At 49.4% G+C, this 53380-nt stretch carries 72 protein-coding genes (1 of these 72 cut by a window edge); 31 read left to right on the forward strand and 41 right to left on the reverse strand.

Annotation, left to right across the window (positions count from 1 at the left end; genetic code table 11):
* Window positions 1-286 precede the first annotated feature (286 nt).
* Genes rsxG through M0R47_RS12160 form a run of 3 tightly spaced genes read left to right on the forward strand, consistent with a single transcriptional unit; the run spans window position 287 to window position 1972 of the window.
* On the forward strand, window positions 287-997 hold the full coding sequence (rsxG, locus tag M0R47_RS12150) for an electron transport complex subunit RsxG (protein WP_292555023.1): 711 nt from the start codon (window positions 287-289) through the stop codon (window positions 995-997).
* 10 nt (window positions 998-1007) lie between these two features.
* Window positions 1008-1715 carry an electron transport complex subunit E gene (locus M0R47_RS12155; protein ID WP_292555027.1) on the forward strand — a complete coding sequence of 236 codons (708 nt, stop codon included), beginning with the start codon at window positions 1008-1010 and terminating at the stop codon, window positions 1713-1715.
* A complete protein-coding gene (locus M0R47_RS12160; RefSeq protein WP_292555029.1) occupies window positions 1712-1972 on the forward strand; it encodes an RnfH family protein in 261 nt (86 codons plus the stop codon). The genes M0R47_RS12155 and M0R47_RS12160 overlap by 4 nt, the downstream gene beginning before the upstream one ends.
* Before the next feature lie 89 nt (window positions 1973-2061).
* On the opposite strand, the gene M0R47_RS12165 is transcribed toward M0R47_RS12160, so the two are convergent.
* From M0R47_RS12165 to M0R47_RS12190, 8 genes are all read right to left on the reverse strand, one after another.
* Entirely contained in the window at window positions 2062-3102 is a 1041-nt protein-coding gene (locus M0R47_RS12165; RefSeq protein ID WP_292555032.1) for a phytanoyl-CoA dioxygenase family protein, read from the reverse strand.
* A 165-nt stretch (window positions 3103-3267) separates the two neighbouring features.
* Window positions 3268-3441 (reverse strand): type II toxin-antitoxin system HicA family toxin, encoded by a 174-nt coding sequence (locus M0R47_RS21940; RefSeq protein WP_366513208.1) that lies wholly within the window; start codon window positions 3439-3441, stop codon window positions 3268-3270.
* A 2-nt stretch (window positions 3442-3443) separates the two neighbouring features.
* Window positions 3444-3632, reverse strand: a complete 189-nt coding sequence (locus tag M0R47_RS21945; RefSeq protein WP_366513209.1) for a type II toxin-antitoxin system HicB family antitoxin — start codon at window positions 3630-3632, stop codon at window positions 3444-3446.
* A 309-nt stretch (window positions 3633-3941) separates the two neighbouring features.
* Window positions 3942-4295, reverse strand: coding sequence for a DUF5615 family PIN-like protein (locus M0R47_RS12170; RefSeq protein WP_292555035.1), 354 nt, complete (start codon window positions 4293-4295; stop codon window positions 3942-3944).
* Window positions 4292-4528 carry a DUF433 domain-containing protein gene (locus tag M0R47_RS12175; RefSeq protein ID WP_292555038.1) on the reverse strand — a complete coding sequence of 79 codons (237 nt, stop codon included), beginning with the start codon at window positions 4526-4528 and terminating at the stop codon, window positions 4292-4294. The genes M0R47_RS12170 and M0R47_RS12175 overlap by 4 nt, the downstream gene beginning before the upstream one ends.
* Window positions 4529-4690: 162 nt before the next feature.
* Window positions 4691-5635, reverse strand: coding sequence for a putative phage abortive infection protein (locus tag M0R47_RS12180; RefSeq protein WP_292555041.1), 945 nt, complete (start codon window positions 5633-5635; stop codon window positions 4691-4693).
* 210 nt (window positions 5636-5845) lie between these two features.
* Window positions 5846-7435 (reverse strand): SagB/ThcOx family dehydrogenase, encoded by a 1590-nt coding sequence (locus M0R47_RS12185; RefSeq protein WP_292555044.1) that lies wholly within the window; start codon window positions 7433-7435, stop codon window positions 5846-5848.
* Window positions 7436-8012: 577 nt separating this feature from the next.
* Window positions 8013-8276 (reverse strand): nitrogen fixation protein NifZ, encoded by a 264-nt coding sequence (locus M0R47_RS12190; protein ID WP_292555047.1) that lies wholly within the window; start codon window positions 8274-8276, stop codon window positions 8013-8015.
* Window positions 8277-8478: 202 nt separating this feature from the next.
* Here M0R47_RS12190 and M0R47_RS12195 point away from each other — a divergent pair, with 202 nt between their 5' ends.
* The 3 genes from M0R47_RS12195 to nifS all read left to right on the forward strand — a co-directional run bounded on the left by M0R47_RS12195 (window position 8479) and on the right by nifS (window position 11073).
* Window positions 8479-8835: an iron-sulfur cluster assembly accessory protein gene (locus M0R47_RS12195; protein WP_292555049.1), complete on the forward strand. Its 357-nt coding sequence runs from the start codon at window positions 8479-8481 to the stop codon at window positions 8833-8835.
* A gap of 124 nt (window positions 8836-8959) precedes the next feature.
* The gene (gene nifU, locus M0R47_RS12200; RefSeq protein ID WP_292555053.1) at window positions 8960-9865 is read left to right on the forward strand and encodes a Fe-S cluster assembly protein NifU; all 906 of its coding nucleotides are present in this window, start codon (window positions 8960-8962) and stop codon (window positions 9863-9865) included.
* Window positions 9865-11073 (forward strand): cysteine desulfurase NifS, encoded by a 1209-nt coding sequence (nifS, locus tag M0R47_RS12205; protein ID WP_292555056.1) that lies wholly within the window; start codon window positions 9865-9867, stop codon window positions 11071-11073. Before nifU ends, nifS begins: the two co-directional genes overlap by 1 nt.
* A gap of 194 nt (window positions 11074-11267) precedes the next feature.
* Here the strand turns inward: nifS and M0R47_RS12210 are convergent, their stop codons facing one another.
* The 5 genes from M0R47_RS12210 to M0R47_RS12230 form a co-directional block, all read right to left on the reverse strand.
* Complete coding sequence (locus M0R47_RS12210) at window positions 11268-11354, reverse strand: type II toxin-antitoxin system HicA family toxin (protein ID WP_292555216.1); 87 nt, start codon at window positions 11352-11354, stop codon at window positions 11268-11270.
* The gene (locus tag M0R47_RS12215) at window positions 11341-11475 is read right to left on the reverse strand and encodes a type II toxin-antitoxin system HicA family toxin (RefSeq protein WP_292555059.1); all 135 of its coding nucleotides are present in this window, start codon (window positions 11473-11475) and stop codon (window positions 11341-11343) included. Before M0R47_RS12215 ends, M0R47_RS12210 begins: the two co-directional genes overlap by 14 nt.
* Window positions 11472-11852 (reverse strand): type II toxin-antitoxin system HicB family antitoxin, encoded by a 381-nt coding sequence (locus M0R47_RS12220; protein WP_292555061.1) that lies wholly within the window; start codon window positions 11850-11852, stop codon window positions 11472-11474. Before M0R47_RS12220 ends, M0R47_RS12215 begins: the two co-directional genes overlap by 4 nt.
* The gene (locus tag M0R47_RS12225) at window positions 11830-12504 is read right to left on the reverse strand and encodes a hypothetical protein (protein ID WP_292555064.1); all 675 of its coding nucleotides are present in this window, start codon (window positions 12502-12504) and stop codon (window positions 11830-11832) included. Before M0R47_RS12225 ends, M0R47_RS12220 begins: the two co-directional genes overlap by 23 nt.
* 145 nt (window positions 12505-12649) lie before the next feature.
* A complete protein-coding gene (locus tag M0R47_RS12230) occupies window positions 12650-12832 on the reverse strand; it encodes a hypothetical protein (protein WP_292555067.1) in 183 nt (60 codons plus the stop codon).
* Between the two features lie 346 nt (window positions 12833-13178).
* On the opposite strand from M0R47_RS12230, the gene nifV reads away from it, so the two are divergent.
* From nifV to M0R47_RS12315, 17 genes are all read left to right on the forward strand, one after another.
* On the forward strand, window positions 13179-14303 hold the full coding sequence (nifV, locus tag M0R47_RS12235; protein ID WP_292555070.1) for a homocitrate synthase: 1125 nt from the start codon (window positions 13179-13181) through the stop codon (window positions 14301-14303).
* 12 nt (window positions 14304-14315) lie between these two features.
* On the forward strand, window positions 14316-14462 hold the full coding sequence (locus tag M0R47_RS12240; protein ID WP_292555073.1) for a hypothetical protein: 147 nt from the start codon (window positions 14316-14318) through the stop codon (window positions 14460-14462).
* A gap of 241 nt (window positions 14463-14703) precedes the next feature.
* The gene (cysE, locus tag M0R47_RS12245; protein ID WP_292555219.1) at window positions 14704-15489 is read left to right on the forward strand and encodes a serine O-acetyltransferase; all 786 of its coding nucleotides are present in this window, start codon (window positions 14704-14706) and stop codon (window positions 15487-15489) included.
* Window positions 15490-15996 carry a hypothetical protein gene (locus M0R47_RS12250; RefSeq protein WP_292555076.1) on the forward strand — a complete coding sequence of 169 codons (507 nt, stop codon included), beginning with the start codon at window positions 15490-15492 and terminating at the stop codon, window positions 15994-15996.
* 387 nt (window positions 15997-16383) lie between these two features.
* Entirely contained in the window at window positions 16384-16701 is a 318-nt protein-coding gene (locus M0R47_RS12255) for a nitrogenase-stabilizing/protective protein NifW (RefSeq protein WP_292555078.1), read from the forward strand.
* Window positions 16698-17177 (forward strand): nitrogen fixation protein NifZ, encoded by a 480-nt coding sequence (locus M0R47_RS12260; protein WP_292555081.1) that lies wholly within the window; start codon window positions 16698-16700, stop codon window positions 17175-17177. The genes M0R47_RS12255 and M0R47_RS12260 overlap by 4 nt, the downstream gene beginning before the upstream one ends.
* A gap of 1 nt (window position 17178) precedes the next feature.
* Window positions 17179-18051: a nitrogen fixation protein NifM gene (nifM, locus tag M0R47_RS12265; RefSeq protein WP_292555084.1), complete on the forward strand. Its 873-nt coding sequence runs from the start codon at window positions 17179-17181 to the stop codon at window positions 18049-18051.
* Window positions 18048-19319, forward strand: a complete 1272-nt coding sequence (gene clpX, locus M0R47_RS12270) for an ATP-dependent Clp protease ATP-binding subunit ClpX (RefSeq protein WP_292555086.1) — start codon at window positions 18048-18050, stop codon at window positions 19317-19319. The genes nifM and clpX overlap by 4 nt, the downstream gene beginning before the upstream one ends.
* A 118-nt stretch (window positions 19320-19437) precedes the next feature.
* On the forward strand, window positions 19438-20046 hold the full coding sequence (gene grxD, locus M0R47_RS12275; protein ID WP_292555089.1) for a Grx4 family monothiol glutaredoxin: 609 nt from the start codon (window positions 19438-19440) through the stop codon (window positions 20044-20046).
* Between the two features lie 219 nt (window positions 20047-20265).
* Entirely contained in the window at window positions 20266-20799 is a 534-nt protein-coding gene (locus M0R47_RS12280; protein ID WP_292555091.1) for a flavodoxin, read from the forward strand.
* A 296-nt stretch (window positions 20800-21095) separates the two neighbouring features.
* The gene (locus M0R47_RS12285) at window positions 21096-21527 is read left to right on the forward strand and encodes a SoxR reducing system RseC family protein (RefSeq protein WP_292555094.1); all 432 of its coding nucleotides are present in this window, start codon (window positions 21096-21098) and stop codon (window positions 21525-21527) included.
* A 14-nt stretch (window positions 21528-21541) separates the two neighbouring features.
* A complete protein-coding gene (locus M0R47_RS12290; protein WP_292555097.1) occupies window positions 21542-21841 on the forward strand; it encodes a hypothetical protein in 300 nt (99 codons plus the stop codon).
* 10 nt (window positions 21842-21851) lie between these two features.
* On the forward strand, window positions 21852-22148 hold the full coding sequence (locus tag M0R47_RS12295) for a DUF6156 family protein (protein ID WP_292555100.1): 297 nt from the start codon (window positions 21852-21854) through the stop codon (window positions 22146-22148).
* Window positions 22149-22456: 308 nt separating this feature from the next.
* On the forward strand, window positions 22457-23068 hold the full coding sequence (locus tag M0R47_RS12300; protein ID WP_292555103.1) for a hypothetical protein: 612 nt from the start codon (window positions 22457-22459) through the stop codon (window positions 23066-23068).
* Window positions 23069-23296: 228 nt separating this feature from the next.
* Window positions 23297-23572, forward strand: coding sequence for a hypothetical protein (locus M0R47_RS12305; protein WP_292555105.1), 276 nt, complete (start codon window positions 23297-23299; stop codon window positions 23570-23572).
* 618 nt (window positions 23573-24190) lie between these two features.
* Entirely contained in the window at window positions 24191-25045 is an 855-nt protein-coding gene (locus M0R47_RS12310) for an alpha/beta fold hydrolase (RefSeq protein WP_292555108.1), read from the forward strand.
* Window positions 25042-25680, forward strand: a complete 639-nt coding sequence (locus M0R47_RS12315) for a DUF2459 domain-containing protein (RefSeq protein WP_292555110.1) — start codon at window positions 25042-25044, stop codon at window positions 25678-25680. Before M0R47_RS12310 ends, M0R47_RS12315 begins: the two co-directional genes overlap by 4 nt.
* A 331-nt stretch (window positions 25681-26011) precedes the next feature.
* Here M0R47_RS12315 and M0R47_RS12320 read toward each other — a convergent pair whose 3' ends face one another.
* The 3 genes from M0R47_RS12320 to M0R47_RS12330 all read right to left on the reverse strand — a co-directional run bounded on the left by M0R47_RS12320 (window position 26012) and on the right by M0R47_RS12330 (window position 29307).
* Window positions 26012-26743 carry a DUF1566 domain-containing protein gene (locus M0R47_RS12320; protein WP_292555112.1) on the reverse strand — a complete coding sequence of 244 codons (732 nt, stop codon included), beginning with the start codon at window positions 26741-26743 and terminating at the stop codon, window positions 26012-26014.
* Window positions 26744-27401: 658 nt separating this feature from the next.
* Window positions 27402-28310, reverse strand: coding sequence for a hypothetical protein (locus tag M0R47_RS12325; protein WP_292555115.1), 909 nt, complete (start codon window positions 28308-28310; stop codon window positions 27402-27404).
* 796 nt (window positions 28311-29106) lie between these two features.
* A complete protein-coding gene (locus M0R47_RS12330; protein WP_292555117.1) occupies window positions 29107-29307 on the reverse strand; it encodes a hypothetical protein in 201 nt (66 codons plus the stop codon).
* A 649-nt stretch (window positions 29308-29956) separates the two neighbouring features.
* Between M0R47_RS12330 and M0R47_RS12335 the strand changes: the two genes are divergently transcribed.
* From M0R47_RS12335 to M0R47_RS12345, 3 genes are all read left to right on the forward strand, one after another.
* Window positions 29957-30439 carry a cupin domain-containing protein gene (locus M0R47_RS12335; protein ID WP_292555120.1) on the forward strand — a complete coding sequence of 161 codons (483 nt, stop codon included), beginning with the start codon at window positions 29957-29959 and terminating at the stop codon, window positions 30437-30439.
* Between the two features lie 138 nt (window positions 30440-30577).
* Window positions 30578-31063 (forward strand): VOC family protein, encoded by a 486-nt coding sequence (locus M0R47_RS12340; RefSeq protein WP_292555123.1) that lies wholly within the window; start codon window positions 30578-30580, stop codon window positions 31061-31063.
* Between the two features lie 140 nt (window positions 31064-31203).
* Window positions 31204-31605: a VOC family protein gene (locus M0R47_RS12345; RefSeq protein WP_292555126.1), complete on the forward strand. Its 402-nt coding sequence runs from the start codon at window positions 31204-31206 to the stop codon at window positions 31603-31605.
* Window positions 31606-32119: 514 nt separating this feature from the next.
* Here the strand turns inward: M0R47_RS12345 and M0R47_RS12350 are convergent.
* The 15 genes from M0R47_RS12350 to nifE all read right to left on the reverse strand — a co-directional run bounded on the left by M0R47_RS12350 (window position 32120) and on the right by nifE (window position 43005).
* A complete protein-coding gene (locus tag M0R47_RS12350) occupies window positions 32120-32431 on the reverse strand; it encodes a hypothetical protein (protein ID WP_292555129.1) in 312 nt (103 codons plus the stop codon).
* Between the two features lie 97 nt (window positions 32432-32528).
* The gene (locus tag M0R47_RS12355) at window positions 32529-32945 is read right to left on the reverse strand and encodes a transcriptional regulator (protein ID WP_292555132.1); all 417 of its coding nucleotides are present in this window, start codon (window positions 32943-32945) and stop codon (window positions 32529-32531) included.
* Between the two features lie 228 nt (window positions 32946-33173).
* Window positions 33174-33887, reverse strand: a complete 714-nt coding sequence (locus M0R47_RS12360; RefSeq protein ID WP_292555134.1) for a dinitrogenase iron-molybdenum cofactor biosynthesis protein — start codon at window positions 33885-33887, stop codon at window positions 33174-33176.
* 14 nt (window positions 33888-33901) lie between these two features.
* Window positions 33902-34339, reverse strand: coding sequence for an ankyrin repeat domain-containing protein (locus M0R47_RS12365; protein WP_292555136.1), 438 nt, complete (start codon window positions 34337-34339; stop codon window positions 33902-33904).
* Window positions 34339-34647: a rhodanese-like domain-containing protein gene (locus tag M0R47_RS12370; RefSeq protein ID WP_292555139.1), complete on the reverse strand. Its 309-nt coding sequence runs from the start codon at window positions 34645-34647 to the stop codon at window positions 34339-34341. Before M0R47_RS12370 ends, M0R47_RS12365 begins: the two co-directional genes overlap by 1 nt.
* Before the next feature lie 420 nt (window positions 34648-35067).
* The gene (locus tag M0R47_RS12375; RefSeq protein WP_292555142.1) at window positions 35068-35637 is read right to left on the reverse strand and encodes a hypothetical protein; all 570 of its coding nucleotides are present in this window, start codon (window positions 35635-35637) and stop codon (window positions 35068-35070) included.
* Window positions 35638-36184: 547 nt separating this feature from the next.
* Window positions 36185-37153, reverse strand: coding sequence for a DUF364 domain-containing protein (locus M0R47_RS12380; RefSeq protein ID WP_292555145.1), 969 nt, complete (start codon window positions 37151-37153; stop codon window positions 36185-36187).
* A 5-nt stretch (window positions 37154-37158) separates the two neighbouring features.
* Entirely contained in the window at window positions 37159-37533 is a 375-nt protein-coding gene (locus M0R47_RS12385) for a hypothetical protein (protein WP_292555148.1), read from the reverse strand.
* A 14-nt stretch (window positions 37534-37547) separates the two neighbouring features.
* The gene (locus M0R47_RS12390; protein WP_292555151.1) at window positions 37548-37871 is read right to left on the reverse strand and encodes a (2Fe-2S) ferredoxin domain-containing protein; all 324 of its coding nucleotides are present in this window, start codon (window positions 37869-37871) and stop codon (window positions 37548-37550) included.
* A gap of 498 nt (window positions 37872-38369) precedes the next feature.
* Window positions 38370-38687 carry a ferredoxin III, nif-specific gene (gene fdxB / locus M0R47_RS12395; protein ID WP_292555154.1) on the reverse strand — a complete coding sequence of 106 codons (318 nt, stop codon included), beginning with the start codon at window positions 38685-38687 and terminating at the stop codon, window positions 38370-38372.
* A 14-nt stretch (window positions 38688-38701) separates the two neighbouring features.
* The gene (locus M0R47_RS12400; protein WP_292555156.1) at window positions 38702-38914 is read right to left on the reverse strand and encodes a CCE_0567 family metalloprotein; all 213 of its coding nucleotides are present in this window, start codon (window positions 38912-38914) and stop codon (window positions 38702-38704) included.
* A 12-nt stretch (window positions 38915-38926) separates the two neighbouring features.
* Window positions 38927-39400 (reverse strand): NifX-associated nitrogen fixation protein, encoded by a 474-nt coding sequence (locus M0R47_RS12405; RefSeq protein WP_292555159.1) that lies wholly within the window; start codon window positions 39398-39400, stop codon window positions 38927-38929.
* Between the two features lie 230 nt (window positions 39401-39630).
* Window positions 39631-40062, reverse strand: coding sequence for a nitrogen fixation protein NifX (gene nifX, locus M0R47_RS12410; RefSeq protein ID WP_292555162.1), 432 nt, complete (start codon window positions 40060-40062; stop codon window positions 39631-39633).
* 44 nt (window positions 40063-40106) lie between these two features.
* Entirely contained in the window at window positions 40107-41516 is a 1410-nt protein-coding gene (gene nifN / locus M0R47_RS12415) for a nitrogenase iron-molybdenum cofactor biosynthesis protein NifN (protein WP_292555165.1), read from the reverse strand.
* On the reverse strand, window positions 41509-43005 hold the full coding sequence (gene nifE / locus M0R47_RS12420; protein ID WP_292555168.1) for a nitrogenase iron-molybdenum cofactor biosynthesis protein NifE: 1497 nt from the start codon (window positions 43003-43005) through the stop codon (window positions 41509-41511). The genes nifN and nifE overlap by 8 nt, the downstream gene beginning before the upstream one ends.
* Before the next feature lie 185 nt (window positions 43006-43190).
* On the opposite strand from nifE, the gene M0R47_RS12425 reads away from it, so the two are divergent.
* From M0R47_RS12425 to M0R47_RS12445, 5 genes are all read left to right on the forward strand, one after another.
* Window positions 43191-43505, forward strand: coding sequence for a transcriptional regulator (locus M0R47_RS12425; protein ID WP_292555171.1), 315 nt, complete (start codon window positions 43191-43193; stop codon window positions 43503-43505).
* A gap of 46 nt (window positions 43506-43551) precedes the next feature.
* Window positions 43552-43779, forward strand: coding sequence for a helix-turn-helix domain-containing protein (locus M0R47_RS12430; RefSeq protein WP_366513212.1), 228 nt, complete (start codon window positions 43552-43554; stop codon window positions 43777-43779).
* 504 nt (window positions 43780-44283) lie between these two features.
* The gene (locus M0R47_RS12435; RefSeq protein ID WP_292555177.1) at window positions 44284-44754 is read left to right on the forward strand and encodes a hypothetical protein; all 471 of its coding nucleotides are present in this window, start codon (window positions 44284-44286) and stop codon (window positions 44752-44754) included.
* A 126-nt stretch (window positions 44755-44880) separates the two neighbouring features.
* On the forward strand, window positions 44881-45645 hold the full coding sequence (locus M0R47_RS12440; protein WP_292555180.1) for an exodeoxyribonuclease III: 765 nt from the start codon (window positions 44881-44883) through the stop codon (window positions 45643-45645).
* 3 nt (window positions 45646-45648) lie between these two features.
* Window positions 45649-46281 carry a uracil-DNA glycosylase family protein gene (locus tag M0R47_RS12445; RefSeq protein WP_292555183.1) on the forward strand — a complete coding sequence of 211 codons (633 nt, stop codon included), beginning with the start codon at window positions 45649-45651 and terminating at the stop codon, window positions 46279-46281.
* Window positions 46282-46373: 92 nt separating this feature from the next.
* Here the strand turns inward: M0R47_RS12445 and M0R47_RS12450 are convergent, their stop codons facing one another.
* The 10 genes from M0R47_RS12450 to nifD form a co-directional block, all read right to left on the reverse strand.
* A complete protein-coding gene (locus tag M0R47_RS12450; protein WP_292555186.1) occupies window positions 46374-46592 on the reverse strand; it encodes a Nif11-like leader peptide family natural product precursor in 219 nt (72 codons plus the stop codon).
* 60 nt (window positions 46593-46652) lie between these two features.
* Window positions 46653-47663: a hypothetical protein gene (locus M0R47_RS12455; RefSeq protein WP_292555189.1), complete on the reverse strand. Its 1011-nt coding sequence runs from the start codon at window positions 47661-47663 to the stop codon at window positions 46653-46655.
* On the reverse strand, window positions 47656-48432 hold the full coding sequence (locus tag M0R47_RS12460) for a 4Fe4S-binding leucine-rich repeat protein (RefSeq protein ID WP_292555192.1): 777 nt from the start codon (window positions 48430-48432) through the stop codon (window positions 47656-47658). Before M0R47_RS12460 ends, M0R47_RS12455 begins: the two co-directional genes overlap by 8 nt.
* 12 nt (window positions 48433-48444) lie before the next feature.
* Window positions 48445-48711: a DUF6129 family protein gene (locus M0R47_RS12465; protein WP_292555195.1), complete on the reverse strand. Its 267-nt coding sequence runs from the start codon at window positions 48709-48711 to the stop codon at window positions 48445-48447.
* Window positions 48708-49406, reverse strand: a complete 699-nt coding sequence (nifX, locus tag M0R47_RS12470; protein WP_292555198.1) for a nitrogen fixation protein NifX — start codon at window positions 49404-49406, stop codon at window positions 48708-48710. The genes M0R47_RS12465 and nifX (M0R47_RS12470) overlap by 4 nt, the downstream gene beginning before the upstream one ends.
* A 4-nt stretch (window positions 49407-49410) precedes the next feature.
* Window positions 49411-49611, reverse strand: a complete 201-nt coding sequence (locus M0R47_RS12475) for a 4Fe-4S dicluster domain-containing protein (RefSeq protein ID WP_292555201.1) — start codon at window positions 49609-49611, stop codon at window positions 49411-49413.
* 10 nt (window positions 49612-49621) lie between these two features.
* Window positions 49622-49837, reverse strand: a complete 216-nt coding sequence (nifT, locus tag M0R47_RS12480; protein WP_292436256.1) for a putative nitrogen fixation protein NifT — start codon at window positions 49835-49837, stop codon at window positions 49622-49624.
* Window positions 49838-49940: 103 nt separating this feature from the next.
* Window positions 49941-50078, reverse strand: coding sequence for a hypothetical protein (locus M0R47_RS12485; protein ID WP_292555204.1), 138 nt, complete (start codon window positions 50076-50078; stop codon window positions 49941-49943).
* Window positions 50079-50325: 247 nt separating this feature from the next.
* Window positions 50326-51897: a nitrogenase molybdenum-iron protein subunit beta gene (gene nifK / locus M0R47_RS12490; protein ID WP_292555207.1), complete on the reverse strand. Its 1572-nt coding sequence runs from the start codon at window positions 51895-51897 to the stop codon at window positions 50326-50328.
* 176 nt (window positions 51898-52073) lie between these two features.
* On the reverse strand, window positions 52074-53380 hold the 3' portion of the coding sequence (gene nifD / locus M0R47_RS12495; protein ID WP_292555210.1) for a nitrogenase molybdenum-iron protein alpha chain. The gene runs 175 nt beyond the window's last position; only the last 1307 of its 1482 coding nucleotides appear in the window; its start codon lies off the right edge, out of view; its stop codon occupies window positions 52074-52076.

Consider the following 53380-nt stretch of genomic DNA (forward strand, 5'->3'; position numbering starts at 1 on the left):
TTTGACGGGACTCGTTTTTACACGTTTCCTGTTGAAGCAAAATCATAAAATTTTATGATTTCTTGCAAAATTGGGCTTGTGGTTTAAGAGAGTATCTACGCAAGATACGTTTGATGAGCTCGTTCCCACGCGCTGCGTGGGAATGCAGTACAGGACGCGCTGCGTCCTGTAATTGGAAGGTTTATGTTTGACGCATTGTTCGGCACTCACCGTTCGCGGCGCAGCGCGCCTTTGACGGGCATTCCCACGCAGCGCGTGGGAACGAGACAAAATATAGGAATACACCATGAAACTTGACCCAGCAACCATCGAACGCCTGAAAGCAAAAATAGCGGTTTACCGTGAATTCCTGAAAAACTGGCTGGAACCATCGAACTTGGCCCAGCTCAGGCCCAAGCTGGAATTTCAAACCGGCGTCTTAGCAGGATTCGCTTTAATCGCCAGCGTATTGCTGGGGGTGACCAATTGCAGCACCGAAGGCACGATCCAACGCCGACTCGATGAAGACTTAAAAAAATCCCTTGAAGAAGTCGTGCCTTCCACTCTTTACGATAACGACATGCTGCAAGACACGATGACTCTTCCATCAGCCGAATACAACATCGGCGCCAACGAAACCACCGTTTACATCGCCAAGAAATCCGGCAATGTCAGCGCCGTGTGTTTTAAGTTGACCGCCCCCGACGGCTATTCCGGCGCGATCAATATGATCATGGGCATAGACCGCGACGGCAATATTCTGGGCGTGCGCGTGCTCAGCCACAAAGAAACCCCCGGCTTGGGCGATAAAATCGAAGTCGCGAAGTCGGATTGGATATTGAAATTTACCGGACGCTCCCTGGACAACTTGGCCCCGGCAAAATGGGCGGTTAAAAAAGACGGCGGCGAGTTCGACCAGTTCGCCGGTGCGACCATCACCCCGCGCAAGTCGGTACAGGCCATATATCGCGGCTTGCAGTTATTCAAAGCGCATCAAGAACAACTGATTAATCCTTGAGGGCATCGCCATGTTTTTATCGGAAACCTATCGCAAAATCGCCGCCGACGGCATTTGGAACAACAATATCGTGTTCGGGCAAAACCTGGCGCTTTGCCCGCTACTGGCAGTGACCGGAACCGCCACCAACGGCTTGGGCATGGGGCTCGCCACACTGGTGGTGATCATAGCGTCCAACGGACTTATCTCAGTAACCCGGCATTTAATCCCCAGCGAAATCCGTATCCCGATTTTTGTATTGCTGATCGCCGCGCTGGTAACCTTAGTCGATATTTTAATGAATGCCTGGGCGCACGAACTCTATAAAGTGTTGGGCTTGTTCATTGCGTTGATCGTGACCAATTGCGCTTTATTAGGCCGTGCCGAAGCATTCGCGTCCAAGCAGCCGGTCAGGCATGCGCTGTGGGACGGATTGATGATGGGCTTGGGTTTTCTGATCGTACTGGTCGCTCTCGGTGCGGCAAGAGAAATCAGCGCGTCGGGCACGCTGTTCGCCAATGCCTCGGTGTTGCTGGGCGAATCGTTCAGGTTCCTGGAAGTCACTGTTATTCCCAATTACAAAGGCTTTTTATTAATGGCGCTGCCGCCCGGCGGATTCATCATGCTGGCTTTTTTGATCGTCGGTAAGCGCCTGATCGACCAAAAAATCGCAGAAAGAAAAGCAAGAAAAGTATCGGTAACCGTATTAACCCCAGTTATTGCCGAGGAGGAATCATGAACGTCGGAGTTTGTTATGCGCAAGTCGATAGACAACTATGGATGCGCCTCGAAGTGCCGGATAACAGCACCATCGAAGAAACCATTAACTTGTCCGGTGTATTAAAACTTTATCCCGAGATAAACCTGAGCAGCCAAAAAGTGGGCATCTTCGGCAAAATCGCCCCGCTGGATACTGCGGTAAAGGACGGCGACAGGGTGGAAATTTATCGTCAAATCACCGCCGATCCGCAAATGGTGCAACGGCGAAGACGTTAGATTGGTTTTGTAAAGCTTGCTGGCGTCAATCCGTCTTGCAGCATTAGCGATAGATGGGCCGTCCTATGCGCTATTTGCTCAGCAGCCGGTTATTTCCAAACCGGATGGATGCCGTGGTCGTGGGGAAGCAGCTTAATATATTGCACCACCCGCGGATAATGCGCCAAGTTGCGGCCGCTGCCGTGCGGCAAGGCATGGTGCCAGAGCACGAAATCTCCGGCAGAGCCGGTGATAGGTATCGGGCCCAGGCTTTCCAAATCCTGTTCGCGCGGATTTTGCTCCGGTGCGAGTTCCTCTAGCCATTGACCTATGCGGCTATGAAACCCTGGTACACAGCGGAAGGCTCCCTGTTCGGCGCTGGTATCGCTTAAGTACAGCAAGCCCTGAACGCCGAAGGGGATAGGCCAGGCAAGACTGACATCCCAGTGCAGACGGCTGGGGCCGGATATGTCGATGCTGCCATATTCGGGCCGGTTCAAACTGGAGCGATCCACAGTAGCCCATAAGTCATCGGTTCCCCACAACTGCTCGAACGCCTTGCGGATACGCGATGCCGCGCGGTTTTTATTCAGCGCTGGATGTTGGAAAAGCGGTACCCAAAACATATGCTGTCCGTTGTACCAACTCTCGGGTTTTTGCGGGTCCATGCCGAGAAAGTCCCATATAGCCAATTCGGCTTCCCGGCAATCCTCTGCGGAGACCGCGTTGCGTAGCACCACATAGCCGTTTTCCTGCCAAAACTCTAAATTCGCTGCCGACAAGACCGGTTCCTGAATGGCCGCTCCCGTAACGGGATAGGTACGATGCGGTTGTTCCAAGTAGCAACTGACCATTTTATTGAGGCGTTCTACCAAGGCGCGATCAGGGCTGCCGCCGAGTTTTTGCATGATCCACTGTTCGAATTCGGCATAGGTAGGACGCTGATGGAACAGGTATTCCGATGGTTCGACAATGCCCAGTCCCAGGCCCTGCATCAAAGTGGAATCAAGTCCATGTTCGTCTCGCACACTGTCCAGATCCAGCCGGCCCTCGACTTCCAGCCGCCGTTTGAGCCAATAGCGCCGCAAGTGAAGCACGCCCAACTCGCCGACCTCCATGGAAGAAATGTTAAGTTCTTGTTTTGCAGTCATGCATTCTTTGTTTTTGTTATGGTTTTTTGCTGGTTTCCAAGCTGGATATTGGGAAGCAGCGCAAGAGGACATGTACAAATATATAGCTATTTTCAATACGTAGCAGATTGCGCCTCACCGCATTTTAAGAAGTTCCTCGACGGTTAAGCCAATATCTTTTGCAATTTACCGGAGTAAAATCGATGACACATCACGGCCTGTATGAAATGGGACTGTTGTGCACCTGCCATCAGGGTAGCGAAACTGCTTGTGCGAGCCCCGCTGCCGAAGTTCGCTAAATCCCAACACTTCAAGCAATGCAACGACTTCGCGAGGCTTAAGAACAGGCAAGTGTCCCATGTTTAAGCCACAACAACATTTTGGGTGCCGATAAATTCGGCTTCCAATATGGGTTCACCATCCTCAAGCAACATTTCAACAACTTCCCGAAGATTTTGATTTAGCTCATCCAAGGTTTCTGCTTGCGTATGCGCTCCTGGGAACCCAGGAATAAAGCCAACATAAAAACCCGTATCCGGGCATCGCTCCACAATTGCTGTATAACTTCTCTTACGGATTTGCTCCTAAAGTAGTTGTAGGGCGGTTTCGCGCCAGCAAACCGCCATTTGACACACAATATCCAAAACATTTGATCATAAAAACCGCTTGAAAAAGTCCGGGCGATAGTCAGATTAGATTATCCCGATTATGGCGGATTGCTGGCGCGAATCCGCCTTACAGCTTTTCTCCCTTGAGTTAAGTGGGTTGGGCACCAACAGTAAGCGCTTTAGGCAACATCTTTTCGTTGCCCAACATTTTACGCATGTTGATGTCGGGCATAAACAGCATGCCTGACCGGGCTATCTATGTTCAATCAACGATGTACGGGTAATTTCCACAAACTCATAGATTTCCAGCGCCCCAACAATCGCGGATAAATTTTTCGCGAATATGCCGTCAAGCTCCCGGTTACTAATATTTCCCGTCGACACCAACAGCAATTTGTAAGGCACTCCCGAAAGCAAAAACGAGTTAACGAAATCAGCATCCTTAGTAACGACAATACGTTGCTCCTCCACCGAAATCTCGTTAATCCGCCAATCCGGTGTGCGGTTTCCAGACGGCAAATCTAAGGTATGCAAAACGTCGTGTCCCGACCACGTCAGACTGGCCGCAAGATGCCGCGGCAGTTGCGCATCGACAAGAAATTTCATGCCGCCAGCATTTCAATCCGTTTAACTTTGGCAAGGCGAGAGGCAAACTCCAACGCAGCCAGAATGTCTTCCCTTTCCAGATCCTCGTAATCAGCGAGAATCTCATCGACGCTCATGCCGGAACTCAGCCATTCCAGGATATTTTCAACCGGATAACGCAAGCCCCGGATAGTCGGCTTGCCATGACAAATGTTAGCGTCCATCGTAATCCGTTCGGATAATAATTCAGTCATATCAGTCTCCGTATAAATATTGTTCGCTAGTTTCCAAGCTCCAGCTTGGGAATTCAGTTTTGGAAGCTCTAGCTTCCCGTCTCGCGAAGCTGGAGCTTCGCCTTCTGGGTTCCCAACCTGGAGATTGGGAACCAGTGCAAGCAGCATGCACGACTTACCGGACTACTGAACTCCAACATTCTTTCCAAATGCTTTATCAGAATAATGATCCACAATTTCTTGAATAATGTTGGCATTATAAGTCTTAGGCACATTAATAGGCATGTGCTCAAAAAATGAATATCTTTCTACCAATATTTTATATTCAATAAAATGGTCACTCTGATCCTCACAAAAACAATTGATTGCGAGCAAATAGTAAATATCCTCAGATAGAAATGATCGGACAATATTTGCGTATAGTTTTTCTTCTTGTGAGCATTCTGTTTCACTCAAAAGTTCTCTATGGAATTTGCCTTTCACTGTACTAGCTGGACAGTTAGATGCTACAAACTTCAAAATCTGATAAAGGACACGGAAATATTGATTTAATATTGGCTTGAAAGTAAGCAATTTAGCTTTGGACTCTTGCAGATTTAGATTATTCTCAAATAGAGGATAATAATCTCTATTACCAATAAGAAAATTCATCGAGTGTTCTACAATGCTCGCTGTGTTTCCAGGAGTTCCCTCTGAGTCATAACTGACGCTATTTTCAACGATCTTATCGAGCAACCGATTATGCTGCTCCAACAATGCAAAGAATGTATCTTCAAAACGTTGTTTTTCTTGTGTTTCGACTTGTTGTGAGAGCGCCAGAGCAGACGTGTGTAGTTCTTGTCTTGTAAGCGCAAGCTCCTTTTTCTGTAAGACTATTGTTATCAATAATCCCAGAAATGTTAGGAAGGTCAGAATTGGGTTAAGTATCCCTCCAAAGAAATCACCAAACGTCCCGTAGCTTGATTCGCCAAAGAGAGACATTAAACTTATTAGGAATACAACTAATGTAGCGCCACTAGCCAGCTGAACTAGCTCAAAAAGGTTTCTAGATGTTTTATCCTCCGTCCGCCCAATTAAATTTAGAAATTTACGATAGATGAACTTTGTAATTATTGCAATTTTGCACATATGATGGTTTTAAGTGTTATTTGATTAAGGTGATTCAATCCGCCAAATTGCCACAACAGAAAGTAACATGAGATATATGACATCAATTGTCTTATAAAAAACATAACTTGTCGTATGTCTTTTATAAGCTCGCTTAATTTATTGTTTATATTTGATAATAGATACGGCGCTCATTGCCGCTTCAACTTGTTTGTGATGTCTGTTCCAACCCTACACTACACCGCCCAAATGCCCATAAGCCGGTAACGTTTCCAGTCGTTTATCTTCCAGCGGCTTACCCACCGTAAAATGATAAAGACTTTGCAATTTATCGTCCTTGATCCCCAAAAGCTCATGCACGCTGTCATCAAAATAACAGCCGATACCGGTGCCGCGAAGGCCTGCGGCTTCTGCTTCCAGATAAAGCGTTTGGCCTATCAAACCGCATTCCCAGAACAAGCGGCGGTATTGCCACGGCGCGGCTTCGATGGTTTCGCCAAATTCAGCAACCATTCCCAGGCTGAAGGCGCTGTCGCTGGCTATGGGTTGATGGCAGGACAGCGTTTTGGCGATCTGCCGGCAATCTCCTGAATACAGATGATAAAGCGGTATTGCTTTGGATACTTTCTGCCAATCGAAATCAGCCAGGGTTGCGGCCTGCAATTTTGCCAGGGCATCATGATCTCTCGGCAGCGCATAGATACCGGGGGCTAAACCTTCAACACGATGGACGAAAATAAACAGGTGGATTTTCGGTGGCCAGCGCCACAGTTCGAATGCGGCTGTGGCCGGCATAACGGCGGCCAGCATCCGGTAAAAGTCAGTCTGCTGCATCGGCGACATTTTGCCGTCAAACTGTTGCGCGCTGCGGCGCTGACGGATGATTTGAGTTGCTGATTTTGTGCAGGATGATTGGATAACTTGCTGTTGGACGGTTTGCCACTCAGGTTCTTCTGTTTGTGGTTTACTTGCGGCAATGGAAACTTCATCAATGACCGGCCACTTATACATATGATAGGCGCGAAGGCTGTCGGCTTTACCGAACCAAGTTCCCGATTGCGCGTTTTCCAGCAGGGCCTTGATGTCTAATGGCATAGTCTCGGACTGCGTGTTAATCCGGCAAATAATATCGGGGGATTCATGTTCCTGTTTTTTAAAATCATCCCGATCAAGCCCCAATAGCTTGGCGATGTCGTCATCCGACCATTCGGCCAGCAATTCAACCGACCAGCCCAGCGTCGCCGCCGCGTACCGCAACGCGCCCAAGGCATGGCCCAGATCATGTTGGCAATAGCGATAAGCTCGCTCGCCGTATTTCCAGGCTTCCCGCCAATGGATAGAGGAAAGGCCGATCAATATGTCGGAATCGGGCAATATGCCTTCAAACCGACAACGCTGTTCAAGGCTGTGGTCATGGCTGACGTAGTGATAAACGCCTGATTTGATAAAGCTATCTCTGGGGCTGATCAGATAAACTTCGGTCGGGTGCAGGTTGCCGCTGGAAGGATTGCAGCGCAATGCCCAGCGGCTCGGGCCATATTGTTTCCATGCCGACAGGCCGAAGGCTAATTCCAGCAATAAACCGGCATTCATCAGGTTTAACGGTCTTGCCGGTATTGTTTCCGGCTTATCCAGGTCGGCGAATGACGGTTCAAGTTCTGCGCCGGGTAAGGGTAGCGTGACAATCTCGCAACCGGAAAAACGCCGGAATTGGTCGGGTTGGTCTTCCCAGTCGATGGATTCCGGGCCTTTGGCGTAGCGCTCCAGACTGTGTTTAGTGCGATTGTGGTAGCTTAGAACGGTTTCGGTTTGTTTGTTCATGATGGGTAAATCCAAGGAATCGCCAATTTAAGTCGGAATAATGGAGTGCAAGCTCTGCTTGCGAACAGGCAAAGCTTCCGCTCCTCGGCAACTGCTCCGTGCATTGCTTTACCTCCCCCATCCGTGGGGTCGTACCTCCTGCATGACCCACAGGGATGTGGGGAATGCAGAGAAATGACAGGATCATTTCCTGTCCTTGCAGTCGTGCTCACGCCCCTTACCTACATCCATGTAGGCAACGCCCACCCTTGCTGTCGCCGGGCGGTTTTATTCCGACCTACATCCGAGCCATTCCAGCATTTATACCAAATGAAGGTCTTGAACAGACTTGTGTATAACGATGAGCGCCGGAGCGAGGAAAGTATCTACAGAACATCGTCATTCCGGCAGACCCTCACCTAATAAATGCCGGTAGACAGACCTTCCAGGTTTTTAAAACCTGGAAGGTCTAACTCGCAACGCTCCTAACGTTTCACCGATTCAGCGCCTGCATTTCCTCATTCGTGGGGTCGTGCCTCCTGTATTCCTATAGCTGTTCGTGCCTTCGTGGTGAAAGCTTTTTCGCCATGAATATCAGTTAATTAATCCGCTTAGGCTCCATAGCCAAATCATCAACCCAGCAGCCGATCGGATTGCCCAGATTCATATCCTTATCTTCAAAGCGTACCAGAAAAACGCTCCGATCCGGCTCTTCCTCCACATGCCCGATCAGGGTGATTACCCCGCGAGTTCCGGCTTCGGCCAATATTTCGCCTTCGGCACCATCGGGTATTGAGCCATCATCGGTAAGCGTTTTTGCAGCATAAACGACATCGCCTACATCTAAATCTTGTACGTTCATTTCATATCTCCTTCATTTTGTCGTAAACCTTACATTGTCAGTCGATTGTGTGATTGAAACCCGTTTGATCATACATTGGTTATGGTATGGCTGATTTATTAAAGTCTTATTAAACAAGTCATTACTGAATAAATAATGATATGGCATACAGGTTGCTTTAGGTATTTACAAGAACGATGCCAATCCATTCAGGAGACTCTACATGATTACATTAACAGAAAAGGCCGTCACCGCTGTCGGCCGCTTTATTGCCAGCTCGGGAACACCTACGGCCGGTTTACGCATAGAAGTCACCGACGGCGGTTGCTCAGGTTATCAATACGGTTTGAAACTCGAAGGCAGCCACACGCCGGAAGATACTGTCATTGATTGCGGCGAGGTGAAAGTGTTTATCGATCCGGCCAGTTTGCCGATGCTGGATGGCATGTCGGTCGATTTTCTCGACAGCATCGACGGTTCGGGATTTAAGTTTACCAATCCCAATGCAGCTAAAAGCTGCGCTTGCGGCACTTCGTTTAATACCAGTGCCGACGGCACCGGAACTAAAACCTGCTCATAACCAATTAATCCGTAGGATGGGTAGCACAAAAGCACGAAGTGAAACCCATCGCACCGGTCTTTGATTATGATGGGTTTCGGCTATGCCTCTACCCATCCTACAACCTATTCCCGAGGATAAAGCCATGTGGGACTATTCAGATAAAGTTAAAGAACATTTTTTTAACCCCAAAAATGCGGGCGCGGTCGTTGATGCCAATGCGACCGGCGAAGTGGGTTCAATCAGCTGCGGCGATGCCTTACGGCTGACCTTAAAAGTCGATGACGACAGCGAAGTTATCCTTGAAGCAGGTTTTCAAACTTTCGGTTGCGGTTCTGCAATTGCATCGTCATCGGTGCTGACCGAAATCATTAAAGGCATGACGCTGGATGAAGCGTTAAAAGTGACTAACCAGGATATTGCCGACCATCTGGAAGGCTTGCCTCCGGAAAAAATGCACTGTTCGGTTATGGGTCGTGAAGCTCTGCAAGCGGCGATAGCGAATTACCGCGGGGAAGAGTGGAAAGACGATCATGAAGAAGGGGCGCTGATCTGCAAATGTTTCGCGATTGATGCAGTGATGATCGAAGAAATGATCTGGGCTAATAAATTGCGCACTGTTGAGGATGTGACCAACTTTACCAAAGCGGGCGGCGGTTGCGCGGCTTGCCATGAAGATATTGAAGCGATCCTGGAAAAAGTCTTGGCCGAGAAAGGCGAGAAATTCGATCCGACTGCGGCGCCGGTTGAAGCGCCTGCAAAAGTCGCCGCCGTTAAAGCACCGTTGACCAATTTGCAACGCATTAAAAGGATTGAGGAGGTGTTGGAGTCGTTAAGACCGGCATTGATGGCCGATGGCGGCGACGTGGAATTGGTCGAAGTGATCGGCAACACCGCTTACGTGAACATGACCGGCGCCTGCAACGGTTGCCAAATGGCCGCGATGACCATTGCCGGCATTCAACAACGCTTGATGGAAGTGATGGGCGAATTCATTAAAGTGGTGCCGGCCTCGGAAATGAAAAAATTAGTCAATATCGAGGTGGCGTGATGACCGACATTTATCTGGATAACAATGCGACCACCAAGGTCGATCCGGCGGTGGTCGACGTGATGATTCCGTATTTTCTTGAGCAATACGGCAACCCGTCATCGATCCATAAATTCGCCGACGGCGTGGCGCGTGGGCTTAAACAGGCCCGCCAACAGGTTCAGGCTTTGATCGGTGCCGAACACGATTCCGAAATCATTTTTACCTCGTGCGGCACCGAATCCAACTCCACGGCGATTCTTTCCGCAATCAAGGCGCAACCGAACAAGAAAGAAATCATTACCACTACAGTAGAGCATCCGGCGATTTTAAGCTTGTGCGATTATCTTGAAAAAGAAGGCTACACCATCCATCGATTGCCGGTCGATAAAGCCGGGCGATTAAAACTGGATACTTATCAACGCTTGTTATCCGATCAAGTCGCGATTGTGTCGGTGATGTGGGCCAATAATGAAACCGGCACGATTTTCCCTGTCGCGGAGATGGCGGAAATGGCCAATGCCGCAGGCGTAATGTTTCATACCGATGCGGTGCAGGCGGTCGGCAAGATTCCGATGATGTTGCAGGATACCAAAATCGATATGCTGTCATTATCGGGACATAAGCTGCATGCACCCAAAGGCATCGGCGTTTTGTACCTGCGTCGCGGCACCCGTTATCGTCCTTTATTGCGCGGCGGTCATCAGGAGCGCGGCAGAAGGGCAGGGACTGAAAACAGCGCGTCTATTGTCGGCCTCGGCAAAGCTTGCGAATTGGCGCTGGAGTATATCGAGTATGAAAACACCAAAGTCAAGGCCATGCGCGACCGTTTGGAACAAGGCATTACCGAGCAGATCGGCCATTGTTTCGTAACCGGCGATATGTATAACCGTTTGCCGAACACAACGGATATTGCTTTTGAATACATCGAAGGCGAATCGATTTTGATGTTGTTGAATAAAGCCGGTATCGCGGCATCGAGCGGATCGGCGTGTACGTCCGGGTCGTTGGAACCTTCTCATGTGATGCGGGCTATGGATATTCCTTATACCGCCGCGCACGGCACGATCCGCTTTTCGTTCTCGCGCTATAACACCATGGCGGAAGTGGATGAAGTGCTGAAAGTGATGCCCGGTATTGTCGCGACCTTGCGTAAGTTGTCGCCGTATTGGTCAGGCGATGGACCGGTGGCGAATCCTGAGCAGGCTTTTGCTCCGACGTATTCGTAGCAATCAAACGTAGGCCGGAATAAGACCATCCAAGCGCGTAGCGCGAGGTGGCGTTGCCTACATGGACGTAGGTAAGGAGCATGAGCAGGAGCGGAAGCTTTTCCGGCGAGTTTGGGCAATGTTTGCCGGAAACACCGATTCTTGCTATCGCTCGAACCGGCTTATTCCGGCCTACGCGGTTAGCTCGGCCATCATTAAAAATCACATTCTGTTAAGCCGGCATCTTTAAGTAATTTACTTAACGTGCCAGTTTTTAAATCTTGATTACTATGGACAGGCACGGGTCAAAATTTCCGTCCTGCTAGGATGCGTATAAATATGATGGCTACCTCGAATTCGTTGTAACTGCCAACCATGCAAATGCAGTAACTTACAAAAAGCCTTGCCCGAAATGGACTTCATAGTTCAATTTCGGCAATTTGTGTTTGATTGTTGTTTTTGATTCGCATAGAGGCAACTTCTAACCAACCTTCTGCCGCTTCTTTAATATTGGACAGTGTTTCTTCAACTGTTTCGCCTTCCGAAACACAGCCCGCAAAAGCAGGAATTTCCGCCCAAAATCCGCCTTCTTCAGCAGGGTGGACTACAACTTGTAATTTCATAATTGCTCCGGTTTTTTTGATTTTTACTAAAAAACAACGATGGTTGGACATTAGCACTGATGACAGAGCCAAGCAAACCGGCGTTTCAGGTGATATAGGTATTTTTGTTGCGTCTTTAATTCCAGTATTGCAGAACGCAATATGAACGGCGGATTCAACTCCGAAGTGCAATGCCAAATCTAATACCTCTGTATGTTTTTAATACTGCTAATCCTATTTCTATCCTTTGCACGCACCAATCGGCATCTTTTTCTGACCACGACTTCTCATCAATTAGCCATGCCTTTAGTAAATCCAAATTAATCTGCTTTCTGGAATATTTTGAAATACTACAAATAAACCGATCTAGCCTATTTACATCACAGGGATGGTAGCTTGTTGGAAATAGGTTTAGATATTGCTCAAACAAGATTCTTGAAGTTTTTCCAGATATTATGTCTTGCAATCTCACTTCGTCCGATGTGGTTGTTACGGTTATTTCCAGTCCGTTCTTTTTGGCATATTTTCTTAACCCGTTGGCAAACTCCCTTGAAAGAACATTGTAATCGGCTAACTGAATTTGCGGGGTGTCACGAGGAACGATATTGGCGATATAGAATGTTTTGTTATCCTTTTTGGTGATGGTGATGGCGATGGCTGGGTGGTAGGGATCGTTTTCTTTCAGTACAGCGCATGATGCTTCTCCAACTGCCGAGGCATAGGTTAATGATTGTTCAGCCAGATACTGCCAGCCTTCCTCTTCCTGCGCAAAGCGGCGAATATTGGCAATCAGGTCTTGGTCGTTATAAGAAGACTTGATTTTGACTTCTATAAAAGTTTTTATATTCATTCCGGGATCTGTTCAAGAGAACAAGTTCTGGATTGCTAAAAATCATATAGCAAAGTGGTCAGTATGAGGGGCTAGAATGTTAAAGGCCGGATTTTCTCTATAGATATTAGGGATCAGCGCAAATTTCAGATAAATCACGAAACACTTAGTCTTCTGTATTGTCGATAAAAGCCATTGCATAGTACTTGTTTTCGTAGTCTTCAATTAACGTAACCAGGTCTTCCATTTCGTCGGCTTCGGGTGTGTTCGGTTCCGCTTGAAAAACCATTTCTAAACGTTGGAATGCTGTTTTTAATCCCTCATCGTTAAGGATGGGCTTAATAATCATTGATTGTCTCCACGTTAATCAGGTCGTATTGGATATGTACTGACAAATATTATCCACGCGATTATTCAGGCACGGTACTGTATTTTCATAACTAAACGGTACTTTTTATTCTCTGAAGGCTAAGTTGTAAAGAAAAAAGAAAGTAGCTTTAATCAAATTAACCCCAGCTAAAAATCAACACTACTTTGTCGGCTTTACGACAATTTCTTTGTTTTGGCGTTGCATTGTTCTGTCGGTATTGCGCCAATCAAGGTTTACACACCGCTATTTCCGCTGAATACACAGTTGGCAAGTATTTTGCTCTATGAAGATTAAAGGCATTACGCCAAGTAGCTTGAGTTTAGCCATGAACACATCACCCCGCACTATTATCATAGACGACACCACACTCCGCGACGGTGAGCAATCGGCCGGAGTCGCCTTTTCGCTGAATGAAAAGCTGGCGATTGCAACGCAGCTGGCGGATTTGGGCGTACCGGAACTGGAAATCGGCATTCCGGCAATGGGGCAGGCGGAACGGGACGAGATCAAGGCGATTGCTGCTTTAGGTTTGTCCTCAAAGCTGCTGGTCTGGTCGAGAATGCGCCGCGATGATTTACATGCCTGTTTAGGCTTGAATGTGCACAAAGTCGATTTATCGATATCGGCTTCGGATCAGCATATTCAGCATAAGCTTAAACAAAGCCGGCAATGGGTACTAAATACGATTACCAACTGCGTTCAGGAAGCGCGAAGTTTGAATATGGACGTCTGCGTCGGTATGGAAGATGCCTCGCGGGCTGATGTGGATTTTTTGATCAAAATGGCCGAAACCGCACAACTGGCAGGAGCAAGCCGGATTCGTTTCGCCGATACGGTCGGTATTATGGAACCGTTCGGCGTGTTTGAGACGATCAAAAAACTAAGAGCGGCAACCGATTTGGAAATTGAAATGCATGCCCATGACGATTTAGGGTTGGCTACCGCCAATACGCTGGCTGCGGCGTTGGCGGGCGCGACTCATGTTAATACCACAGTGAACGGCTTGGGCGAACGCGCAGGCAATGCGGCATTGGAAGAAGTGGTGGTAGGTTTAAAGCAACTCTACGGCATTGAAACCGGGATTAATCTGCACAATTTCCCAGCCCTTTCCGAGCAGGTTGCCAGCGCGTCGGGCGATGCAATCGGCAGCCGGAAAAGCCTGATCGGCAAAAGCGTATTCAGTCATGAAGCCGGCATTCATGTCGATGGCTTGTTAAAGGACCCGAATAATTATCAAGGCGTCGATCCGGCCATTGTCGGGCGCAGCCATCAACTGGTGCTCGGCAAACATTCGGGCACTCAAGGCGTGATTCACGCCTATCAACAAATAGGCATCGCAGTAAGCCGGATACAGGCGCAAGCCTTATTAACCCAGGTTAGGCGCTTTGTCAGTGATACCAAAAGATCACCGAAAACCGAAGAGCTTAATCTTTTTCATCAAAATCTTTAGAGGGCGATCGTCATGAACGAACATAAAGAACTGCCGTCAAATGAACCAGAAGTTAAAGAGACTTTTGAAATACCGGATCAGGATGATCTTTATCCCGGTTCTTTTTTCAGAATACCGGGGCCGCCTAGATTGGGTAAAACAGGTTGGAGTTTAAATTAGTTATTCCTCGTTCCCACGCAGCGTCACTGCCATTAAGTTAATGGCTGCGTATTTCCAGCGGCTGGAGTGCAAGGCTGGCCTTGCAGTATGGCGCGGTTAGTACAAGGCAAGCCTTGTACTCCATTTGAACTTAGCTTAATGACAGTGACGCAGCGTGTGGGAACGATGATGAAGCAGGGGCTTGGGAACGATGAAAGCTAGCGAAATTACCTCCGTACTCAATTAGGAGCTAAAAATGGTCATGGCCATATCAGATAACATTAAAAGCCAAGCACAAGCGCAGCAGGGATTCCTGGCCCAATGGCATGAGGATGTCCATTGTGTTTTTGGCCGCGACCCCGCTGCACATAGCGTCTGGGAAATATTGCTGACCTATTCGGGCGTCCATGCGGTGCTGGTGCATCGGATCAGCCACCGTTTATGGAAAGCAAACTGGAAGCTGGTCGCCAGAATCCTGGCCGCATTCAGCAAAATGATTACCAGCGTCGACATTCACCCGGCGGCAACCATCGGCAGGCGGCTATTTATCGATCACGCGCTGGGGGTGGTGATAGGCGAGACGGCTGAAATCGGCAACGATGTCACGCTGTATCACGGCGTCACTCTGGGCGGCACCACCTGGAACAAGGAAAAACGCCATCCTACCTTGGGCAATAACGTGATGGTGGGTTCCGGAGCCAAGATTCTCGGGGCGATTACCCTGGGCAACAATGTCCGTGTCGGCGCCAACTCAGTCGTGATCAAGGATGTGCCGCCTTGCTGTACGGTGGTGGGCATTCCCGGCCGCATTATCCAAAGTAAAGGCACACAGATACAAAACCGGCACGGCATTGATCTGGATCATCATTTGATTCCCGATCCGGTCGGCAAAGCGATTGCCTGTTTGATCGAACGGATAGATGAACTGGAGGCCGGGCAAAAGCAGGCGCATAAAGTATTGGCTGAAGACAGTTGTGATGTGTGCGACGCGGAAAGCATTTGCGTTCCCAAGAAAGACAGCCCGGTAAAACAGGCGGCGAGGTTGTAGATGGATCTGTTGGATTTTGAAGCGCAAGGTTTGTATTTTGAACAGCCCGATGCCGTGGGCGTTAAAGAGCTGATAGCGACAGCGGCGGAAAATTATGCCAGTGGCAATGCCGAACTGTCGTTGCTGCAAGCTTATTTTTTGGCTCCCGAGTCGTTGAATGTATTGGTGGCCTTAAACCGTTTTTACTATTACCAGTATCGCCTGGAAGAGGCTTTAGCGGCAACCACCAAAGCCTTGGCTGTGATCAGGTTGATGATAGCTTTTCCGGAAGAGTGGTCTGACCTGCAACTAAGCCATATTAACGATGCGCCGGCCGACTTATTAACTCAGGTCAGGCTGTATTTGTTCACTCTCAAAGCTATCGGCTTTTTGAATATGCGTTTGGAAAATCTGGATTTGAGCCAGGCTATTTTTGAAAAACTGGTCGAGCTGGATAGCAAGGACAGGATCGGCGCGCAAGGGTTATTGGAATTGGTAGTCAAGCGGAAAACGGATGTCGCGGTGTAGCCGCGTAGGGTACGCATTGCGTACCAATTTCAAAGCAACTTCCTAGCTTAATAAGGTACGCGATGCGTACCCTACATGAATTATCAAGAACCGGATTAGAGCGTAAGGATTATTGGAATTGGTGATCAAGCGTAAAGCAGATGTAGGGTGGGTCGCCTAAAGCGCCTACTGTTGGAAGCGCAGCATAACCCAATATTTTTGAACCACGATTGTTTGAGTTGTGCTGCGCTGGCTCAAAAGCTAAATGGAGCAAGATCATGTTGAAAAAAGAGTTAATCGATTCATTGATGACCATTATGCCTCTGGTGGTGTTTATTATTCTGGCGTTGTACCTGTTATTTCAGGACGTCGCTTCAGTCGGGCCCCTTTAATTACCGGAGAAAACCCATGAGTTTTGAAGAAGAAATGGAAGAGCTGGAATCGGCTGAAGACTTCCTGCAATATTTTCAACTGGACTATGAGCCCAGCGTAGTGCATGTCAATCGCCTGCATATTTTGCAGCGTTTTCATGATTATTTACAAAAAGCCGCCGACGATATGCCGGAAGACGAAGCCCCGAAAAGGGCGGTTTACAGCAAACTATTGCAACGGGCTTATCAGGATTTTGTCGAATCCGATGCACAAACCGAAAAGGTCTTTAAAGTGTTTGCGATGGGCGAGGCCTCGCAAACGGCGTTTGTCTCTTTAAGCGATATAAAAACATGAAACCCGAGCGCTTCGACGAAGGCCGGTTTGAATTCGGCGAATCGGTCCGGGTGACCCGAAATGTCCGCAATGACGGCACTTATCCCGGCATGGATGTAGGGACTCTGTTAGTTCGCCGGGGTAGTGTGGGCAATATCCTTAATGTGGGCACTTTTTTACAAGACCAGGTTATTTATACCGTCCATTTTTTGTCTGTTGACCGGATGGTCGGTTGCCGCCTGGAAGAATTGATCGGCGCTGACGAACCTTGGAATCCCAGCCGCTTTGAGTTCAGGGACAAGGTGGTTTGCACGATGGATTTAGGCATACAGGGTAATATCCTGTTCGCCAAAGGCACGGAAGGCGAAGTTTTTAAGGTGATCAGGGATAACGAGTTGATTCAATACCATGTCGCTTTTCAGGGTAGAGTCCTGCAAGTGCCCGAATCAGCGCTTGCCCCGGCGCACCCCGAGTCATTCAACGAACCCGAGGTTTGATATGGCTGCAATTGAAAAAACTGCCCAGCCGGCAACTTACAATTTACTGAGGGCGGCTTTAGCCCTATTCAAGAAATCGCCCGGTGATTTGACGGAGGCTGAGTTGCAGCAGGCCAAAACTCAAGCCTTAAATGAGTTCAGGATTGAAAGCCGTGTGCTGAATACGCCTGAAGCGTCGGCAGTGATCATCACTGATCAGGAATTGCAGCAAGCTTATCAGGAAATTCAGGGCCGTTATCAGGACGAGGCTGCTTTTTTCAGCGATCTGGAGAAAAACCGGCTCGACAAAGACAGCCTGCTGGCGGCATTGCATCGCCAGTGCAAGGTCAATACGGTGCTGGAGTTGGTCGCCAGCCGTGCGCCCGCTATCAGCGATATCGAAATCGGCATCTATTATCACCTGCATGCCGAGCAGTTTCATCTTCCTGAACGGCGCGAAGCCTGCCATATCTTCATCAGCATTAATCCGGATTATCCTGAAAATACCCTTGAGACGGCTTTAACGCGCGCTCAGGAAATCGCCGAAAAACTGCGTAAAAAGCCGCATAAATTTGCCGATCTGGCCTTACGGCATTCCGAATGCCCGACCGCTTTGCAAGGCGGCGTGCTGGGTACGGTGCCGCGCGGCACGCTGTATCCTGAATTGGATGCGGTGCTGTTTGACATGAAGGCAGGCGAAGTCAGCGAGGCGGTCAAATCGGAAATCGGCTTTCATGTGCTGTTGTGCAAGAGCATACAAAAGTCCGAGACTCTGTCCCTTGCAAAAGCAACACCCAAAATACGCCAGTTAATGAAGGATCGCGCCCGCCGTACCTGCCAGCGCGCCTGGTTAGCTGGTTTAGCCAATCATGAATCCGGGGAGAGCAGATCATGAGCGATAAAGAAACCAAACACTGTTCTTTTTGCGGCGTTAACCAATCCGCTTCGGTGCCGTTGATTGCGGGTAGCGAGGGTTATATCTGCGGGGCTTGCGTGTCACTGGCCAATCAAGTCGTCAGTAACTGGAGCCGGAAGAAAGAGCTTTCCGAAATGCAGGGTACATTGCCCATCCCTGCAAAAATCAAAGAACATCTCGATCAATACATTATCGGACAGCATCTGGCTAAAGAGATATTGTCCGTGGCTGTTTATAACCATTACAAACGCCTCAAGCACGAAAGCGGCGATGTCGGTTTGGGCGAGTTTGACAAGGATGTGGAAATCGGTAAATCCAACATCCTGCTGATCGGGCCGTCCGGTACCGGGAAGACGCTATTAGCCGGCACCTTGGCGAAAGTTGTCGGCGTACCGTTTGTCGTTGCCGATGCGACTACACTGACGCAGGCGGGCTATGTCGGCGATGATGTGGAAAATATTCTGGTTCGGTTGCTGGATGTCGCGGAAGGCAATATGACTAATGCGGAATGGGGCATCGTTTACCTTGATGAAATCGACAAAATCGCCCGCAGCTCCGAACAGCAAACCGGAACCCGCGATGTGTCCGGCGAGGGCGTGCAGCAGGCATTGCTAAGGCTGGTCGAAGGCTCTCACGTCAAGATTCCGGGAAAGGGACGCAACAAAGAGGGCGAAACCACGATGGATACGCGCAATATCCTGTTTATCGCCGGGGGCTCGTTTCCGGGCTTGGAAAAATATGTCGAAAAACGCCTGGTGCCGACCAATTCCGCCATCGGTTTTCATGCCGAAGTGAACAAAACGGCTGAAAAACCGGCATTGGAAGCCATGCTTAATGCGACGCAGCCCAGCGATTTGCGCAAGTTCGGCTTAATCCCCGAGTTTATCGGCCGCTTTCCGGTGCTGGCGCCGTTGGAACCGCTGGATGTAGACGCTTTGATCCAGGTGTTGACCGAACCTAAAAATGCTTTGGTGCGTCAGTATCAGCAGCTGTTTGCTTACGAAGGCGTGGAGTTGACATTCGAACAGGACGCCCTGGTCGAAATCGCCAAAAAGGCCATAGAACGCGAAACCGGGGCGCGCGGCTTACGCAGCATTATGGAACAGATATTACGCAAAACCATGTTCGATATTCCATCTGTTGATGACATTGAGCAATGCATTGTCGATGCCGATGTGGTTAAAGGCGAAGGCGAGATCAGGTTGATTAAAAAGGCCGAAACCAAGCTCAGGCAGCAGGCAGGGTAGAGTGCCCCTAATTTAAGAAATAACACCACGAAGACACGAAGGACACGAAGTTTTTATCTTGTTTTCTTCGTGCCCTTCGTGCCTTCGTGGTGAATTAATTAACAAAACCGAGAACCTTATGAAAACCGAAGACAAAATCCACGCTCAACTGGCAGCCCAGCCGATCATCATTTACATGAAAGGCGTACCGGCCAATCCGCAATGCGGCTTTTCAGCCAAAGCGGTAGGTTTGCTCAATGCGACCCATATCCCTTACGCTTACGTGAACGTACTGGAAGCGCCATTTATCCGTGAAAAGTTGCCGAGCATTTCCCACTGGCCGACCTATCCCCAGCTGTTTGTTAACGCAGAACTGGTGGGCGGTTGCGACATCATTGAAGAAATGTCCAACAACGGCAGTTTATTACCCTTGTTAAAAAGCGCCGCGCCGAAAAAAACGGAAACTGCAAACGACGCATTAAGCGTTAGCGAGGTTATGCAACTGGTGCAGCAGGGAATCGACGATGCCAAAGTGATGGTCGAAGGGGAGGGTTGCGATTTAACAATCACCGTGGTCAGCTCGCAGTTTAACGATTTATCGATAGTAAAAAAACAGCAGTTGGTTCTGGCAACGTTAAAAGAGCCTTTGGCTTCGGGCAAGCTTCATGCGGTCAGCGTTAAAGCGTTCACCCCGGATGAATGGCAGGAGAAACAAAAGGCTGGCGGGCTGTTGCAAATTCAGCATTAAATTACTGATGTTATGCAATGAATAGGAAATCTTCACCACGAAGCCAAAAGTAGGCGCCTCTAGGCGACACGAAGGGCACGAAGGACAAATAAAACTTCGTGTCCTTCGTGTCTCGGCAATTGCTCCTGCATTGCTCTACCTCCTGCATCCATGCAGTCGTTCGTGGTGAAAAGTTTTTTACTTAATTAAAGAAAAGCTTACCCGCTAAGCGAGGACATCATGGCTAAAGTAGGCGTTTTTTTCGGCACGGACACAGGCAATACCCGGCGTATTGCCAAAGATATTACCACGGCATTGGGTTCAGTTATTGCCGCCAAGCCGGTGAATATTCGCAATGCCGAGGTCGCGGATTTGCAGGCGTATGACACCTTGATTTTAGGTACGCCCACTTATGGCGAAGGTCAATTGCCCGGCTTATCGACCGGCAACGCGACGACAAGTTGGGAGGAATTCTTGCCGAAGTTGGCAGGGCAGGATTTCAGCGGTAAAAAGGTAGCGGTTTATGGGTTGGGGAATCAAAAAAGCTATCCTACAGAATTTGTTGATGCCATGTTTTTTCTGTATGAGCAGTTCAAGCAATGCGGCGCCACCCAAATTGGCGCATGGGATACCGAAGGTTACAACTTTCAAAGTTCCTGGGCAGTCGTCGATAGCCGCTTTGTCGGTTTGGCCTTGGACCAGGAAAACCAGAAAGACCTTACCCCGGCAAGACTGGATGCCTGGTTAAAAATGCTGGCAGAGGCTTGGGATTGATATTTTAGGAGTGCAAGCTTCGCTTGCGCTTGCAGGCGCAGCTTTCGCTCCTCGGCAACTGCTCCTGCATCGCCTAAAGCGCCTACTGTTGGTGCTAAACCACAGGGATGTGGCGGCCGCGATTGCTCCAGGCAATCTTGCGGCATTTCCTCCATCCCTGGAGGTCAATGCAGCTTACGCAAGGAGCGGTTTTCTGCCTACCTCCTGCATCCTTGCAGTCGTAAAGCGCCTACTGTTGGTGCTTGCGCTTGCAGGCAAAGCCTGCACTCCGGTTTCATCAGTTGAATGGTTACAGCATGATAGAAGAATCAGCGATAGTGGTAAAAATAGAAAACCATCAAGTCTGGGTCGAAAGCGGACAAAGTAGCGCGTGCGGCGGTTGCCTGCAAAAAGCATCGTGCTCCACCAATGCAGTCGGCAGCGTTCTCAAGAAAAAAGCAGTGCCGGTGGATAGCGATATCCAACTGAAAACCGGGGATCAAGTCATGGTCGCAATTGATGAAAATCTGCTGCTTCGCGCATCCCTGTTGTTGTATCTGGTGCCGTTAATCGCCCTGTTTACCGGTGCGGGCGTTGCCGATTGGCTGCTGGATAGCATGCAACATGCGGATTTATGGATTGCCGGCAGCGCCATGCTGAGTTTCTTGATTTCACTGTGGCTAATCAATAAGACGCAAGGCTTTTTGATACTGAGTTACGCCCGGCCTGTCGTAGTCAGGAAGGTTTAACCTGTAGTGCCGGTATGAATGTTTGGGCTATTGATAAGGATATTCCGCTTAAGCTCCTGTTGCTGGAACTGGTGCACCGTTACGGCGAAAATACCTTGGCGCTGAACAATCAGGTACAGCATTTCCAGGCCATTGATTTATGCACGGTGAACGAACCGGACATTTCCGCCTATATCTACACGTTCGGACAGAACGCAGGGCGTTACGGCATAGACCTGAAATATCCGATTTTTGCACACAATATCGTCGGCGAAAATGAAAACCTGACCCTGGATCAAATCATAGAGATACTCTCCATTCATCTTTTTTCTTAAACCCGCAGCCATGAATCAACAACAACCAGCCGGATTTCTCTATTTCGTCAGTTACAGCGGAGTCAAACTTCCGCTAAAGCTGGTCAACGAAATCACGGAAGACAGTTTAAACAACCGAAACACGTATTACCGTAGCCGCTTTGATGCCCAGAACAGAATGCAGCTTTGCCAGAAAATTGTCTATGGCGAGGTTGAATCGGAACATCAATACCAATATTACGAGAGCGGCGTTTTAAAATCGGCGCAGATAACTGAGGATGATGAAATCAGGGAGATTCGTTTTAATGAGTCGGGCGAGATGATGTGATCTGACAAGATTTGCTAATCAGCTTTTACAGGCTGCTTTAGCTCACAAGCGGACAAAGAACCAAAAATCAATTTGTGTGTCAGCGTACAGACGCAAGCAATATTTTGCTTATATTTTATCTTTAACATTTACCCCTTAAATCCTTACAGTGCCGATTAACGTCTGGTTGTTACGAGCCAAGTTGACCGCTGCTATGCCTGATCATTACAACTCAGGCTGCCCTTTCAGCCGGATGAGGGGTGAAGGGACAGTCCGTGAGAGCGTCATAAATAGCGTCAATTACATCAAGACCCAAAAAGGTGCACCAAATGGAAACGTACAATTCATCGAAAGCGGCGCCCATTAATTTCGACACTATCCAAACACTTGTCCATCAGGGCAAGACTGTCGTTTCTTCAGAAGATTCTGCAATAATTGAATGGGCAATTAAGACAATTACGGAAGGCAGAACGGCAACACTCTACTGTAAACCGACCGTGTTTGAGGCGATCAGAAGATGGTACTGGACACCGGAACGCGTCAAGCTCGTTGGATTCAAGCCTATTTCGCCGGAACAAGCTGCGAGGGTTAAATCGGATTTCAACATAGAGGTCGATGGATACGCTAACAGTTTGGATTGTCCTCGATGCGGACACGTCTACAGTACGTACGAGTTTATACAACAAGGCATCGAGGAGCATGGCGAAGAGCTTGTAAGAGCTGCGTTCTCGCTCAAGCGAGCAGCTATTATTCAAATCAATCCCGTGCAAGACACAATTTGTCGGAACTGCCGCTTGCACATCTTACTCGGTGGGAACGGGATTTACGGGGGCTATGATTACGAATATCGGTGCCCTTTGAACAATGCCTATGCCTGCTGCAGGGCTGTTGTTATTGTGGCCGCAGCCCCAAACGTTCGGCTTCGCCCTGATTTGGTTTGATGGCACGTCGTCAGGATACTCATCCGCCATCGAGCGGCGGATCTTGGATTCATCCCGTACTGGCTGTCATGTATGTTCCTGATAGCGCCTTGATATACGGGTGCTGTAGCGGTGAAATACCCATGCTCACTTGCAGGTGAATTAGGTGCAGGCAGATGCCCACACAGTGTTGACGACCGCCAGGTTAGCATGCTGCCCAATAACAATGTGGAAGGAGAAACCTTATGAATGAAAACAGCACCCACCAGTGTCCTTTTTGCAAGGAGGACGTTAAGGCTGAAGCAACCAAATGCAAGCATTGCGGGTCACGGATCGCAGCAGCGCGACCGGAACACGGCGGCATATGCCCATTTTGCAAGGAGGCGATTAATCCTGAAGCTGTTCTATGCAAGCACTGTAAATCCAACCTTCAAGCACCGAAAGACTGCGGCTGCTCAGAAGCGTCTGCTGGCCTCGGGCTCCTACGGTCGGTCGGGCTTCAGCGGCCTAGCACTGGCGTTTTGAGTGCCGAACGCGCGAATCAATGTGAAACGTGGTGTGTTGGCTCGACTCTTATGTGCGCGTGTCCTGTCCATGTTCCGGGTATGGGTGATGGAATCATTATCTATGCCTGCGGCACTTGCATAAACGATCCGATCATCACTGCCTTTGCTCCATAATTCGAGGCTACGCATCACGTGGAAAATGAAGTCAGTTCTCACAGTCCAACATCGGCCTAACTTTGTGCTCCAAGCGTCGGCTGATCTGCATCGTTCAACGGCAGCTCATTGAATGCGCGGCTTTGAGTGTCGCTTAAGGAGGTTTTGGCTTTTTCATTCCCGCTCCAAATTTACCCGATTCTCAGCTATATACTCAGCCAAAATAAAGCAAAAAGATAACCCGGCGTAGGCCCCGAAAGCTGAAAAGAAAAACCGTAGTATAACCACGCTCCACATTGACCTCATTACAGTGTCGAATGCGTAATGGCAAGACCGGAGCCCATATTTCTAGAAGCGCTTGGACTCTGGGCCCGATCAGCACGGCTTGAGCAACACTCATGCGGCACCGCTTTCTTGTTGGAGAGTGACCATGTACATTGAGATTTCAACGGCGAGGTCACAGAAGCGAAAATCATATCCCACCATGGATCGTCCCGTTATTACCGGCCTTTCAGCCCTGCGCCGGTTTGCACGGGTGATGATCATTCTTTCTATCGAGGCTTGCGCTATGGCCCATGCGAATAACCCCACATCCGATCTGGAAGACAGTGTCTGCGGTATCGTGCGTGAACCGTTGGCTTTCTGGCAATTCCGGCAGGCCGCCGGAGCGCCCGATGCAAGCCGCATCCGGTCGATACCCAACATCGAGCGGCTGTCGTTTACCACCCGCGATGGCCGCGAACTGGGCGGCTATAAGCTTCGCGCCGACCATCCTCAAGGTTATCTGCTGGTGGCTCAAGGCAATGCCATGCTGGCCGACCAGATCATGGGCGTGCTGAGCTTCTTCCGGGATTACGGGCTCGATGTCTACGTGTACGATTACCGCGGCTACGGACTTTCCGAAGGCAAGAGCCGGCTCAAGGCCATGGTATCCGATTACCGGGAAATCGTTGCCGCCCTGAATGCCCAAGGCTATGGCCGGCGCTATCTCTACGGCATGTCCATGGGCGGCGTTATCCTGACTAATGCTATCGGCCCAAGCGAGGACTATGACGCGCTGGTATTGGACTCGCCCCCTAGCCGGATTTCCGGTCTGGGCTGTCCCGAAGACTACGACCCGGTACGCAACTTGCCGCAAGACGGCGCCAGGCTGATGCTCATCATCGGCTTGAAAGATCGGGTGGTGCCGCCGGGAGACATCGAGGAGCTGTCCCAGATCCTGGAACAGCGGGGCGGCCGGGTGCTGAAATCGCCCGAGTTCGCTCATCCGTTGATGGACCTCGACCCGATCATCCGCCGACGGCGCTTACAGTCTGTCGCGGATTTTCTGGTGCGATGAACCCCTTCGCAGCGCTTCTGATTGGCTTGCTGCTATGCTCCTCTTGTACGGGGGGCGCGAAAGCTCCTTCTTTTTCCGCTGAGGATGAGCCTCTTACCTCGATCTATTTGATCAACCACGGCAAGCACGCCGGTATAGTCGTCAGGAAGGCAGACATCCCCACCGGACTTTGGCCGGAAAGCAGCGATTTTCCCGATGCAGACTATCTGGAACTGGGCTGGGGCGACTGGGATTATTATCAGACGGATGATCCCGGCCTTTGGCTGGCCCTGAAAGCCGCCTTCTGGTCCACTGCCAGCGTACTTCATGTGGTTGGCGTTAAAGGCTCCGTCGCAGACCGGTTTGCCGGTTATGAAGTCATCCGGCTTGAGCTGGCGCCAGACAACTTCGCCAGGCTTGTGGCTTATATCCACCAAAGCTTTGCCAGAAACGGAGAAGCGAAAGCAAGACCAATAGGGCCGGGGTACGGCCTGGGCAGCCGTTTTTATCCCGCCCGAGGAGAATTTCACCTTTACAACACCTGCAATGGCTGGGTGGCGCGCGCTCTGGAGGCGGCTGGCTATTCGATGGGCGTTTTCCGTCCGGTCACGGCGGATCAGTTGATGGCAAAGGCTCGCCAATTCGCCGTGCAATAATAAGCGTTAGTTCAAAAATGTGAGCGTTGGGTAGCCGATGCAGTCGCTTCAAACCATCGACTCCGACAGATTGAAAAAGTGGTCACTACCCTGTCAGACACTGACCGACAGGGTTCGACTCATTATAGACAGTCAAATTTGTTTAAAAAAGATAACATTTAAAGGGGTAGTCGATCTGAACATTAAAAAGAACGTGCCGAAAAGTGTACTGTTTACAGTCATTAAGAGCCTGGTGTGCACGTGGTATTGAGGTTGTTTAAGCCCTCAAGCGTAAACGAGTCTGGATGTTCGGCCTTCCAGATCAAAGGCCGGGGACTCAATCACTTAATGATCAATGCGTCAAGCCGCCACGCACTGCCCGTACTAAGGCTTCGCTGGTCTTAGGGGAGGTGTTTACGGCTCCAAAGTCAAAAGAGACGTGCCATGCCAAGTAGTTACGTTCGGAGTCGGACGTAGACGACCACCAATTCCCGCCAGAAATTACCCCGAAAGGTTGAGGCGGAACCACGAATATTGGATCGATTGCGGGGCTGAGTCGGCCATAATCCACAATACTCTGCAACTCCTTTACATTCGGCACCCGCCAGTCACAGTGTCCTGCATAGCAAGGCTCGGTATTCAAGCCCTTGATGAAAACATCAAAGGCATCGCCCCATGTGTAAGCGTTGTCCGCATCGTGTGCATTGGTCGGATCTTCCAGCATATCCCAGTTAAGCTTCTTTTCCCACTCCAGCTTAGTATTGTCATCAGTGATGGTATCGCCATTATCGGTGTAGTGCAGGAGGCCACCGGCTTGAATTTCGCCGTCCTGACCCGTGCCTGCGCAGTTGATTCTCTGACCGGAGCCACCTGCGCTCCAGCACTCCGTTTGGCCGGTCGCTGGGAACTTTTCCGCGCTCGCCAAGTCGGCTTTGCACTGGTTTAAATCCGCTTGACACCGCGGCAACCCTCCGGCCGCGGGTGGGACCACCGGATTAGCCGCCCCCGCTGTGCTGATCAAGCCCAGGGCTAGGACGCTCTGTACGAGCAGGAAAATCGGTTGTCTGGCAATCATTTTTTTCATAGTTGTTACCTCTAAAATTAGTGGAGTCGGATTGTTCGTATGGCTGCCGGCGGCTACCAGCCGTCCCGAGAACAGTGAATAGAAATTTCCAATGCACCTTCTTCCAAGTTACTCGACTGCTCGAGTTCCTCGCTTTACACTTATTATTTCAAGCTCAGAGATTGTGGTAGATTCTCGGTCACGGCAGTGTAAAGCCCTTAAGATGTGGTGAATGTCAGAACCACATCAATTAAGCCTTAACTACTGGCATAGTAAGCGCTAGATCTAGTAATAATAACAGCCTGTAAGATAAAGAATCCATGTGTCAGAGTCATGACCCAAACGGGTCAAATTAATCAGACTTCCGCAGAGGCCATGCCTGCGCCCTCTACCCTACCCATGACTCGCTGTGATCTAATCTGACCCTCACTTGGATTCCCCTACGGGGATTTTTTATGCTCGATAGAGAATGGGGTGGCAGATTAAATAAATCTGATTAAAAACCGCTTTGTTTGCTAGAGGAGCATGAGCCCAATAAGGCATGATACGTGGGCCGCATTTGGCAACCACGCCAATCCGCATGTTGGGCAACAATCATAAGCACCGGATGCCCCACGACGGCGATTATCGACTATGGCTACGGCAAGCTATTTTCTCAGGCGCTTTCGACACACTTGGCTTAGCGGGCGAGGGTAACTTGTAACAGCACATTTCGGGTATTGTTGCTCCAGGTGAGCTCATGGAGGTCAAACTCATTAGCGTTCTGCCTGTCGCCGTCATCTAATTTGATGCCCAATTTGCTGAGCTTAAAATGGGTTTTATTAATGCTCAACAACTTGGCCGGGTTTTCGATGCATCCGATCAGGGTGTCCAGATAAACATCCGGGTTGGCCAGACTCTTTACTCTAGACTCGTATGAATCATCGTCAGTCTTGAAAGCTTGATCGTTCATGCGCAGCGTCAGCTCTTGCTTAACCTGGGCCACTGCGTAATCAAACAGATACTTTTTTAGTGCCGTGCTTAGCTCTGCACTGCTGGCGCAAGGAGTATGGATTTTGTGCGAAGCGAAATTGACCGCCTGTTGCGGAACTTCACGAATGAGCATATTGCCTTGCATACCTATGCCCAGCGTTTCCTTTTCACTCTTGGTGGCAGTTAACAACGCATACAATACCGGGACTTGATATTTACTGTGGGCGCGCAAAAAGACATTCAGACTGGGGGTGGTGTTAAACAGCTTGTCGATGTCGTTGCTGTTGACGAACAGGGCGTTGACGAGTGGATCAGTCCCAAATGCGTTCAGGTTCAAGTCGACGGGTGGCGGAATCTCATTAGCGACCTGAAGGACATGGTTGTACAGTCCCCGCACATGTTCCCTTAACTTATGGGCGTAACCTTGTACGGCTCGCATCTTACTGTTTGACGCATCAACGAAACTTTCGACGATCTGCCGGTCTTCCGCCGCCAGTGGCACCACGTCGTGAATATGGCTGCTCAGGCTGCTGACAAGGTTTTGCATGTGATCTAATTGGTCGTCGAAAAACGTTATAAGACTTAAGGCTTCGAGAGTTCGCCTATCGTTGTTCATGACCGTCTCTTCCCATGCGGGTACCAGGCGGGAAGGTTTAACTGGGTATTGAAAAAGGCCATTTATATGTAAGTTCAATCATAAGAGCTGTTTACTTCAGGGGCATTGCTGATGCGCTTTTTCAACAGCCTATTAGCATTAAGAGGGTTGGCGGTTGCTTAATTTTAACCCACCCACTATCAACAGCAAGGTCTTCTTACTAATTGGGTTTTTAATGCTTATTTTGAGAGAGCGTCTGTTTTGGTCGGTTACGCTGGTTTGCGCTCCAGATTGGGAACCAGCATAAAGCTCAGGCAGTAAGCCGGGTAGGATGGATAGGGCGATAGCGACTCGTTAGAGCACGCAGTGAAACCTATCCTGCTGCGCTATGGCGTTCCCAAGTAGCGCACTCGTCGTTATTTTAGTATAGGCGCTGGAATGACAGCCTCGGATGTAGGCTGGACACGTGCGTCCTGCGATTAACGCGGGGGCAGGCTTATTCTCCTGCCTGCGGGAGATATATGTGTATAAAGACGAGAGACAATGAGGTAAAAACAAACGAGCGAAAAAATGAGCAATGGCAAAAATGGCAGAGGATAACTTGAAAGGGCAAAGACGGTAGCCGAGTTAGCACCATTGAACGATAAGCCGGCGCTGGACGCCCAGTGATCCGCATGAAGTTCGTTGATTATAGCTACACAATAAATCAATAGCTTGTGCTGTGCTAACAATGCAAACGAACTTCTCGCTGGGCACTTACCGGCAGGGAAATTAACATAAAGTAACGCCCCCGTTATGAAAATAACGGGGTGTTATTTTAATTACCTTCGGTACCAGTAACGTTGCTGGTTTTTCTCTTTTCTAAATTTTGAAAAGTTTCAGATTGCAACTGCTCTACCGCACCACTTTGCAAATGCTTGGTTTCGTCCTTTTTAAGCAGTACAACTAAAACAATCACAGCAACAATAGCAACGCCAGCGATATACCATGTGTAGTCTTTTTCTTGTTCTTCAGCCATTTTAAAATCCTCGCAGTTTATTTAATTATATTTTGTTCCCTTTCCTCAAAGGGGGCTTGACTGGACAAAGTGATATACAGGTCTGCAATCGGCCGAAAATGTTCATACATTATCAGGTCAAAAATTGCTCACCTATCACCCCGCCCACAGCTCAACATTACATATTCAGAGCTAAATACACAATATGTAATGATACCTAATAGTTACTAACTCAAAAATCGGCGGCTTTTATGCGCATGTAAACAATTCGTAAAGTTTTACCGATCTTTCACTGACTGCCTGGTTTTGGCCGAGCTACGTCATCCGCGAAAGACAGAGTCCGCCCCATTGCGGTCTATCGCTCCAGCTGATTCAATGGCAGCAATTTGATCATTACTGGCCATCATTACTTATCGCCGATGATATACGGAAAGAAAAATCATATGTTGATCAAGAAATTATCGTGTAGAAGAGCATTTGCCGGTAGATATACGCTTAACTATTTAATTCCTTGTTAAGCGTTCGGTGTGAAAGCAGTCAGTTCGATTTGCTTGCATGAGTGTTGATGGTTGCGGTTTAGTTTGTGAATAGTGCAACATATAGCCTCACCGCAACGCGGTGATTCAGCTAAAACCCTATACACTGAGCTGTACAGAAAAGGAGAGACTAGGTGAGAATTTTTTTGATAGCTGTAATTATTATTTCTTTCGCAGGTTCTGCATTAGCTCAGGATAAAATCGATCGCATGGGCGCTGTTACCATGGAATCATTTACGCCGGATACGGTTAAGTGGAATGACGAACCGATACTACCTAAAGGTGCCCAAAGTGTAGTTCTAGTCGGTGACCCAAACAAGGCAGGTGTTTTTATCGCTTGGCTGAAATTTCCGTCCAATTATCCGATTCCACCCCACATACACCCATTTACAGAAGTCATTACAGTCCTGAGCGGCAAATTAGGAAATGGCATCGGTGAAACATTCAACACGAAGAAGGGTGAGATGCTTAAAGCAGGTTCCAGTTTTGTGCTACCCGCAGGTCACACTCATTATGTCTGGACAACTGATGAGGAAACAGTTATTGAGCTAATCGCCACAGGGCCATGGGGTATTACTTATACGAATCCTACCGATGATCCCCGTAACAAGAAATAGGGCGTAGGTAGTGTGAACTTGCGAACCCCAGCAAAATTTAAATCAAGCTTAACCCAGCGCTCCAGCGGACTCCGCTAATACTCCACCGCTGAGCTTTACGTTATGTCGCAAGACGACTTATCACAATGGAGAATAGATATGGTGAAGCAAGCAAAGAACACGATTTGCCTTTGGTACGACCGCGACGCCGAGGACGCGGCGCGATTTTACGCCAAGACCTTTCCCGATTCATCCGTTGGTGCGGTGCACCTCGCACCGGGGGACTTTCCGTCAGGGAAGAAAGGGGATGTGTTGACAGTCGAGTTTACCGTGATGGGAATTCCCTGCCTCGGGCTCAATGGCGGACCCGAGGTCAAACACAACTGGGCATTCTCGTTTCAGGTCGCCACCGCTGACCAGGCCGAAACGGATCGTTATTGGAACGCCATCGTCGGCAACGGCGGCGAAGAGAGTGCGTGCGGCTGGTGCAAGGACAAATGGGGCCTGTCCTGGCAGATTACGCCGCTAGCTCTGACGAAAGCAATTACCGATCCCGATACCGCTGCTGCCAAGCGCGCGTTCGATGCGATGATGCAGATGAAAAAGATCGACATCGCTGCAATCGAGGCGACGCGCCGCAGTTGAAGCATTTTGGAGGCGTGCATGCCCTTCTATCGAAGTCGTTCCGTGGCGGCGCGGTACGACATAACCCGCCAATGCAGCGGACCGGCCGCTGATCGGCCTTACGTTAAGCTTTATCGCAACCAACCCAAAGGAGAAACATCATGAAATGCAATCAAAGTAATCCCGTCGTCTGGTTTGAAATTTACGTACAAAACATGGAACGTGCCAAAGCATTCTATGAAGCCGTACTCGCAGTTAAACTGGAAAAAATGCCTGCTCCGACTGAGGACATGAATATGGAGATGTGGAGCTTTCCTGCGGACAACGACGCTGCTAAAACCACTTATGGCGCGTGCGGAATGTTGGTGAAAATGGAAGGTGTTGCCTCTGGATGTGGTGGCACGTTAGTTTATTTTGCCTGTGAAGACTGTGCTGTAGAAGCCGCCCGTGCTACCGAAAATGGTGGCAGTATTTTCAAAGAAAAAATGTCCATCGGCGAACACGGCTTTATTTCGCTGGTGTACGACACTGAGGGCAATATGATTGGTCTTCATTCAATGTAGCCAACATGTCACCTGTTTAACATTATGCTCAACCGGAGCGCGGTTATAATCCGGTTTTATTTTTCAGTTTCCCGTGCCGTGCCCAGTTAGCTCTACGTTGAGCGGCAGCTTTCTGGCTCTCACCTGTCATTGACCTGATATATTGGCCGACCGCTTTTGGCCGGTTGTTACCAGTCGGGGTGGCATTGTCGAACCGTTATTTATACTTGATACTCCTTTGATTAAACAGCGCAACGGAGTTTCGGTTTAGTCATCCCGCTCCTTCATCCAATACCGTAATGTCGGGCAACGATTACAGCGGTTGCCCGACGTACAAGACTACGCCGGATTAGGTCGGCCAAGAAACCTTTGTAATTGAGGGAACAATAATTACAAAAGGGGATTAGAAAAATCAACTAATGTTGGTTAGGCGACAAATGCAACAAAAACAGCGACCGATTGCCTGAAAGCCCGCATAAGCCAAATGCAAGCATCGAAACCATTAGCGACTTAGTCTGCTGCTTGGTAGCCATTGTTATGAATCCGGCATTGCCGCCAGACGGTTCTCCAGTTCTGCGCTGACCAAAGCATCGTAATGGCGCTGCAGGATGGAGTCGGTCGGGCGCGGCCACAGCGCGGATTCGATTTCAGCGCGCAGATGCGTCAGAAAATGCGGCTTGAGCGACGAATCCTCGGGGATTCCCAGTTCTGAGTGCGAGCCGGAATCACCGGGAGCGACGGATTGTTGGAGAGATTGGGTAGAAGGCGACGTGCTGCTACCGAACGGTAAAAAAGCGCATACTGCGATTAAAAGCATTGCCAGAAACAACAGAGTAACTTCGAACATATCAATACCTCGCGATTATTTGGAAAATGTCGAGTACCCACAGCAGATGGATGGGGAACTCAGGTTTTTAATAAGCAATTAAAATGCCACGCCGTTTTTAAAAGGCATCGATTTTGGCGGCTGCAATCTCCGCCATGAATTGAGCGACCCAGTGTTCGACGCGGGGCAGGCAGCCGTTCAGCGAGGCCTGCTTTTCCGGGATGGCGAAGAAGTCGGGTTCATGAAGATAGGGGGATGCGAGTCTGCCGACATCGAAGGCATCGTGACTGAGATCGACGATTCGCCCGCCGATGACGTTGTATTGATGTTCATAGTGGCCGCAGATTGTCCCGCCGAAGACCTGGTTCATGAACAGGCTGCCATATTTGCACGATCCGGAAAGATCGGTTGGAACGAGTGCGCCCCGCTCGGCGGCTTGTTCGCACCATTTACGGAACACAAAGATCTTGGCTTGTGCGAAACGTTCGTAGGAATAGGCAAGTTGTGCTTCCCGGTCTTTAGTCCAATCTGTCATTTTAAAGACCTTAGGTGATTTCCATGAAAGTCCATCTGACAATTACGCATTTTTCTCACCACGAACGACTGTAAGGATGCAGGAGGTAGAGCACCAACAGTAGGCGCTTTAGGCGACGCAGGAGCAGTTGCCGAGACACGAAGAAAAAACATAAACTTCGTGTTCTTCGTGTCTTCGTGGTGAATAAAAGACTTGATACACAGGCTATATTCTTTACGGGACATTACCTTAACAAACCGCGTCATGAGTAAACCTGACCCGTTCCTCAGCCGAGCGCCCCAGGGCTTTGGCGAACCAGGGCGGCGGCGCATCGAATACTTTCTGAAATTCCTTTAACTGATCAACCGCTTCGGTCACATCAGGAATCTTGATCGGGTAAATATCGGCGCGTATCACCTTGGCCGCAGCCGGTCCGCCGATCGATTGCACGAACATGACGTGACAGTCTTTAATCAAATTGGCGCGGAACAGGTTTCTATCCTCGGCACTGTCGGCTTCAATGGTTGAGCGTATATCGACCAGCCGGTAATCGTGCTGAGACAACTGGTAAACCAGAAAACGGATGCAGGAGCCGAAATGGCCGTTAATCAGCGCGCCGCTGTTTGAACCTATCGCAACGCGGATCGAATCGGGCATGTCGCCGTCCTTATAAGGCATGATTTCCGGCAGGTCTTCATCTTCGGCTTCGTCGCCCCACAGGTAACGCACCGCCAGTTTGATATTGGCAAGGCCGATGCCGATGTCTTCGCCGTCTTCTTCGCCATCCAGGCTGCCCAAGCCGGTTTTAAGGTTGGTAACGGTGATGGATTTTAATTTTTCATCATCCAGCGGCGAGCCGACGCGCTCGTGTAATATTTCCAGCAGCCTCGGTATATCGATACCGGGCAGGATGCGTGATGCTAAGGCAATGCGTAAGGCTAGTTCACGGGGCAAGGCTTCCATTTTAATCTCCTGATTTAACAAGCTTGGATGAGTTTGAGTATTTTTCGGGTGGAGGCTAAATCCAGCGCAGTGAAATCGTCGTGCGTTTTAAGGCCTGGATCAGCGCCGGCCGCCAACAATTGTTCGACAACTTTCTCCCTGCCGCTGGATGCCGCGAAAATCAGGGCAGTCGCGCCGGAGGCGGTGTTTTGATGATTCATATCAATGCCGGCATCAACCAGTGCAGCAATGCAATCGCTGCTGTCGGCATAACAGGCGGCCCACAATGCGTTATTGCCGTATTGATCAGTCACATCCAGCGCCGCATTCTGTTCGAGCAAAAAGCGGAGCACATCGCTACGGCCCTGTTGGCTTGCCAGAATCAAAGGTTCAATGCCGTCACTGTTCTTTAAAACCGGTCGGGCTACAGAGAAATAGTTATTTTGTAACCAATCCCGTATTTCAGGCTTCATCAGGCTTCCTGATGCTGTTCTTTCCAGCTTGAGTAACCGCCTTCCAGGCTGTAGACATCCTTAAAGCCGAAATCATGGAAAAATTCGGCAAGATGCTCGCTGGCATGACCGTAATAACAATAAATCAATAAACTGCGCTGTTTGTCGCCGCGTTTGACTAATGACTCTTTCAGGCTTTCATGCACATGCAGGGCGTCTTGCAAATGACCGGCCTTATAATCTTTGATAGCCCTACAGTCCAGGATCATAGGCTTGGATTCTTGAATCAGGGTTTTAGAATCGGCAACAGAGATAATTTTATATTTCATGGTCGTGTTGATGATTAGGGTTGTAGTAAAGCCAACATTTTGTTGCTATGGATGCATCACCAGACTGTTAACGACCCTAGTTTCTTGGCGTTAAAGCCTATATAGATGCCATATAAATTAATCCAGCAAGTTGTTTGCCATAATCCTGAAAAGGCTCATGTTTTCTGAAGTTTCGAGATTATCAGGCAAAAAAAAGCGCCCTAGTCGAGAAAATAGGGCGCAGAAGGTACAACGCTTAGGTAGGAGGCTACGACGATAAAACTATTAAGTACATACATTATCTAGCATTAATGATGCCAATATTTAATGCTCAGTTATAGCTATGATCCGGCTCTGTTTAAATAACAATTTGCATGATATTTGCACCAAAATCGGCTGTTAATTCTCATGCGTGTTTTGACTTGGTGCGTTACAGGAATCCTAGATTGCGCCCACTGCGGCATCTTTAATCACCTCAATGGTATTTTCTTCCGCTTCCGCCAATGTAACGAGCGGGGTTTTGGGGTTATATGATTGGGAAGCGGCATAGGCGATGGCGACTTTATCTTCGGCAGATTGGTTCTTTAGTTCGCTTTTTTCAATATACAGCTCTTCAAGCAGTTCATTCCAAACCAGGCCATCTTTGAAAGGTATCAATTTATAGGTAATGCCTTCCAGCTCAACCTGCATGCCTTTACCGATATTTTCCACATAGATTAAAGCGATACAGTCCGTTGCAATATCGGCTTTATATTTTTCAACAAAGACCGGGAGCAAATCGAGCGTAGGCAACAGGCCGTTGATGAATTTAATCTTGTCGTTTTCAACGATCAGGGCGGAATGGATCAGCAGAGCTTCGGGCGGTTTGCGGTCGGTTGCCGAGCCTTCGCGTAGCGATCCTTCTTTTATAACCAGGTCGCCGCGATAAGCATAAACACCCGCAGTGCCGGTTTGACCGTTGACCAACGTGACAGTTAATAATCCTTTAGCTTGGTAGGTTTCGAGTAGCATTGTTTTTTCTCCAGATGGGTAAAGTGCAAGTTTGCGTATTAACCCTAATAAAGCAGGGTTTATGCCATATTGGAATGTTGCTATATCTTTCTTTTAAAACAGTGGGATAGAGATGTTTAGGCAGGGTGGCTGTTGATGGTTAGGACAACAACGCCAATTTATTTTGTAAGAAATTGTCGGGAACCCTACATTTTATTGAAAGGAAGATCGCTGGTTCTCAATCCCTGGATTGGGAATAGGAAGGCGAAGCTCCCGGCAATCGCTCCTGCGTTGCCCTACCTTCTGCATCCATGCAGTGGCAGCTTCGCAATATAGGAAGCTGGAGCTTCCCGCACTGAATTCCCAAGCTGGAGAGACTGTGAAAGTATTTGTTTAAGAGATTGACCACGGAGGACACTGAGAACACGGAGTTTTTAATTATTGAATGAATGAGATTATTTTCTTCGTGTCCTCGGCAACTGCTCCTGCGTCGCCTAAAGCGCCTACTGTTGGTGCTCTACCTCCTGCATCCGTGCAGTCGTTCGTGTCTTCGTGGTGAAAAATTGCATTAACTCGATTCGGGGAGCGCGTCGCTATGCATATCCCACAGCCGCTTATAACTGCTGTCCATGCGCGAAAGTTTGGCCGTTATCTGGTTGAGCCGGACCAATTCAGGAAACCTGCCTTTGGGACCTGTGCTGTACCATTGCTCCATGGCCAGGGTGAGTTGTTGCCTGTCCGAGTAATCCTGGGCTATCTGGTTCTTCAGCCACATCATGCTGTTGCCGGGCGTCAGGTCGACTATCCGGTAACGCACCGCGTGGTCAAAGATGCGCACGCCGCCGCCTTCTGCCGCCGTTTGGTACAGTTTTACCGGATCGACAACTTCAATTCCGGCCAAATAATCGATTGCGAACTCGTGCAGTTCAGGCAGCCACGGCACGGTCGGCCCCATCAAGACGGTGGTGGCGTGCTGGGCAAGCTCGGCCAGGCGCGGGAAGGTTTTATTGGTAATCGAACTGGCCGTTAAAAATACCCAGTCGGCATCGGGCAGTAAAAATTCGCAGGCGGGATCGGGATAGTCGCCCGGCATGGGCTGCCGCTCGATGATGCTGAGATTGAATTGTTCTACATAGCGTTCAATGCCCGGATAATGCCCGACAACGACGACTTTCTTGCCTTGCAGCCGGGGCAGGAAATGCTCGAAAACCGCCAGATTGGCGCTGTCGGCAGCAGGCAGCAGGGTTATGCCGGAGGGCAGTTCATAGCGATTCAAGCTGCAATTAATCGCCGCCATAGCTACTGTGGCTTTGTAAGGCTCCCAATCGGTAATTCCACCGGCCAATTCCGATAATGTTTTACCGGCCAGAGTGCCCGGCCACGGCAGGGTGCGGGTGGGTATGACGGGGCTCATCGCCAAACCGATATGTTGCGCTTTACAGACCGTCCAGACCAGGCCGATGTTTAAGTCGGTGACTTGGGTATCGCTGGCGGTATAGTCCAGCAACAGCTCATAAATTCGCGCCGGATTTTCCATATCGGCTATGCAGGCATTTCCAGCAGCTTGGCTTCAGATTTAATCTGTTCGGCTTTGCCCCAGGCTGTAACGCTTTCAACAAAGCGGCTGGACTTGCTCGGATGCGGCTTGACGACATCGTATTCCGCATAAAAAGTGCCGTCGCTATTAAACTGAAGCCTGCCGATACGCTGTTTTTGAGCGACGTCATACCAGTAGCCGGACAAGTTATGTCCGCCTGTATAAGGGTCTTTGACCAGTACAAAGACGGCCTCATCGTAATGCGGGTAGCGTTGAAGTTCCGCCGAGGTAAAGCCCAACTCGTTGATTTCTTCAGTCAGCCTCTGGCAAATGGACGTACCCAGGTTGCGGTTGGTTTTGATGTGCTCAGACAAATCCATAAGAGTTCCTCTCGCTACCAAATTTCGGCAGGAACCATTAGCTCGGCAACCGGCTCGCCGCCGAGCAGATGTTGCTCGATGATGGTAAGAACATCGTCTTTCTTCAGCTTACCGTACATAACCCCGTCGGGATAAACCAGAACGCTGGGCCCCATCATGCAAGGCCCCATGCAGCCGGTGTTGGTCAGGGCGATTTTTTCGAACAGGTTGCGGGCTTGGATTTCATTCATGAACTCATTCATGATTTCAGCGCAACCGCTGCTGGCGCAGGAGCCGCGAGGATGACCCTGCGGACGGTTTTGGGTGCATACGAATACGTGTTTTTCGGGTCTTGGCATGGTTTTGTTCCTTAATTCTAGAGAGATTGTTCAATCTACGAAAATATTCAAAAGTTTTTGATTCACCACGAAGGCACGAAGGACACGAAGTTCTTGGTAGTTCCCACGCTCCGGAGACTGTGAAAGTATTATCCGAATTACGCTAAAAACATTTTTCACCACGAAGACACGAACGACTGCATGGACAGATATTTGCTCCTGCAATATCTGCATTTCCCACGTCCCTGTGGGTCATGCAGGAGGTACGACTCCACGGATGGAGGAGGTAGAGCAATGCAGGGAGCAATTGCCGAGAGCACCAACAGTAGGCGCTTTAGGCGCAGCTTCCGCTCCTGCTCACGCTAAGTACCTACATCCATGTAGGCAACGCAGGAGCAGTTGCCGAGAGCACGAAGCTTTCAATGCATTGAATTAAAACGATTGTTTTTCTTCGTGTCCTTCGTGTCTTCGTGGTGAATTATTTCGTGTCTTTCGTGCTTTTCGTGGACAAATCGCCTGTTACGCAGCTTGTTTATGTTCATGGGTAAAACAGCTTTTCGGACATACTTTGGAGCACGCTTCGCAGCCGATACAATCGAGTTTGTTCTTTAAGCTCATAACCATGCTGTTGTCATCGTCGTCCTCGAAATCGCCGTAATCATCATCAAAATAATCAGCATCAAGCACATCGGCTTTTTCGACCAAATCGAACACATCGCGCGGGCAGACTTTAAAGCAGCGTCCGCAACCGATGCAGGTTTTTTGATTGATGTCGGTGACGTAAGCGGGCGTCCACTCCGTGCCGCCAAAGGTCACGCCGGTTACAAAATCAGACATGGTGATTCTCCTGCTCAGGCCGCATCGCTTTGAGCGGCGATTAGTTTTTGGTTGGCTTCATCCCAGGCTTTACAGGCATCGTAAGTCGCCTGGGCAATGCCCAACAGTTCGCCATAAGCGTCAGGCAGGCGGTCTTCGATCAGGTCATGCAATTCCATCGCCTGCTCGCTGGCCAGACGCTTGGTTTTTTTAACTTGTTTTTCCAGTTTTTTTAGTTCTTCGGACATGATCCAGCCTCCTTAATCGGTTGCCGCCGCATTGTATTTTTCGATTAAGCCGAGCGCTTTTTCGACGGTTTGGTCGCTTTTTTCGCGTAGGTCTTCCAAGCTTGAGAAACCGAAACGATGCGTATCGCGCAGGATTTTATCGACCACAATCAGTTTGCCGACCATGATCAACGCCCGGCCGAAACCTTCGTGGCTGAGATGAACCATCGGCGCCGCCATCAGGCCGGATTTCTTCTCAATCAGTGTGGCGAGTGAGTTGTAATAGGCTTTTAACCGGGCAATGGTGATTTCATCAGGGTCGCCGATGACCGGAATGTTCTTTTTACGATCCTTGGTTAATACAATCGGGTCGATGATTTTGGCTTCCGACCAGCCTTCATAGGTATCGTAAGTATCGATTGCACGTAATTGCTTGATCATGTCTTTGACGATGTCGGAACTCAGGTTGGCGTCGTCTTCTTGTACGACTAATGCAGCGGTGGCCATGTTTTTCTCCGTTATATAAAGTAAGCAGTAGGGTACGCATCGCGTACCATTTTCAAAGTCATAGTCATAGAAAGGTACGCGATGCGTACCCTACACTTGCTCGTTCCCAAGCAAGAGCTTGAGAACGAGCGCTATGGTGTCGTAGGAGCGGGCCATGCCCGCGAGATGCTGACGACATTTATTAAGTTAATATCGCGGGCATGGCCCGCTCCTACAAACAAGAGGCAATATCATTCATCCCAACCTTCATCTTCCATCTGGTTAAAGCGCTCGGGGTCGGGACTCTTGTGTTGATTAATCGCTTTTGCTAACCAGCTGGACGGACCGGCTTTCATCTCATTTTGCAGGTCAACGATCAGATCAGTAATCTTGCCGCCTTCATGCACCTTGACCGGCTGTATGCCTTTGGTGATCAGCTGGTTAATGGCCGAGCCGCCGACAGCTTGGCAATACACCGCCGCGCAGCCGTTCAGCAATTCAATCTTGACCGACAATTTATCTTCATTACCGTCCTGCTGGAGTTCGCCAAACTGGGCGGCTTCCAGCAATTGCGCATCGTCCATATTCACCGCATAAATCGCGAAAGACTTGGCCGAGCCGAAATGTTGGTTGACCGTTTCCATATCGGTCGTGGCAAACGCTATTTTTAATGCGGTTTCCATAAACTTCCTCTCATCAGTGCTTTGCACTATATGCATACGTCTTGTTAATGACATGACAGCGCTTTACTTGAATTTAGCTCTGTTATTTCACTGGCCGGTTTTTGGCCGTATATCGAGCGGTAGACCGGGATTTCTTCATGCGAATAATTGATGACCAAATTGGCTAAATCGAACAGCGTTTGCCGGGAACCCCGATAGCCGATCCAGGTTTTTTGATAGCCGCCGATGATGTCGTACAAGGGAAACCCGGCTCTTAAAATCGGCGTACCCAGCCTTTCGGCGGTATCGACGGCGTGAGAATTGCCGATCACCAGTTGCACCTTGTTGGCTTTGCCGATCAGTTCCATATCTTCAAGATCGCCGATTTTGATGCTGGCGACGGAAATACGCGACAACAACGGAACATTGCAGGATGTGACGGCGGCCACGACTTCCGCGCCCATTTCCTGAACCTGATCGACAAACGCATTCAGTAAATCCGCATCGGCCGCAATCGCGATACGCAATTGGCCGAGCATAAAATGCGTGTCCAGCATCGCATCCTGCAACTGCGAGCGTTGCCGTTCAATACGCTCGGGCACGTCATGACCGCTGATTTCGGCTAATGCGGAAATCAGCGCATCATTGGCTTTTAAGCCGTAAAGATGATCAAGCGCATAGGTCGGCACGCCGGTTTTTTGTTCCAGTAATTCCGCGGCTTTGGCTAGCGATGGGCCGATAACGATGGTTGCCAGTGCATCTCCCAATGTCGCCATTTCCGATATCAAGGTGCCGCCGATAGTCACCGGGCTGAAATCTTCATCGGTCAAACAGCCATCCAACGAATCGGAGATGTCCGGTACGAAAACCGGCCTGAGCTGGAATTGTTCGAAAATATCCCGAAGCGCTTCCAGGTCGCCGGGCGTCAGCATGTAATTAACCAGAACATTGACCTGGCGTTTTCTTTTTCCGGGGTAAGTTCCGGCTTCCTTGGCATCCGGCAACAAGGCGCGAATGATTTCGGTCAGCGTCGCGGCAAAACCGGTCTCGACACTGCCGGTAAAATCGGGCGTATTGACCGCGACGACGGCGACATCGGCAAATTCCGGGTTGGCTTCCCTGAATTCCCGGACATTCCGGTGCACATCGGCGCCTTGCGTTTCCGCCAGGCCGGTCGTCAAAATCGTAATCAGGGCAGGGCGGGATTTTTCGGCAATGGTCTTAATGCCTTCGACAACGTTTTCGTCCGCGCCCATCACTGAACTGCCTTGATCCATTGCCGTGCTTTGCAATGGAATGGGCTCTCTGAAATGGCGCACGAAAAACACTTTGGCAAACGCGGTGCAGCCTTGCGAGCCGTGCAGCATCGGCATCGCACGGTTAAAGCCCAATGTCGCCAGCGAGCCGCCAATCGGCTGGCTGGCTTTCAGCGGATTGACCGATAGCGCTTTGTTTCTTTTCAGGATGTCAACCATTGCTCGCCTCCTCGTCAATATTTGATACTGCTGAATTAAGAGTGGGCGCTCCTTCTCCCTGAGGGAGAAGGTTGGGATGAGGGGATTCAAATAAGCTTTTTTCCTTATTTTTGACTTTCCACGGTGCAGGCGCTCTAACCGCCTCCCAGACCGGGCTTTCAATCGTCAATGCCAGCTGGCGCACTAGTTCCAACATGCCTTGGTAGCCTTCATAACCGAATTCGCGTTCCTGGTTAATATCCAAAAACGGAACCTTGGCTTTTAACGCGGTGTACATGTTGCGGCCGCCGGCGATCAGGATGTCGGCCTTGTAATCATGGACGATTTTCAGCAAGGCTCTGGGGCTGCCATCGTCGATCATCACCGTATCTTCGCCCATCAATTCGCGGATTCTGGCTTTGTCTTCTTCAGTGGATTTCTTGGTGCCGGTCGCAACGACCACCATGCCCAAATCCTGCAACGCGGAAATCACCGACCAGCTTTTTACGCCGCCGGTAAACAGCAATACCCGTTTGCCTTTCAGGCGCGCTTTCCACGGCTCCAGCTCTTTCCTGATCCGGGTTTCTTCGCGCAGGATCAGTGCTTCGGTACGCTCCGTTAAATCCGGATCGTTAAGCACTCTGGCAAAATCCCGTAACGATTGGCTGGTGTCGGTAATGCCGTAGTAACTGCCTTCAAACCAGGGCGTGCCGTACTTTTGCTGTAACTTGCGGGCGACATTGACCATCGCTTTGGAGCACACCATCATATTGACTTCGGCTTTGTGCATGGTTTGCACTTCGCGGAACCTTGCATCGCCGGACAAGGTGCATAAGATGCGCAAACCCAGTTCATCGAACAGCGGCAGCACATGCCAGAATTCACCGGCGATGTTGTATTCGCCGATCAGGTTAACGTCATGGATGATGATTTCAGCGCGTTGTACGGTTAACGGTAACGGATCGGGAGCGCGGGTGCCGATCACATGATTGACCATCGCGTCACCGGCGATGCGGTTACCGAGATTCTTGGTGCCGTAAAATCCGGCTGAATCAATCGGCACCACCGGAACGCCCCAGCGCTCTTCGGCGGATTTGCAGACCGCGTTAATATCGTCGCCGACCAAGGCCGGAACGCAGGTGTTGTAAATAAATACGGCGGGCGGATGATAGCTGTCGATCGCCTGCTTGATCGCATGAAACAAACGTTTTTCCGAACGTCCCATCACAATGTCCTGCTCGGTCAAATCGGTGGTCATACCGATGCGGTATAAAGCCGCGCCGGAAGAGCGCGTGCCCCGGTTATCCCAGGAACTGCCCGCACAAGCGATAGGGCCGTGGACAATATGGGCGACATCGGCGATAGGCAACAGCGCAATCTGCGCTCCGTCAAACGCGCAACCGCCCGCCGAAGCGCCGGGCTTGGGTTTGGCGCAACCGGATTTTTCCTTCTTGTTATGCTCACAGGCAGGTTCGTCCAGCAGCGCGGCAATGTCTTTAGTTGATTTCATGACTATGACCAAATGGCTTTGTTTGATTAAGCTAAAGCAAGCGTTGTGCCATTTTGTATAATGTTGAAATTATTGGGGTTTGTTGAGTATGGTTTTGTAGGAAAGCTTACAAAGCTGCTGGAGGGGTATGACAGGCAGTCAGAATGATATTGCAAAAATACGGCATTGCCGTATGATTTGTTTTTATGTTCACCGTAATAGAAACTCCCATTTTTCAAAAATATGCTGCCGATATATGGTCGGATGCCGAGCGTGAGGCGTTTATTAATTGGTTGGCCATCAATCCCGAAGCCGGCGATGTTATTCCAGGTACGGCCGGGTTGAGAAAAGTACGTTGGTCGCGTCAGGGTATGGGCAAGCGAGGCGGTGTGCGGGTGATTTATTTCAATCGATTGGAAGAGGGGGTGATTTGGTTGCTGATTATTTACGCCAAAGCTAAATTCGATAATCTTCCTGTTGCAGTTTTGAATGCGCTAAAAGAGGAAATCAACAATGGATAAAGAAACCGAACAATTTTATGAAGACCTGTTGCAGTCCGTTCGTGAAATGAAAGGAAACCAGCGTGCTAAAGAAACGGCGGTTCCAGTGTCACGGGTACTCGCGGCGAGAAGCAAAACCGGCTTATCGCAAGTGCAATTTGCCAAACTGCTAGGCGTTTCAGTCCGTACTTTGCAAGATTGGGAGCAAGGCCGCCGCGAACCTTCCGGCGCGGCTAAAACATTGCTGCGAATTGCCGAGCAGCATCCAGAGGCATTACGGGATTTGGCGGCTTAAGGCTTATTGTGATTACCCATAGACCGATAAAACTCAGTCCCGAGCGTTTGGTGTACCTAATTTGAATTTATGGCATGATTGAAAAAGAGTGCATGTAGATACCCTGTAGAATTGTTTTACTCGAAGAGGCTTTGAGAGGGATGTAAATTCAACCTCGAAGTTCAATCCTAGTATTTATATGACGTAATACGTTACGCTTTTACACTCTCCTTAAATTTAAAATGAAATCGCAATTGTCTAGTTTCATCACAACTTCTCGATACAGCAATGCGAGAGAATTATTGTTAACGAGTAGAATAAAATACGACCTGCTGCTGGCAGCGGCACTTCACGGTTACGATTTTACTAATCTATACGCCAACAGTTGATTGTGATGGATTTGATTTAATTTTCGATGATCGACGCACACTTGTACCCATCCAGCTTAAATCCGTCTTCGTCGATACCAATAATATAAAAAAACGCCGAAAAAGACCCAAAGATAGATGGGAAATCCACCGGAAATTGATTCGTCCACTATTTTCTAACTTGGAAGGTTTTCGCCTTCATTCACCATCTTATGGCGCGGGGCGGGGCGGTGGAATTTTGCTCGTTAACATTAAGGAGGAATATCATCGCGAATCATTGGAAATCAGCTACTTCTACTGCGACTTCTTAGTACTTCACCTCTTTCTTGAAAATTTAATTCAACCGAAAAAAATTTCTCCATCCAAAATTAATGATCTCAAATACGAAATAATCGACACAATGGACGGCAAGTTTTGGTTACCCAAGTGGGCTTTCGTAAAAGCCAAATCCCCTGAGCATTTACTTGCATTAGCGGGATTAGGCAGCAGAGTGAGTAGCTTATGGAGAGAATATATGTATGAATTATTGTGTTGCAAAAACATCCCAAGCTTCCAGTCTGAACTTGGTTCCGAATATGAAATGAGAGAATATATAAAAGAGCAAGTTAATAAATTGATAGACAATTAGCATAAGCTCGGATGAAACGCAGAAACAAATAGGAACAGGTCTTTTATTTTTGCAGAAAATCAAACCCATAAAACACAAATTCACCATTAAAGCCCCAACCTCTAACCCATCAGACGGAACCCTCTCATGAAAATAATCTCCTGGAATGTCAACGGCGTTCGCGCTGTGCAAAGCAAAGGCTTTGCCGAAACGCTTAAGCTGCTTGATGCCGACTGCATTCTGTTGCAGGAAACCAAGGCCCAGGCCGATCAGATCGATAAGGCGCTGCAGGGCATCGACGGCTACAAGATTTATTCCTGCTGTGCCGAACGCAAGGGTTATTCAGGCGTCACCATCTTGTCCCGGAAAGAGCCGCTGCAAGTTATCAGCAATATCGGCATTGCCGAGCATGATCTGGAAGGCCGCGTGATCGTTGCCGAATTCGAAAATTTTTATCTGCTCGACGTGTATGTGCCTAATTCCGGCGAGGCCTTGGCCCGGCTGGATTACCGCCAAACTTGGGATCGCGAATTTTTGGCCTATTGTCAGCAACTGCAAAGCAAGAAACCGCTGATCGCTTGCGGCGATTTTAATGTCGCGCACCGGGAAATCGATATTGCCCGCCCGAAGCCGAATTACAATAAATCGTCCGGCTATACCCAAGTTGAAATCGACGGTTTCAGCCGTTTTCTCGACGCCGGACTGGTCGATACTTTTCGGCATTTCCATCCCGATACCGTTGCTTACAGTTGGTGGAGTTTCCGCGCCGGGGCCAGGGCAAAAAACGTCGGGTGGCGGATCGATTACGTGCTGACCAGTGAAACGATTGTCGACAAAGTCAAACAGGCCTTTATTCTGCCGGAGATTCTCGGCTCGGATCATTGCCCGGTCGGCATCGAGATAGATCTTTAAATTATGCCTAAACGCGAACAACTGATGCGGGCTCATCGAACCGCATTATTCAATTGCAGCAAATGCCCCGAAATGATCGGGCCGGTCGTGAGCGGCAGCCCGGTATTATCGAAGATTTTACTGATCGGTCAGGCGCCCGGCGATAAGGAAGGCGGTTTCGGCAAACCGTTTGCCTGGACGGCCGGTAAAACGATGTTCAAATGGTTTGAGCGTATCGGGCTGGATGAGGAGACTTTTCGGCAGCGTGTTTATATGGCTGCGGTGTGCCGCTGCTTTCCGGGTAAAAATCCGAAGGGCGGCGATCGTGTGCCTAGCCCGGCTGAAATCGGTCATTGCGCAGGCTGGCTGCAAGCGGAAGTCGATTTGCTTAAGCCCGATTTGATTCTGCCGGTCGGCAAACTGGCGATCGGCCAGCTAATGCCAGTCAAAAAGCTGAATGATGTGATCGGTAAGCTTCATCCTGTCACTTTTCATGGTCACCGCACAGAGGCGATCCCTCTGCCGCATCCGTCCGGCGCGTCGACGTGGCATAGAACTGAAGCGGGTCTTGCGCTGCTGGAATCGGCATTGACGATTTTGCAGAATCATCCGTCTTGGCGGCAAATTTGCCGAGATTGTGCGCTTGAGGACAAGTAGTCGTATCTAAAAGATCGTGTCGTTTCGTTCGGAACGTTGCCAGTTAGACCTTCCAGGTTTTGAAAACCTGGAAGGTCTGCCATGCGTATGGATTAAACCCGCAACAACGCCTTAGCCATTCTTTCAGAAAGTTGCTCTTCGACGAATTGCGGTTCGTTGGGCGGATAAAGCTCCACTTCATCCAGTTCAAAGTTATATTCTTTGCCCAATGTGATCAGTTCTCGGATTTTTTGTACGGCTAACAGTTTCTCTTTTAGTTCAGCATCTGTTTTCGCCATCTCAGAGAAGGCTTTTATTTGTGCAATTGACATGGTGTTGACTCCTTTTGTTGAAAATTACTGCAATGCAGTTGATGAAAAACTCAGTGTTCGCTACACGCTGTAAGGCGTGTCAATCCAGTCTTTAAGTACTGCGACGTCGCGTTCGGGCAGGTAAGAAAAATCCCCGCTAATGTCTTTATAAACCGCCACGCCGCAGTTCGGGGAAACCAGCTTGCCTTTGACCATGTAAAAGAACCAGGCAAACGGGTAACCGGCTTGGCGATCAAAACGGGCTAGCAGACTATGCAATGCGGTGCCTTTTCTACCGTTAATGTCTTCCAGTTGCGGGACGTTTTTTTGCTGGGTGTTGATCAGTTCGACGTTGATTATTTGCTCGCCGAAACGCCCGGTATGCCGGAAAGGTCGGACAATCCAGTCATCGGAAAGCACGGCTTTTTGCTGGGCGCTGCTGCGGTTCCAGTCGTCCATAAAGCGCTGTGCCGGATGCTCGCTGACATGGTATTTATTGATTTCATCCATGAAAACCGACACGTCAGTTTTACGTCGATAAGAATAACGTGACGACTGCATGGATGCAGGAGGTAGAGCCATGCCGGGAGCAATTGCCGAGGTTCCAATGCAGAATGTTTCTATGCATTCCGGGTCCAGTGGATCAATAAATTCTTCCAGATCCTCCGGCGGATAGTCGCCATTAACAAGCAGCCGATCCGACATCTCATGGGTTTTATCAATGTCGATCTGGATGAATTGTTCCGCTTTAGCGCCGGTTTGGATCACAAAATAAAGGGTGTTGCCGGTCTGCCGGGTGGCGATGAACTTTTGTTCCCGTGCATGATCGATCAGGGTTTGCAGATCTTTGCCGCACTCGATGTAAGTACGCTCGGTCCATTCGATCAAATTGTTGGCAATGCGTTTTCCGCTCATATCGACAATGCCGCCCAGCCGATACCATTCTTCGCCGGTTTTGGCCAAGCGAATGGGGTAGCCGGGATTCAACGCTTGAAGCTTGGAAAGTAGTAGTTCGTCTTCATGGTCTGGCAGGGTGTGCTTACAGATTTTTGCAAGCTGTTGCCCGTCAAGTTGAAAAGGTTGGTCAGTCATAGGCTGTTCCCGGTTTCTCGGTGTTATGAGAATGTAAATTTAATCGATCCTGCACCACGGCCCTGACATCGGGTTCGGGATCATCAAGCAAGCAGGCCAATGCTTCGGGCGCAACACGCTGGGCAGCGGTATAACGCACTACCCAGTCGGTATCATTTAGCATGATGACGGCATCAACCGGGTTCATGCGTTCAGCGACGATGCGCCGGACTTCAGGCGCACTGTCATCAGCCATCAAGCCAAGGCTGACTTCGGGCAAACGTTCGGCCACGATTTTCCGTACTTGCAGGTCTTCGTCGCGAATGAACCGGAACAGCCGGCCTTTCGGCAGTCTTTTGGCTATCGTTAATCTGACGATATAGTCTTTATCGCCGGCCATCTTTTCCAGGTCTTCAGGCGCAAGGCGGTCGGCGACAGTCATGCGAACTTCCCGGTCGGCATCGTCGATTAACAGATGCAGCTGAGACGGCGGTATCCGATAAGCGACCGCGCGCCTGACCACTTCATCTTCATCGTCGATCAGCTCGGCAAGCGCTTTTTGCGGCGCGTAACGGACCGCAATCGCGCGTCGTTCCCAAAATCGGTCGTGCAGGTATTGCTCGGCAAATCCCGGGTTAACGCGAAAAAAGCGGTCGATTTGACGGCCGCTTTCGACGAATACGCAGGTGTCGCCGGGCATGCAACGCCCCATCAGCAGGGTTTTGCCGCGAAATGGACAAAGACTGCAATCGGCAAAAGGAACGCTGACAGGGCTTTCATGGCCGGACATGGGAATTTCCGTTTAGTCAGGGATGATTTCTGCAACGACAATGCCGGTAGCAACATCATAATCGTTGGTCAGGCACAGACAGTGATCCCGTCCGTCGATTAAATAAAGATTGAAATCTTTATGCTCAATAACCGGCTTATTGTTGGGCAGATCGTCGTCCATGCAGTAAGTGAAATGGATGGGTTGATATTGCTGTCTCAGCTCGGAAACCGTAGCGTCATCAAGCCCCATCGTTTCAATTTTTGCCGTGATGGCGTTGATTTGTTCAGTAGTAATCATCCTGTCGCCTCTCTTTCAAACCTGAACCGGTCGTTTGCTTCAATACCCATGACTTTAGCCAACCAAGGGGGCGGAGTTCCAGCGATCACGGTTTGCAGTTGGTCAATGATTTCAGCAATCGATTCAATGCCGGGCAGCTTCATTGGATGAATGCCCAGTTTGACGATTTTGGCTGCCGCAGGGCCGCCAACCGAGGCGATATAAAGCACTTGGCAATCCTTAATCAGTTCCGCCCTGAATACGTTTTTATCCTCCACGTCCAGGCCGTCGGGGATGTCGGTATCGCGAATGTCGACCAATCGGGCTTCATCTGCTGAAACCTGGTAAATCATAAATTGGCTGCAAGAACCGAAATGACCGTCAACGTTGATGCCGTCGTTGCTGGCGCAAGCGATGCGAACCGAACCGGGCATGTCGCCGTCAATATAGGCTTGTTGCTTGGGGATATTCAGACCGGATTTAAGGACGCTTAAAGCATGAGTCAACAAAGGTTCGTCAACATCGATAAACTCACCGGCTTTAGCGGTTTTTAGCGTATTAAGATCAATGCCGACAATTTTTTCTTCAGTGATAGGAAGGCCGATGCAATCAGTCAATACTGAAAGCAGGCGTTTGGCATCGGTATCGGGCAAGGCGCGAGCGGCCAGCCCGATACGTAAAGCCAGTTCTCGCGAGAGTTCAGCCTGGCTGTTCATCTGCTTAGGCCTCTAAAGGCAATATGCAGTTATCGATAGGACATACTTTGACGCATTGAGGAATGTCAAAATCCCCTTCGCATTCGGTGCAGGTTTTTTTGTCGATTTCAAAGACAATTTTGCCCTCGGTGATGGAGTTAGTCGGGCAGACCGGTTCGCAGTCGCCACATGAAATACAATCCGCTGCAACAATATATAAGGCCATGATTATTCTCCTAATCTAAACGTTTCGCGCGCAAGGTGACAGGGAAATCCGGTTGTGCGTCCAGCGGTTCGAAATAATATTTCGAGCCGTCGCTGAGCAAAACTTCGCCGCCCCATTTATCGGAGCTGTCGAATTCAACGGATTCCGCCACTTCTTCCAAATCTTTCTTGGGTACGTAGAAGACTAATTTGCCCTCTGCATTTTTCTTTAACATGACACTAGGCATTGAGTTTCTCCGTTTACACGCATTTAAGGTTGTGGGCGATTACGGTCGCCCTCATACACACTTATTTAAGTACACTGATTGATTCACCACGAAGACACGAAGTTCACGAAGAAAACAAGGTAAGTTCTCGTTCCCACGCGCTGCGCTCGTCGTTATACACATCTCGACGTAGGCCGGAATAAGCCTGTCCGCGCGTTAAGCGCAGGACTGGTGTTTCCGGCGCTTCGATTGCCGGAAACATCCGCCCTTGCTGTCGCCGGGCGGACTTATTCCGGCCTACATCGGAAGTCGCCCCCACATCAGCAATTATTCTGTCTAATCCGTTTAACTTAATGGCAGTGACGTGCGCGTGGGAACGAGGAACGGGGATTACAAAACCCGTCCCTCGTGACTTAAAACCTTCGTGTCCTCGGCAACTGCTCCTGCGTTGCTCTACCTCCTGCGTCCATGCAGTCGTTCGTGTCTTTCGTGGTGAAGTCTTTTCTAACTTAACGAATCAAATCGTAGTTATAGTCAGTTGTCCCCATACCTTTGGTTTCTTTATCCAACTGTTCCAGTACGGCATTAACCAGGGTTGTCAGCATATAAATAGCGCCTTCATAACCCAGTGTTGTCATTCTGTGCAGGTGGTGTCTGTCAAAGATTGGGAAACCGATGCGAATTAACGGTACTTCAAACTCTTCGCCTTTGTAGAAAGTATCGCGTTGGATGAACTTGCCGTAAGAATTGCCGATCATGAAGTCCGGTTTGTTGGTGAAGACCAATGAGCGGAAATGCCATAAATCTTTGCCGATATGGACTTCGGTTTTTTGTCCATAAGGCGAATCTTGCAGCATTTTGTCCATGGCTTTTTTCCAACGTTTGTTGGCATGGTTGCATAAGACGTCAGTCGGTTCAGCGCCCACTTCCAATAGGAATTTAGTCATGCCCATGACGAAATCCGCATCGCCGTATAGAGAGAACTTTTTGCCGTGCAGCCAAGCGTGAGAGTCGGTCATCATGTCAACCAGACGGCCGCGCTCCAGTTCCAAAGACGCAGCAATTGGTTTGCCGGTTAATTCGGAGACTTTCATCAGGAATTCATCGGTCCATTCCAGGCCCATCGGAATGTTGATTGCAGTAGCGGGTTGATGCCAAATGTTTTGCACAAACTTTTTGGTTTTTTCCAACTGCCAAGGTTGCAGCAATAAAGTATCGATCGCATTAGGCGAGTCTTTCAGTTCGGCTTGGGTCGTACCGCCGGCATACATGCGGAAAGTTCCGTCAGCGGGCGTATCCAAGACTTCGGAAGGATCGCTCATTAAACTGTAATCAACACCCATTTCTTTCATCATGCGGTGCATGACGCGGAAGTTGCCCAGATAAGTTTCAAAGCCCGGAACCAGGTTGATCTTGCCGTTGGAACCGACTTTTTTGTCGTCCATATGGTTCAAGGTGAAATACTTGATCATGCCTTCAAACATGTTGTCCCAACCCGTAGTATGGCTGCCGACAAAGCTTGGGGTATGGGCAAAAGGCGTTGGGTAGTCCTGTTCGACATGTCCGGCTTTTTTAGCGTTATTGATGAACGCGTTTAAGTCGTCACCGATAACTTCAGCCATACAAGTGGTTGAGACTGCAATGATGTCGGGTTTGTACAAAGCCTTGGCATTTTCCAAGCCGGCCATCATGTTTTTTTGTCCGCCGAAAACCGCTGCGTCTTCAGTCATGGAGTCGGAAACGCAAGCGACAGGCTCTTTAAAATGACGGTTGAAATAAGTACGGAAATAAGCGACGCAACCTTGCGAACCATGAACATAAGGCATGGTCTTTTCAAAACCTAGCGCACAAAGTACAGCGCCTAGCGGTTGACAGGCTTTAGCCGGGTTTACCGTTAATGCTTCGCGGTTAAAATTGATTTCTTGGTATTCCTTGGTGGTTGTCCATTGGAATACTTCGTCAATTTTTTCCTGAGGATGACGCTCTTCATAAGCTTCACGTTTATTGGCGAGGCTTTCCTTGTATTCGTCGTTGCGGAATAAAGGATAACTCGGTTGTATGTTTTCGACTTCTTGACTCATGATAATCTCCTACGCGCCACTAATCTGTGGACGACGGTTGAAGGAACGGTAGGGTACGCATTGCGTACCTTTTGCAAATCATGCGGCGCTCCGTGAGAAGGTACGCGATGCGTACCCTACATCGTTGAACCGCGTTGGGTTGCAGGCTTTTTGCAACCCAACATTTACCGATCGGTTTAAGCGCTTGCAGCGACTGCTACGTTTGAACTCTCAGCTGTTTTCCAAGGTGCTTTCACTTGTTTCCAGCAAGGGTTGTTCAATGTCATGTCCATATCGCGGGCGAAGATGGCAAAGCCGTCATAACCGTGATAAGGGCCGGAATAATCCCAAGAGTGCATTTGACGGAACGGAATACCCATCTTTTGGAAAATATACTTTTCCTTGATGCCGGAACCGATCAAGTCAGGTTGGACTTTCTTAACGAACTCTTCAAACTCATAGCCGGTTACGTCGTCATAAATCAACGTCGCATTGCCCATTTCCTTGATAGTACGGTCGTAGTCGTCGTTGTGGCCGAATTCATAACCGGTACCGACAACTTCCATGCCCAAGTCTTCATACGCACCGATAACATGACGCGGACGCAAGCCGCCGACATACAGCATCACGCGCTTGCCTTGCAGGCGCGGTTTGTATTTGGCGATAACCGCATCGTATTCAGCTTGATATTTAGCGATAACTTTTTCAGCGCCGGCTTGAATCGTTTCATCGAATAACGCAGCAATTTTGCGTAATGATTCGGCAATTTTGGTAGGGCCGAAGAAGTTGTACTCAATCCAAGGGATCTTGTATTTTTCTTCCATATGCCGCGCAATGTAGTTCATTGAACGGTAGCAATGGATCAGATTCAATTTAACCTTTGGCGTTTTTTCCATTTCCGCAATCGTGCCGTCACCGGACCATTGGGCCACGACGCGCAAACCCATTTCTTCCAGCAAAGTACGTGAAGCCCAAGCATCGCCGCCGATGTTGTAGTCACCGATCACAGCAACGTCATAAGGCGTAGTTGGCCAAGTATCATCGCCATCACGGTTTTCCAGGACCCAGTCACGAATCGCATCGTTAGCAATGTGATGGCCTAACGATTGGGAAACGCCGCGAAAACCTTCGCAGCGAACCGGCACCACAGGTTTGCCGATGTCTTTGTTGGCTTTTTTGGCGACCGCTTCAATATCGTCGCCGATCAAGCCGATCGGGCATTCCGATTGAATACTGATGCCTTTGTTTAATGGAAACAGTTCTTCGATTTCAGTCATGATTTTGGCCAGCTTTTTATCGCCGCCGAAAACAATGTCCTTTTCGGTAAAATCGGAAGTAAAGTTCATGGTGCCGAAAGTATTAACGCCGGTAGTACCGACATAATAGTTACGGCGACCGGCGCGCGAATATTGTCCGCAGCCGACCGGGCCGTGCGAGATATGGATCATATCTTTAATAGGCCCCCAAACCACGCCCTTGGAACCTGCGTAGGCACAACCGCGAA

This window comes from Methylobacter sp. (genome assembly GCF_023227905.1).
GTDB lineage: Bacteria > Pseudomonadota > Gammaproteobacteria > Methylococcales > Methylomonadaceae > Methylobacter_A.

Bases quoted from the DNA above. Each gene is read 5' to 3' on its own strand.
- M0R47_RS12475 (WP_292555201.1), bottom strand. From the start codon at position 49,611: ATGGCCTTATATATTGTTGCAGCGGATTGTATTTCATGTGGCGACTGC.
- M0R47_RS12450 (WP_292555186.1), bottom strand. From the start codon at position 46,592: ATGTCAATTGCACAAATAAAAGCCTTCTCTGAGATGGCGAAAACAGAT.
- M0R47_RS12370 (WP_292555139.1), bottom strand. From the start codon at position 34,647: ATGAAATATAAAATTATCTCTGTTGCCGATTCTAAAACCCTGATTCAA.
- M0R47_RS12180 (WP_292555041.1), bottom strand. From the start codon at position 5,635: ATGTGCAAAATTGCAATAATTACAAAGTTCATCTATCGTAAATTTCTA.
- M0R47_RS12225 (WP_292555064.1), bottom strand. From the start codon at position 12,504: ATGAATATAAAAACTTTTATAGAAGTCAAAATCAAGTCTTCTTATAAC.
- M0R47_RS12375 (WP_292555142.1), bottom strand. From the start codon at position 35,637: ATGCTACTCGAAACCTACCAAGCTAAAGGATTATTAACTGTCACGTTG.
- nifU (WP_292555053.1), top strand. From the start codon at position 8,960: ATGTGGGACTATTCAGATAAAGTTAAAGAACATTTTTTTAACCCCAAA.
- M0R47_RS12465 (WP_292555195.1), bottom strand. From the start codon at position 48,711: ATGATTACTACTGAACAAATCAACGCCATCACGGCAAAAATTGAAACG.
- M0R47_RS12325 (WP_292555115.1), bottom strand. From the start codon at position 28,310: ATGAACAACGATAGGCGAACTCTCGAAGCCTTAAGTCTTATAACGTTT.
- nifX (WP_292555198.1), bottom strand. From the start codon at position 49,406: ATGAACAGCCAGGCTGAACTCTCGCGAGAACTGGCTTTACGTATCGGG.
- fdxB (WP_292555154.1), bottom strand. From the start codon at position 38,687: ATGTCTGATTTTGTAACCGGCGTGACCTTTGGCGGCACGGAGTGGACG.
- M0R47_RS12460 (WP_292555192.1), bottom strand. From the start codon at position 48,432: ATGTCCGGCCATGAAAGCCCTGTCAGCGTTCCTTTTGCCGATTGCAGT.
- M0R47_RS12360 (WP_292555134.1), bottom strand. From the start codon at position 33,887: ATGGAAGCCTTGCCCCGTGAACTAGCCTTACGCATTGCCTTAGCATCA.
- cysE (WP_292555219.1), top strand. From the start codon at position 14,704: ATGGCCATATCAGATAACATTAAAAGCCAAGCACAAGCGCAGCAGGGA.
- nifE (WP_292555168.1), bottom strand. From the start codon at position 43,005: ATGAAATCAACTAAAGACATTGCCGCGCTGCTGGACGAACCTGCCTGT.
- M0R47_RS12405 (WP_292555159.1), bottom strand. From the start codon at position 39,400: ATGGCCACCGCTGCATTAGTCGTACAAGAAGACGACGCCAACCTGAGT.
- M0R47_RS12175 (WP_292555038.1), bottom strand. From the start codon at position 4,528: ATGACTGAATTATTATCCGAACGGATTACGATGGACGCTAACATTTGT.
- M0R47_RS12445 (WP_292555183.1), top strand. From the start codon at position 45,649: ATGCCTAAACGCGAACAACTGATGCGGGCTCATCGAACCGCATTATTC.
- M0R47_RS12215 (WP_292555059.1), bottom strand. From the start codon at position 11,475: ATGAAGTCCATTTCGGGCAAGGCTTTTTGTAAGTTACTGCATTTGCAT.
- M0R47_RS12295 (WP_292555100.1), top strand. From the start codon at position 21,852: ATGAATCAACAACAACCAGCCGGATTTCTCTATTTCGTCAGTTACAGC.
- M0R47_RS12170 (WP_292555035.1), bottom strand. From the start codon at position 4,295: ATGAAATTTCTTGTCGATGCGCAACTGCCGCGGCATCTTGCGGCCAGT.
- M0R47_RS12280 (WP_292555091.1), top strand. From the start codon at position 20,266: ATGGCTAAAGTAGGCGTTTTTTTCGGCACGGACACAGGCAATACCCGG.
- M0R47_RS12290 (WP_292555097.1), top strand. From the start codon at position 21,542: ATGAATGTTTGGGCTATTGATAAGGATATTCCGCTTAAGCTCCTGTTG.
- M0R47_RS21940 (WP_366513208.1), bottom strand. From the start codon at position 3,441: ATGGGACACTTGCCTGTTCTTAAGCCTCGCGAAGTCGTTGCATTGCTT.
- M0R47_RS12310 (WP_292555108.1), top strand. From the start codon at position 24,191: ATGGATCGTCCCGTTATTACCGGCCTTTCAGCCCTGCGCCGGTTTGCA.
- nifS (WP_292555056.1), top strand. From the start codon at position 9,865: ATGACCGACATTTATCTGGATAACAATGCGACCACCAAGGTCGATCCG.
- M0R47_RS12250 (WP_292555076.1), top strand. From the start codon at position 15,490: ATGGATCTGTTGGATTTTGAAGCGCAAGGTTTGTATTTTGAACAGCCC.
- M0R47_RS12330 (WP_292555117.1), bottom strand. From the start codon at position 29,307: ATGGCTGAAGAACAAGAAAAAGACTACACATGGTATATCGCTGGCGTT.
- M0R47_RS12455 (WP_292555189.1), bottom strand. From the start codon at position 47,663: ATGACTGACCAACCTTTTCAACTTGACGGGCAACAGCTTGCAAAAATC.
- M0R47_RS12155 (WP_292555027.1), top strand. From the start codon at position 1,008: ATGTTTTTATCGGAAACCTATCGCAAAATCGCCGCCGACGGCATTTGG.
- rsxG (WP_292555023.1), top strand. From the start codon at position 287: ATGAAACTTGACCCAGCAACCATCGAACGCCTGAAAGCAAAAATAGCG.
- M0R47_RS12240 (WP_292555073.1), top strand. From the start codon at position 14,316: ATGAACGAACATAAAGAACTGCCGTCAAATGAACCAGAAGTTAAAGAG.
- clpX (WP_292555086.1), top strand. From the start codon at position 18,048: ATGAGCGATAAAGAAACCAAACACTGTTCTTTTTGCGGCGTTAACCAA.
- M0R47_RS12260 (WP_292555081.1), top strand. From the start codon at position 16,698: ATGAAACCCGAGCGCTTCGACGAAGGCCGGTTTGAATTCGGCGAATCG.
- M0R47_RS12160 (WP_292555029.1), top strand. From the start codon at position 1,712: ATGAACGTCGGAGTTTGTTATGCGCAAGTCGATAGACAACTATGGATG.
- grxD (WP_292555089.1), top strand. From the start codon at position 19,438: ATGAAAACCGAAGACAAAATCCACGCTCAACTGGCAGCCCAGCCGATC.
- nifT (WP_292436256.1), bottom strand. From the start codon at position 49,837: ATGCCTAGTGTCATGTTAAAGAAAAATGCAGAGGGCAAATTAGTCTTC.
- M0R47_RS12340 (WP_292555123.1), top strand. From the start codon at position 30,578: ATGGTGAAGCAAGCAAAGAACACGATTTGCCTTTGGTACGACCGCGAC.
- M0R47_RS12485 (WP_292555204.1), bottom strand. From the start codon at position 50,078: ATGTTTCCGGCAATCGAAGCGCCGGAAACACCAGTCCTGCGCTTAACG.
- nifX (WP_292555162.1), bottom strand. From the start codon at position 40,062: ATGGAAACCGCATTAAAAATAGCGTTTGCCACGACCGATATGGAAACG.
- M0R47_RS12390 (WP_292555151.1), bottom strand. From the start codon at position 37,871: ATGCCAAGACCCGAAAAACACGTATTCGTATGCACCCAAAACCGTCCG.
- nifN (WP_292555165.1), bottom strand. From the start codon at position 41,516: ATGGTTGACATCCTGAAAAGAAACAAAGCGCTATCGGTCAATCCGCTG.
- M0R47_RS12345 (WP_292555126.1), top strand. From the start codon at position 31,204: ATGAAATGCAATCAAAGTAATCCCGTCGTCTGGTTTGAAATTTACGTA.
- M0R47_RS12355 (WP_292555132.1), bottom strand. From the start codon at position 32,945: ATGACAGATTGGACTAAAGACCGGGAAGCACAACTTGCCTATTCCTAC.
- M0R47_RS12300 (WP_292555103.1), top strand. From the start codon at position 22,457: ATGGAAACGTACAATTCATCGAAAGCGGCGCCCATTAATTTCGACACT.
- M0R47_RS12440 (WP_292555180.1), top strand. From the start codon at position 44,881: ATGAAAATAATCTCCTGGAATGTCAACGGCGTTCGCGCTGTGCAAAGC.
- M0R47_RS12305 (WP_292555105.1), top strand. From the start codon at position 23,297: ATGAAAACAGCACCCACCAGTGTCCTTTTTGCAAGGAGGACGTTAAGG.
- M0R47_RS12230 (WP_292555067.1), bottom strand. From the start codon at position 12,832: ATGATTATTAAGCCCATCCTTAACGATGAGGGATTAAAAACAGCATTC.
- M0R47_RS12285 (WP_292555094.1), top strand. From the start codon at position 21,096: ATGATAGAAGAATCAGCGATAGTGGTAAAAATAGAAAACCATCAAGTC.
- nifM (WP_292555084.1), top strand. From the start codon at position 17,179: ATGGCTGCAATTGAAAAAACTGCCCAGCCGGCAACTTACAATTTACTG.
- M0R47_RS12400 (WP_292555156.1), bottom strand. From the start codon at position 38,914: ATGTCCGAAGAACTAAAAAAACTGGAAAAACAAGTTAAAAAAACCAAG.
- M0R47_RS12425 (WP_292555171.1), top strand. From the start codon at position 43,191: ATGTTCACCGTAATAGAAACTCCCATTTTTCAAAAATATGCTGCCGAT.
- nifK (WP_292555207.1), bottom strand. From the start codon at position 51,897: ATGAGTCAAGAAGTCGAAAACATACAACCGAGTTATCCTTTATTCCGC.
- M0R47_RS12195 (WP_292555049.1), top strand. From the start codon at position 8,479: ATGATTACATTAACAGAAAAGGCCGTCACCGCTGTCGGCCGCTTTATT.
- M0R47_RS12190 (WP_292555047.1), bottom strand. From the start codon at position 8,276: ATGAACGTACAAGATTTAGATGTAGGCGATGTCGTTTATGCTGCAAAA.
- M0R47_RS12430 (WP_366513212.1), top strand. From the start codon at position 43,552: ATGAAAGGAAACCAGCGTGCTAAAGAAACGGCGGTTCCAGTGTCACGG.
- nifV (WP_292555070.1), top strand. From the start codon at position 13,179: ATGAACACATCACCCCGCACTATTATCATAGACGACACCACACTCCGC.
- M0R47_RS12185 (WP_292555044.1), bottom strand. From the start codon at position 7,435: ATGAACAAACAAACCGAAACCGTTCTAAGCTACCACAATCGCACTAAA.
- M0R47_RS12380 (WP_292555145.1), bottom strand. From the start codon at position 37,153: ATGGAAAATCCGGCGCGAATTTATGAGCTGTTGCTGGACTATACCGCC.
- M0R47_RS12255 (WP_292555078.1), top strand. From the start codon at position 16,384: ATGAGTTTTGAAGAAGAAATGGAAGAGCTGGAATCGGCTGAAGACTTC.
- M0R47_RS12165 (WP_292555032.1), bottom strand. From the start codon at position 3,102: ATGACTGCAAAACAAGAACTTAACATTTCTTCCATGGAGGTCGGCGAG.
- M0R47_RS12365 (WP_292555136.1), bottom strand. From the start codon at position 34,339: ATGAAGCCTGAAATACGGGATTGGTTACAAAATAACTATTTCTCTGTA.
- M0R47_RS12315 (WP_292555110.1), top strand. From the start codon at position 25,042: ATGAACCCCTTCGCAGCGCTTCTGATTGGCTTGCTGCTATGCTCCTCT.
- M0R47_RS12320 (WP_292555112.1), bottom strand. From the start codon at position 26,743: ATGAAAAAAATGATTGCCAGACAACCGATTTTCCTGCTCGTACAGAGC.
- M0R47_RS12385 (WP_292555148.1), bottom strand. From the start codon at position 37,533: ATGGATTTGTCTGAGCACATCAAAACCAACCGCAACCTGGGTACGTCC.
- M0R47_RS12350 (WP_292555129.1), bottom strand. From the start codon at position 32,431: ATGTTCGAAGTTACTCTGTTGTTTCTGGCAATGCTTTTAATCGCAGTA.